Annotated in this window: 43 protein-coding genes and 3 tRNA genes (1 of these 46 running past the window's edge); 33 read left to right on the top strand and 13 right to left on the bottom strand. The window is 54.5% G+C overall.

Annotated elements, in window-relative coordinates; translation table 11 throughout:
- From rpmE to G7Y43_RS07325, 5 genes are all read left to right on the top strand, one after another.
- Positions 1-276, top strand: partial view of a 50S ribosomal protein L31 gene (rpmE, locus tag G7Y43_RS07345; protein WP_165045582.1) — the 3' portion only. It extends 156 nt beyond the left edge of the window; 276 of the gene's 432 nt are visible here — the last part of the coding sequence; its start codon lies off the left edge, out of view; the stop codon is at positions 274-276.
- Between the two features lie 208 nt (positions 277-484).
- Positions 485-1,246: a flavin reductase gene (locus G7Y43_RS07340; protein WP_165045580.1), complete on the top strand. Its 762-nt coding sequence runs from the start codon at positions 485-487 to the stop codon at positions 1,244-1,246.
- 29 nt (positions 1,247-1,275) lie between these two features.
- On the top strand, positions 1,276-1,956 hold the full coding sequence (thyX, locus tag G7Y43_RS07335; protein WP_165045578.1) for an FAD-dependent thymidylate synthase: 681 nt from the start codon (positions 1,276-1,278) through the stop codon (positions 1,954-1,956).
- A gap of 2 nt (positions 1,957-1,958) precedes the next feature.
- Positions 1,959-3,323, top strand: a complete 1,365-nt coding sequence (locus tag G7Y43_RS07330) for a DUF1385 domain-containing protein (protein ID WP_241158190.1) — start codon at positions 1,959-1,961, stop codon at positions 3,321-3,323.
- A gap of 226 nt (positions 3,324-3,549) precedes the next feature.
- Positions 3,550-4,191, top strand: a complete 642-nt coding sequence (locus G7Y43_RS07325; protein WP_165045576.1) for a hypothetical protein — start codon at positions 3,550-3,552, stop codon at positions 4,189-4,191.
- Here the strand turns inward: G7Y43_RS07325 and G7Y43_RS07320 are convergent.
- Together G7Y43_RS07320 and G7Y43_RS07315 are read right to left on the bottom strand one after the other, a co-directional pair.
- Positions 4,188-5,108, bottom strand: a complete 921-nt coding sequence (locus G7Y43_RS07320) for a nucleotidyl transferase AbiEii/AbiGii toxin family protein (protein WP_241158189.1) — start codon at positions 5,106-5,108, stop codon at positions 4,188-4,190. The genes G7Y43_RS07325 and G7Y43_RS07320 overlap by 4 nt on opposite strands.
- Positions 5,083-5,709: a hypothetical protein gene (locus tag G7Y43_RS07315; protein ID WP_165045574.1), complete on the bottom strand. Its 627-nt coding sequence runs from the start codon at positions 5,707-5,709 to the stop codon at positions 5,083-5,085. The genes G7Y43_RS07320 and G7Y43_RS07315 overlap by 26 nt, the downstream gene beginning before the upstream one ends.
- A 1,471-nt stretch (positions 5,710-7,180) precedes the next feature.
- On the opposite strand from G7Y43_RS07315, the gene G7Y43_RS07310 reads away from it, so the two are divergent.
- The gene (locus G7Y43_RS07310; RefSeq protein WP_165045572.1) at positions 7,181-9,799 is read left to right on the top strand and encodes a DNA topoisomerase I; all 2,619 of its coding nucleotides are present in this window, start codon (positions 7,181-7,183) and stop codon (positions 9,797-9,799) included.
- A 112-nt stretch (positions 9,800-9,911) separates the two neighbouring features.
- Here G7Y43_RS07310 and G7Y43_RS07305 read toward each other — a convergent pair whose 3' ends face one another.
- On the bottom strand, positions 9,912-10,775 hold the full coding sequence (locus G7Y43_RS07305) for a GTP pyrophosphokinase family protein (RefSeq protein ID WP_206214409.1): 864 nt from the start codon (positions 10,773-10,775) through the stop codon (positions 9,912-9,914).
- 173 nt (positions 10,776-10,948) lie between these two features.
- Between G7Y43_RS07305 and G7Y43_RS07300 the strand changes: the two genes are divergently transcribed.
- The 9 genes from G7Y43_RS07300 to G7Y43_RS07260 all read left to right on the top strand — a co-directional run bounded on the left by G7Y43_RS07300 (position 10,949) and on the right by G7Y43_RS07260 (position 20,886).
- A complete protein-coding gene (locus G7Y43_RS07300) occupies positions 10,949-11,821 on the top strand; it encodes a fumarate hydratase (protein ID WP_165045570.1) in 873 nt (290 codons plus the stop codon).
- A gap of 26 nt (positions 11,822-11,847) precedes the next feature.
- Entirely contained in the window at positions 11,848-12,450 is a 603-nt protein-coding gene (locus G7Y43_RS07295) for a FumA C-terminus/TtdB family hydratase beta subunit (RefSeq protein WP_165045568.1), read from the top strand.
- 247 nt (positions 12,451-12,697) lie between these two features.
- Positions 12,698-13,441, top strand: coding sequence for a dTMP kinase (gene tmk, locus G7Y43_RS07290; protein WP_165045566.1), 744 nt, complete (start codon positions 12,698-12,700; stop codon positions 13,439-13,441).
- Positions 13,434-14,579 carry a DNA polymerase III subunit delta' gene (gene holB, locus G7Y43_RS07285; protein ID WP_165045564.1) on the top strand — a complete coding sequence of 382 codons (1,146 nt, stop codon included), beginning with the start codon at positions 13,434-13,436 and terminating at the stop codon, positions 14,577-14,579. Before tmk ends, holB begins: the two co-directional genes overlap by 8 nt.
- Positions 14,580-14,603: 24 nt before the next feature.
- Positions 14,604-16,250: a regulatory iron-sulfur-containing complex subunit RicT gene (ricT, locus tag G7Y43_RS07280; protein WP_165045562.1), complete on the top strand. Its 1,647-nt coding sequence runs from the start codon at positions 14,604-14,606 to the stop codon at positions 16,248-16,250.
- A 72-nt stretch (positions 16,251-16,322) separates the two neighbouring features.
- Positions 16,323-17,792, top strand: a complete 1,470-nt coding sequence (locus G7Y43_RS07275) for a nicotinate phosphoribosyltransferase (protein WP_370514661.1) — start codon at positions 16,323-16,325, stop codon at positions 17,790-17,792.
- Between the two features lie 87 nt (positions 17,793-17,879).
- Positions 17,880-18,812, top strand: coding sequence for a DegV family protein (locus tag G7Y43_RS07270; protein ID WP_165045560.1), 933 nt, complete (start codon positions 17,880-17,882; stop codon positions 18,810-18,812).
- A gap of 71 nt (positions 18,813-18,883) precedes the next feature.
- Positions 18,884-19,900 (top strand): NAD(P)-binding domain-containing protein, encoded by a 1,017-nt coding sequence (locus tag G7Y43_RS07265; protein WP_165045558.1) that lies wholly within the window; start codon positions 18,884-18,886, stop codon positions 19,898-19,900.
- Between the two features lie 11 nt (positions 19,901-19,911).
- Positions 19,912-20,886, top strand: a complete 975-nt coding sequence (locus G7Y43_RS07260) for a radical SAM protein (protein WP_165045556.1) — start codon at positions 19,912-19,914, stop codon at positions 20,884-20,886.
- Here the strand turns inward: G7Y43_RS07260 and G7Y43_RS07255 are convergent.
- The 3 genes from G7Y43_RS07255 to G7Y43_RS07245 all read right to left on the bottom strand — a co-directional run bounded on the left by G7Y43_RS07255 (position 20,808) and on the right by G7Y43_RS07245 (position 23,844).
- Positions 20,808-22,034: a TIGR03915 family putative DNA repair protein gene (locus G7Y43_RS07255; RefSeq protein ID WP_241158188.1), complete on the bottom strand. Its 1,227-nt coding sequence runs from the start codon at positions 22,032-22,034 to the stop codon at positions 20,808-20,810. The genes G7Y43_RS07260 and G7Y43_RS07255 overlap by 79 nt on opposite strands.
- Complete coding sequence (locus G7Y43_RS07250) at positions 22,034-23,476, bottom strand: putative DNA modification/repair radical SAM protein (RefSeq protein WP_165045554.1); 1,443 nt, start codon at positions 23,474-23,476, stop codon at positions 22,034-22,036. Before G7Y43_RS07250 ends, G7Y43_RS07255 begins: the two co-directional genes overlap by 1 nt.
- A 293-nt stretch (positions 23,477-23,769) precedes the next feature.
- Positions 23,770-23,844: transfer RNA gene (locus tag G7Y43_RS07245), tRNA-Thr, on the bottom strand.
- A 189-nt stretch (positions 23,845-24,033) separates the two neighbouring features.
- Between G7Y43_RS07245 and G7Y43_RS07240 the strand changes: the two genes are divergently transcribed.
- From G7Y43_RS07240 to G7Y43_RS07230, 3 genes are all read left to right on the top strand, one after another.
- A tRNA-Gln gene (locus G7Y43_RS07240) sits at positions 24,034-24,107 on the top strand.
- A gap of 31 nt (positions 24,108-24,138) precedes the next feature.
- Positions 24,139-24,215 (top strand) — tRNA-Glu (locus G7Y43_RS07235).
- A gap of 467 nt (positions 24,216-24,682) precedes the next feature.
- Positions 24,683-31,693: an InlB B-repeat-containing protein gene (locus tag G7Y43_RS07230; RefSeq protein WP_165045552.1), complete on the top strand. Its 7,011-nt coding sequence runs from the start codon at positions 24,683-24,685 to the stop codon at positions 31,691-31,693.
- A gap of 159 nt (positions 31,694-31,852) precedes the next feature.
- On the opposite strand, the gene fetB is transcribed toward G7Y43_RS07230, so the two are convergent.
- Both fetB and G7Y43_RS07220 read right to left on the bottom strand, forming a co-directional pair.
- On the bottom strand, positions 31,853-32,647 hold the full coding sequence (fetB, locus tag G7Y43_RS07225; RefSeq protein WP_165045550.1) for an iron export ABC transporter permease subunit FetB: 795 nt from the start codon (positions 32,645-32,647) through the stop codon (positions 31,853-31,855).
- 1 nt (position 32,648) lies between these two features.
- Positions 32,649-33,332, bottom strand: a complete 684-nt coding sequence (locus G7Y43_RS07220) for an ATP-binding cassette domain-containing protein (RefSeq protein WP_165045548.1) — start codon at positions 33,330-33,332, stop codon at positions 32,649-32,651.
- A gap of 740 nt (positions 33,333-34,072) precedes the next feature.
- Here G7Y43_RS07220 and G7Y43_RS07215 point away from each other — a divergent pair.
- Positions 34,073-35,251 carry a LuxR C-terminal-related transcriptional regulator gene (locus G7Y43_RS07215; protein ID WP_165045546.1) on the top strand — a complete coding sequence of 393 codons (1,179 nt, stop codon included), beginning with the start codon at positions 34,073-34,075 and terminating at the stop codon, positions 35,249-35,251.
- 169 nt (positions 35,252-35,420) lie between these two features.
- A complete protein-coding gene (locus tag G7Y43_RS07210) occupies positions 35,421-37,109 on the top strand; it encodes an FAD-dependent oxidoreductase (RefSeq protein WP_165045544.1) in 1,689 nt (562 codons plus the stop codon).
- Between the two features lie 103 nt (positions 37,110-37,212).
- Here the strand turns inward: G7Y43_RS07210 and G7Y43_RS07205 are convergent, their stop codons facing one another.
- Positions 37,213-37,668, bottom strand: a complete 456-nt coding sequence (locus G7Y43_RS07205; RefSeq protein ID WP_165045542.1) for a hypothetical protein — start codon at positions 37,666-37,668, stop codon at positions 37,213-37,215.
- Between the two features lie 389 nt (positions 37,669-38,057).
- Here G7Y43_RS07205 and G7Y43_RS07200 point away from each other — a divergent pair, with 389 nt between their 5' ends.
- Positions 38,058-38,852 (top strand): ZIP family metal transporter, encoded by a 795-nt coding sequence (locus tag G7Y43_RS07200; protein ID WP_165045540.1) that lies wholly within the window; start codon positions 38,058-38,060, stop codon positions 38,850-38,852.
- A 216-nt stretch (positions 38,853-39,068) separates the two neighbouring features.
- On the opposite strand, the gene nrfD is transcribed toward G7Y43_RS07200, so the two are convergent.
- Genes nrfD through G7Y43_RS07185 form a run of 3 tightly spaced genes read right to left on the bottom strand, consistent with a single transcriptional unit; the run spans position 39,069 to position 43,313 of the window.
- Positions 39,069-40,229, bottom strand: coding sequence for an NrfD/PsrC family molybdoenzyme membrane anchor subunit (nrfD, locus tag G7Y43_RS07195; protein ID WP_165045538.1), 1,161 nt, complete (start codon positions 40,227-40,229; stop codon positions 39,069-39,071).
- Between the two features lie 12 nt (positions 40,230-40,241).
- Positions 40,242-40,859 (bottom strand): 4Fe-4S dicluster domain-containing protein, encoded by a 618-nt coding sequence (locus G7Y43_RS07190; protein WP_165045536.1) that lies wholly within the window; start codon positions 40,857-40,859, stop codon positions 40,242-40,244.
- Positions 40,860-40,877: 18 nt separating this feature from the next.
- Positions 40,878-43,313, bottom strand: a complete 2,436-nt coding sequence (locus G7Y43_RS07185) for a molybdopterin-dependent oxidoreductase (protein ID WP_165045534.1) — start codon at positions 43,311-43,313, stop codon at positions 40,878-40,880.
- Between the two features lie 119 nt (positions 43,314-43,432).
- On the opposite strand from G7Y43_RS07185, the gene G7Y43_RS07180 reads away from it, so the two are divergent.
- The 8 genes from G7Y43_RS07180 (at position 43,433) to G7Y43_RS07145 (ending at position 51,170) form a co-directional block, all read left to right on the top strand.
- Positions 43,433-44,044: a TetR/AcrR family transcriptional regulator gene (locus tag G7Y43_RS07180; RefSeq protein WP_165045532.1), complete on the top strand. Its 612-nt coding sequence runs from the start codon at positions 43,433-43,435 to the stop codon at positions 44,042-44,044.
- A 235-nt stretch (positions 44,045-44,279) separates the two neighbouring features.
- On the top strand, positions 44,280-45,647 hold the full coding sequence (locus G7Y43_RS07175) for an ATP-binding protein (RefSeq protein WP_165045530.1): 1,368 nt from the start codon (positions 44,280-44,282) through the stop codon (positions 45,645-45,647).
- A 211-nt stretch (positions 45,648-45,858) separates the two neighbouring features.
- A complete protein-coding gene (locus G7Y43_RS07170; protein ID WP_165045528.1) occupies positions 45,859-46,227 on the top strand; it encodes a GntR family transcriptional regulator in 369 nt (122 codons plus the stop codon).
- Positions 46,228-46,261: 34 nt separating this feature from the next.
- A complete protein-coding gene (locus G7Y43_RS07165) occupies positions 46,262-47,167 on the top strand; it encodes an ABC transporter ATP-binding protein (RefSeq protein WP_165045526.1) in 906 nt (301 codons plus the stop codon).
- Positions 47,168-47,893 carry an ABC-2 transporter permease gene (locus G7Y43_RS07160; protein ID WP_165045524.1) on the top strand — a complete coding sequence of 242 codons (726 nt, stop codon included), beginning with the start codon at positions 47,168-47,170 and terminating at the stop codon, positions 47,891-47,893. It abuts the gene before it with no gap.
- Positions 47,894-48,164: 271 nt separating this feature from the next.
- A complete protein-coding gene (locus tag G7Y43_RS07155) occupies positions 48,165-49,052 on the top strand; it encodes an SDR family oxidoreductase (protein ID WP_165045522.1) in 888 nt (295 codons plus the stop codon).
- Positions 49,053-49,061: 9 nt separating this feature from the next.
- Positions 49,062-49,799 (top strand): hypothetical protein, encoded by a 738-nt coding sequence (locus tag G7Y43_RS07150; RefSeq protein WP_241158191.1) that lies wholly within the window; start codon positions 49,062-49,064, stop codon positions 49,797-49,799.
- A 12-nt stretch (positions 49,800-49,811) separates the two neighbouring features.
- Positions 49,812-51,170 (top strand): beta-propeller fold lactonase family protein, encoded by a 1,359-nt coding sequence (locus tag G7Y43_RS07145; protein WP_165045520.1) that lies wholly within the window; start codon positions 49,812-49,814, stop codon positions 51,168-51,170.
- Between the two features lie 181 nt (positions 51,171-51,351).
- Here the strand turns inward: G7Y43_RS07145 and G7Y43_RS07140 are convergent, their stop codons facing one another.
- Positions 51,352-52,602 carry a hypothetical protein gene (locus G7Y43_RS07140; RefSeq protein WP_165045518.1) on the bottom strand — a complete coding sequence of 417 codons (1,251 nt, stop codon included), beginning with the start codon at positions 52,600-52,602 and terminating at the stop codon, positions 51,352-51,354.
- Between the two features lie 419 nt (positions 52,603-53,021).
- Between G7Y43_RS07140 and G7Y43_RS07135 the strand changes: the two genes are divergently transcribed.
- From G7Y43_RS07135 to G7Y43_RS07120, 4 genes are all read left to right on the top strand, one after another.
- On the top strand, positions 53,022-54,449 hold the full coding sequence (locus G7Y43_RS07135; RefSeq protein ID WP_165045516.1) for a sensor domain-containing diguanylate cyclase: 1,428 nt from the start codon (positions 53,022-53,024) through the stop codon (positions 54,447-54,449).
- Complete coding sequence (locus G7Y43_RS10605; protein WP_206215102.1) at positions 54,433-54,630, top strand: hypothetical protein; 198 nt, start codon at positions 54,433-54,435, stop codon at positions 54,628-54,630. Before G7Y43_RS07135 ends, G7Y43_RS10605 begins: the two co-directional genes overlap by 17 nt.
- Before the next feature lie 470 nt (positions 54,631-55,100).
- The gene (locus G7Y43_RS07125) at positions 55,101-55,598 is read left to right on the top strand and encodes an AAA family ATPase (RefSeq protein ID WP_165045514.1); all 498 of its coding nucleotides are present in this window, start codon (positions 55,101-55,103) and stop codon (positions 55,596-55,598) included.
- A gap of 83 nt (positions 55,599-55,681) precedes the next feature.
- The gene (locus G7Y43_RS07120; RefSeq protein ID WP_165045512.1) at positions 55,682-57,547 is read left to right on the top strand and encodes a hypothetical protein; all 1,866 of its coding nucleotides are present in this window, start codon (positions 55,682-55,684) and stop codon (positions 57,545-57,547) included.
- Positions 57,548-57,671 lie beyond the last annotated feature (124 nt).

The following is a 57,671-nucleotide window of genomic DNA, read 5'->3' as shown; positions in this document are numbered from 1 at the left end:
GGCGGACGCGTTCAGCGCTTTGCCAACAAGTTCGGCTCTGCAACCGAGATGGTTGCTGCTCGCGAAGCCGCTGCTAAGGCTAAGCGCGCTGCTGCTGTTGCCGAGCGCGAGGCCGCTAAGAAGGCGGAGCGCGAAGCGAAGGCCGCTGCTAAGGCTAAACGCGCCGAAGAGTTTGCGAAGAAGAACGCCGCTGCTGCCGCTAAGGCCGAGGCCGAGGCTCCCGCCGCTGAAGAAGTTGCCGCCGAAACTCCCGCCGAGGAAACCGCCGCTGAATAAGCGAATACTCATCGGAAACAATGAATGGGGCTGCGCCAAATGCGGCCCCATTTTTTGTGCCGTTTACGTTGTCCTTCGTTGCATTTCGCATACAACAAAAGGGTAATCATCTTGTTGCGCGCCGTTCGATGCTACCATGGTTTCGTGCACAGACGCGTGCTGCGGTGCTGTGTGTATCGCAGCTGGCATGAGTCGAAAGGGGATACGGATGGGTGTCGACAAGAAAGCATTTCGTAGTTTGAGTTACGGCTTGTACCTTATCACCGCGAAGAGCGATGGCAGTGCGAACGACGGCGCGGCGGGTTGCGTGGCGAACACGTTTGCGCAGGTTACTTCGTCGCCGTTTCAGGTGAGTGTTGCACTGAACAAGGAAAACGTTACGGCGAGCGTCGTGCAGGAATCGGGGCGTTTTGCTTGCACAGTGTTGGCGCAAAGTGCGACTATGGAGCTCATTGGGGCGTTCGGCTTTAGGACGAGCTCGGAGTTCGACAAGTTTGCCGACTTTCAAGTGGCACACGACGCCGCTGGTGTTCCCTATGTTGCCGAGCAGGCGGTTGCACGCTTCTCGGTGCGCGTGACGAAGTGTGTCGATGTAGGAACGCATGTGCTGTTCATTGGTGAGGTGGAAGAGGCTGAGAAACTTGCTGACGAAGAGCCTATGACGTACGCATACTATCATCAGGTGAAAGGCGGCAAGACCCCGCCGAAGGCGTCGAGCTACACAGGAGCTGACGATTCCGAGCCTGCTAACAAGTCAACTAAGGGCGGCGAAAGCACTGATGAATCCGCATCAGATGCGGACGCACCCGCTGGTGAGACCGAAGGGCAGGATTCTGCCGCGCCCGCCAAGCGATATGGCTGGCGGTGTATGGTGTGCGGCTATGTTGTGGAGACAGACGAGCTGCCCGACGATTACGAATGCCCTATATGCGGTGCGGGGAAAGACATGTTTGAGCGCATCAAACTGTAAGGGTGTGTGAACCTATAGAGGAGTGTCTTATGCAAGTTGAGTTGTTGTACCATACGCCCGATCCCGAGCGTGCCATCGCAACGGCGGCGCGCTTATGCTACGCGCCCGTGGGGGCTGCCGAGCTGATGGAAACCATGCCGGAAGAGCGCATGCGCAGCGTGCTGTCAACGATTCTGGCGAGTGGGCATTTGTCGACGCTCGAACATGCAAGCTACACCTTCGCGGTTGACGGCGTGTCCCGCGCGCTCACGCATCAGTTGGTGCGCCATCGCATCGCCAGTTTCAATCAGCAAAGCCAGCGCTACGTGAAGTTTTCGGATGGTCTGGAATGTGTGAAGCCCCCAACCGTTGCGGCGGATGCGCAAGCCGAAGCGGTATTTGATCGGGCGATCGAGGCAGCCGTTGCTGCATACCGACAGCTGCTCGATGCAGGTATACCCGCAGAAGATGCTCGCTACCTGCTTCCCAACGCTGCAGAAAGCAAGATCGTCATCACCATGAACGTTCGCGAGCTGCTGCACTTCTTCAGCTTGCGCTGCTGCAACCGCGCGCAGTGGGAAATTCGCGACATGGCTCATCGCATGTTGGAGCTTGCGCGGCCTACGGCCCCGTTCATCTTCGCCGATGCCGGTGCACCGTGCGTGCGCGGTGCGTGCCCCGAGGGAAAGATGTCGTGCGGCAATCCTTATCCGCAGGTTCGGAGGGGTTAGCGGTGGCTGGCAGCGTTGAGGTTGAGCGCGATGGGCGCCGAAAAAGCGATCTGTCGCGTGCGTTTTCCGAGGATGGCGCGCTAAAAACGCACGTAGGAGGTCAAGCGCTCATCGAAGGCATCATGATGCGCGGCAAGCTGAACTGGGCGGTTGCTGTGCGTGAGCCAGACGGCGGCATCTACGTGGAAGAACACGAGCTGGGGCAGGCGTCAAAGGCGCGTTGGGCGTCGTGGCCTGTCGTGCGCGGGGTGGTCGCGTTTGTGAACTCGCTGGTGCTGGGTTACAAGGCGCTTGAGATAGCCGCCCTGCATGCGTTTGCTGACGAGGGAACCGAAGAGCACGAAGGTGAGGGCGAGGTCGGTGACGATGCCAAGGTCGATGGAAGTGGAGAAGTCGGTGGGGGCGGCGAGCGCGAGCTTGATGGTAAGCGCGAGCCTGAATCTGAGTTTGAACTTGAGCCCGAATCCAAACTCGAGTCTGTGTCAGAACCCGAGCATCGATTCTCGTGGAAAGACGATTTTGGTAATCCCGATGAGATGATCGACGCGCTGGGGGCTCAAACGGCGCTCGACGTAGTTACGGAACCCGTGCCCGCGCCAGCGTCCGCTGCAGTATCTGAAGCCTCATCCGACAAAAAGTCATTTATGGACGAGGAAGTGGAGTTCGGACACCGCGAGATGATGGTGTCTATGGTGCTCGGTTTAGTGTTGGGTGCTGTGCTGTTTGTGGTGCTGCCCGCGTTCGTGACGAACCTGATCGTAGGCGAGTACGACGATCGCACGCTTGCTTGGAACATTGTCGACGGCGTGCTGCGTGTGGCTGTGTTTGTGTTCTACATGTGGCTGATCGGACGCATGAAAGACATTCAGCGCATGTTTGGCTACCACGGTGCCGAGCACAAGACTATCCATTGCTACGAGCACGGATTACCGCTCACGCCCGAGAATGCGCGTAGTTTCCCACGCTTGCACGTGCGTTGTGGTACGGCGTTTCTAATCATGGTCATGATCATCGCTATTTTGGTGTACACCGTCATTCCCGTAAAACCGCTCATCACGTCGTGGGGTGTGCCCGACGGCTTGCCGAAGCTGCTGCTGGTCATAGCGGTGCGCATTGCGTTTATGCCGCTTATTGCCGGCATCGCATACGAGATAACGGTGAAGTGGGCGGGAAGTCGTCCCGACAATCCACTTGTGAAGGTGATCCTGTGGCCCGGCATGCAGATGCAGCGCTTGACCACGAATGAGCCCGACGACTCCATGATCGAATGCGCCATTGCCGCCATGCAACGCGTGCTCGAATGCGAGCAAGTGGCTGAGTCACAAGCTCGCTCGAGTGTAGTCGCGAAGCAAGCATCACCTTCGTAGCCTTAGTCAGTGTTTCTCTCATGCTATGGGGATTTGGTGCCGATTCGGTACCAAACTAGTGAACACCCTGCGACGGTTTCGTGAATCGCCCGATTTTGCGGGAAGCTTGCGTACCCTAAGCGGTGGGGATGCCGTCGAACCGACAGCATCATCGCCGTGTGAAGCGCATTATCATCGCAGCAACGGCGGCGTCCTCGACGTGCGAACGGCTACGGAAGGAGCCGCCATGACGAACCCCTATGACCGCAACCGATTCCCCAATCAGCGTACATCTCCTAACGTGACGTTTGAGTACCCGGATCCCGCAAGCTCGGAGGCATTTGGCGACCAAAAGACGAAGAGTCTGGCCAACAAGGCCATCATCGCGTTCGTTGGTCTGATCCTGCTTATTGTTGTGGGTATTGGGGTGCTGGTGCTTATGCTCAGTGATGCTGATCAATCGGATGGCGCTGTTGGTGGAGACGCGACATCGGAAGCGTCAGAAGCGCCCTTCGGTCTGGAATTCCTGAACAACTGGAAGAGCAAAGCAGCGAACGCTGCGCTTGACGCATCGGGCGTGAAAGGTCAGATTGAAGGAGCCATCGAGTCGCAGCGGGAGAGCATTCAGCAGTGGACGGGCATGTCGGATGCAGAATTCGATGCTGCCGTTGATAACTTGGCTATTGAAGACTGGCAAGTTGCCACCTTGCCCGCCGATGCGGTGCAGACGGGCAGCGTGAGCGGCACGTACCAAGGCGTAGACGCAACCATCATCACATACGACAACCCTTCTTACCTTACTGTGCAGGCATATGGGCGCAACATTACCTTAAGCGTGCCTGCAGGTGCGCAAGACTACGTGTCACTGTTTAGTTCGGTTCTTCCTTAAAGTTTTCCTTTAAGGAAGGCAGCTATTCGCATCACTGCTGTAGCGGCATCTTCGTAACTCAGATCGTCATATAGAAGAGGAGCGGTGACTTTCTCGTAGTCTTCCCGATAGACACCATAGCTTGCGATTCTTTGCAGAGTGTCAGATATATCAACGGCGGGATTTGCCGAAGGTGTACGGGAGCCGCCCAAGCGCTGACGGCGCACTATCTTTAGCAGTTCAAGCAGTGTTTCGTCTAATGGAACCCGATCAAGCAGCTTGCAAAGGTCGTACATGTGGCGCGATTGTCGCGGAGGTATGCTGCCCGCTAAATAGTAGTCACACAAAGCGAAGGTTTTGTCACAGAAGGTTCGCTCCAAAGAGTTAGCTAATACTTCAAAGGGACCGAGGTCGTATTCTTCAGCAGCTTCGACAAAGCGCTGTTCTTCACAAAACACTCCAATGAAGCTCTGTAAACTACGATACTCGGCAGGATCGGCTGGAGTCATAACGGCTGTTTCCACAACAAGTTTATCGGGAAACGTTATCTTATCGACGTTAGACAGTGGTATCTCGTAACGGTTGAACTCTCGGCGGCTGCGCGTTCGGTCGAGATTTTCGATAGAAAGTCCCAACGAGTAAGCGCTCTCTACCACTGCTTGTTTGATACGTTTTCTCATGCCCTCGGTCGCATGTTCTGCTTGAATACCCAGGTCAATATCTTCAGAGAAGCGATTAATAACGCCGTAACACTTAGAGAGGCAAGTTCCACCCTTAAAGACAAGCGTCGGATTTCTTCGTGTCACCTCTTTGAGCATTTGAACAGCAAAATAATCTTTCACAATGAAAGATTGGGGCATCTGCTCGTATTCGGCCACTTGGCGAACGAGTTCCTTGAAATCAGCTGGATTCTCATGCAAATACACGATATCTCTCACACTCTGCCAATTTCTTGGCCGTTCTGCCTGGGTAACTGGCTGAGCAATCGTAAATCATAGATCTACCTGCTTTGCGAGCCAGCTTTTTAAGCGCATCCATTTCGTATTCATCGTAAAACTGGATTTGTTGATCGGTAATAAGATCGAGAAACCGTAGTGCGTTAACATTGCGCGCATTAACGGGACGCCGAGGTTTTCGCAGTGTTATGCGTTTCCAGCCACCAAAAGGCTTAACCTCTCGCAAACGAGAACTCTCTTTGTTCGTAGTAATTTCCAGGGTATTAGGCACCTGATCAGATACTCCCGACTCATTTACCAGATTGAAACCGGAAACATAGCCATAAACATCGTTACCAGATTGAAGCCAGCGTTTTGTGGCAACTTGCGTTCCTAGAAGCGATGACTTCCCAAAGCGCGTTTCCGTCGGAAGGTAATACACGCCACGGTCATAGCGAGCAATCTTCCCCTCCGCCATAGCTGCATCAATTCTCTTGTATACAGCCTGACGGCTAATATCAGAGAACACGCAGAGTATCTCTTCGGTGAGAATGGGTTGATTCTTTCCGAAACGAACTTCGAGTATGTCGATAAAGGTTTCCATGGGTTTATTCTACTTTCAAGATTAGCGGTTGATAAAAATTACTATATATTGTCAACTTTTGTCAACCAAAACGAGTTCAGCATTATTCCGGATGAGTCTTAGTTCACTGTGCAGGCATATGGGCAGAACATCACCTTAAGCGTGCCTGTGGGTGCGCAAGACTACGCGTCACTGTTTAGTTCGGTTCTCTATGCGCACCGGGAAACCGGCACGCGCGACTTCTAGACTGCCGCCTGCCGCCGCGCCGGAAGAACCGAGGTGCGGGCCGCGCATGACGCGGTATCCGCGGATATGAGACTGTGCATCAGCACGTCGGTCTCTCAAGCGGCCTTTCGGGACGCAGGTGTGGAGCTTTGCTTTGTCGGAAGTTTACGTGAAAAAACTTTCGTAATGTTTAGTTTTGCCTGTTGACAATATTCGGGTCATATGAGGGAAGTCAATCTTCCCGATGGATGGGGTAATCTTGTTGCGAGAGAGTGATTATCGTTCGAACTCCGAAGCGGAAAAACAAGAGCACCTGTTAAGGAGGCTGTAGCTCATTAGTACCATGAGCCGGATTTTATTGCCTCACTTTCGTGTTGGAGATGTCGTTTCACTTCGTAGTTTGACATTTTAAGAAACAAGTTTTGAACAAAAGCCCAGTTTGAAGCCCCTTTCTTTGTCATTTTATTCGGGGTGTAACAAAATGACTGTCCCTATTGTCACTATGGAGGAAAAAGCCCTGATTCTATTGTCACGTTCGGTTGCACGCAAATGAAGCTGGCAAAAAATTCGTGATATGCGCGATTGTGCAAAGTTAGCCGTGTCTTCTGCCACTTTTTTCAGGATATGTACGATTTGAAGCGGAAAAACGAGTAGAAATAAGCAAGGAACGAGAATTGCTCTTCACTTCTTGAGAGCGCCTTTACGTTTTCCCTGGTCAGAGACGACCGTTGTTTTCCCTGAAGCTTCGACGAGCTTTGCCGACTCCGTCAAATCGTACATATCCTGAAAAAAGTGGCAGAAGACACGGCTAACTTTGCACAATCGCGCATTTCGTAGAAAAAGTGGCTGAAGGTGAGGTTTTCTCTACCCGACTGGATCTGAGCGTACCTGTCCATACCCGACCGTACCTGAATGCGTCTTTCGCGGTTCCTTTTGCGAGCAGTTCTGCATTTCTTGGAATAAGAGATTACTAAACCTGGCAGTAGGAGCGCAGTGCATTAAGAGAACGCTGCCGTTTTCTTAATGCTCCCCTGTAGCTGGCTGGCCCATGGGCAGCTAGAAACAGCTTGGATACACCGGTTGTGCCATCGCTTGCAGCTTCTCTGATTTCGTGTATGCTATGCAGCGCTGCGCCGAGCGGCTGCGTCGAGTGGCTGTGCCGAGCGCGGCGTTATCCCCGCACACGTTAATCAACGAATTGGGGCAATCGTGTGAGCGCATCGGCTGCGCGAAAAACGCTCAGCTGGCAGAACAAGGAGGGGTCTGCATGAGACTCGTGGTTACCGAGAAGAACGACGCTGCCCAAAAGATCGCCGATCTGCTGGGTGTGAAAAAACCCAAATCTGACAAGGTGTATTCCACTCCGGTGTACCGCTTTGAGGTTGATGGCGAGGAATGGGTGACTATCGGATTGCGTGGGCACATTCTCGAACCTGATTTCACGCCGTCTATGGTGTACAAACGTCGCGGCGGTTGGCAAGGTGTTACCGAAGAGGGCGAATCTGTTGCCGCTGAGGTTCCCGCTGAACTCCCGCGCCCCCCATTCAAGAAGAAAAAGCCGTTCACAGAAGATGGCGTGGAGCTGAAAGCCTGGAAGATGGACGCGCTGCCGTATTTGGCATACGCGCCCATTGTGAAGCTGCCCAAGGAAAAAGACATCATCCGCAGCTTAAAGAACCTGGCCAAGAAAGCCGATGCCATTATCATTGCGACTGACTTCGACCGCGAAGGTGAGCTTATCGGTGCCGATGCGCTTGCGTGTTGCCGCCAGGTGAACGAGACTGCGCCAGTGAGTCGCGCGCGCTATTCTGCGTTCACTAAAGAAGAGATAACACACGCCTTTAGTAACCTGGTGCCCATGGATAACAACTTAGCCGCTGCTGGTTCGTCGCGCCAGGATATCGATCTTATCTGGGGTGCTGCACTTACGCGCTACCTGACGCTTGTGAAGTTCGCCGGCTACGGGAACGTGCGCAGTTCGGGTCGCGTGCAAACACCCACGCTCGCGCTGGTGGTGGCGAAGGAACGTGAGCGTATGGCGTTTGTGCCGCAGGACTACTGGGTCATTCGCGGGCGTTTCGATGCGGCTGCTCAGGTAGGCCCCACCGACGGCGAGGGAGAGCTTGCCTTCGAGGCTCCGCACGCGACTACCCGCTTCAAGGACGAAGTGAGGGCGCACGCTGCTATAGCTGCCGTTGAGCAGGCTCGATGCGCCACCGTTTCCGCAGTGGAGAAGCGCACGCGCACGGTGGCACCGCCTGTCCCGTTTAACACCACCAGCTTGATGGCAGCCGCTTCCGCTGAGGGAATTTCGCCGGCACGTACCATGCGTATTGCCGAGAGCTTGTACATGGACGGCTACATATCGTACCCGCGCGTGGACAACACGGTGTATCCGAAATCGCTCGATCTGCGTGGTGTGGTGCAGGCAATTTCTGGCAATCCCGCCTACGCGCCGTACTGTAAGCAGCTGCTAAGCCGGGGCGCGCTGCATGCCACACGCGGAAAGAAGGAAACCACCGACCATCCGCCTATCTATCCTACCGCCAAGGCGACCCCCGACGATCTGCCGGCGGCCAACTACAAGCTGTACAACCTGATCGCTCGCAGGTTTTTGGCCACGCTTTCCGACGCCGCTGTGGTGGAGGGGACAAAAGTATCGCTCGATGTTGCTGGCGAGCCCTTTGTCGCGAAGGGCGACGTGCTGGTGAAACCGGGCTTTCGTGCCATTTACCCGTACGGTTTGAAGAAAGACGAGCAGTTGCCTTCGCTTCAACAGGGGCAACGTATCGCATTCAATGGAGCAACTTGCACGAAGAAGCAGACCGAGCCGCCGGCGCGCTATTCACAAGGACGGCTTATCCAGGAAATGGAGCGCTTGGGGCTGGGTACGAAGTCGACGCGCCACAGCATCATTGAACGGCTGTACACGGTGAAGTACATCGTGAACGACCCCATCGAACCCAGCCAGCTGGGCATGGCGGTGTGCGATGCGCTGGATAAGTTTGCACCACACATCACGCATCCTGAAATGACCGCCGAACTGGAAGCCGAGATGGACAACATTGCCGCCGGCATTACCACGAAAGACGCGGTGGTAGGTAATTCTCGCAAGCTGCTGTCCGAGCAACTTGCGCAGTTGATGCCTCATTCCGAAGAGGTAAGTGCGGCGCTGGCCGATGCGGTGGCTGCCGACGCATACGTTGGGCCGTGTCCCAAGTGCGGGCGCGACCTGCAAATTCGCGCGTCGCAGAAAACCCGTGGCATGTTTATTGGTTGCGCTGGCTGGCCCGATTGCGACGTCACCTATCCGCTGCCGTCGGGCAAGATTGAGGCGTTGTCCGAGGTGTGTTCCACGTGCGGTATGCCCCAGGTGAAGGTGACGGCGTTCCGCACGAAGCCGCGCACCATCTGCATTGACCCCAACTGTCCCACGAATGCTGAGCCCGATGTGGTAGTGGGGCTATGTCCCACCTGCGGCGATGCGGGTATCGATGCCAAGTTGATCGCGCGCAAGAACCCACGCACCTTAAAACGTTTCATTCGCTGTGAGAACTATGATGAATGCGGAACGGGTTATCCGTTGCCGCAGTATGGCAAGCTCGAGCCCACCGACGAAGCTTGCGAGCACTGCGGCGCGCCTATTGTGGTGGTTACCACTGCACGCGGACCTTGGCGGCTATGCCCGAACTTCGATTGCCCCGGTAAGGAACAGGAAAAGCAAGGGAAAGCTGCGAAGGGCAAGGCTACACGTGGTGGCACCCGCAAGGGGAGTAGTGCGCGCAGTGGAAGCGGCACTCGCGGTGGCAAGAAGAAGGCCTCGACACCGTCGCGTAAGCGGACTTCACGCAGTGCGTCATCAAGCTCGGCAAGCTCGTCGAAATAGCTTTTCCCACGTGGTTCGCAGGGTCGGAAGACAGGGCGGAGGGAAGTGGTCTTTCGCCCTGCGAAACGTACGACAATTTGGGTTTGTGAGCGAACTGAACCGTACGCGTTTGCTACTTCTCGTTTCGATCGTCGTCGAGGTAGTTGCGCAGGGCCTGCATGCGGATGTCCAGCGACGATGCTGCTTCGGCTAGGTCGGTGAGCTCTTGGGCGACATAAGCCGTTGCTTCCTCCGACAGGTTCTTCTTGTAACGCAGCTGATGTTCCAGTGTGGCCCAGAAGTTCTGCGCGATGGTGCGCAGCTGCACTTCCACCTTCACCGATCGCTTCTCGTGCTCGAGGAAAATTGGTATTTCGATAATCAGGTGCAGGCTGCGATATCCGCTCGCTTTCGGGTCGGCGATGTAGTCCTTGCGCTCGATAAGTACCACATCATCTTGCGCCAGCAGTGCCTCTGCCAGCGCGTACATGTCTTCAAGGAACGTGCACACCACGCGCACGCCCGCGATGTCGTTGATGTTTTTCTCCAGCGACTCCATTGTCATGGGATAGCCTTTGACGTACAGCTTGCGCGCCAGGCTGTCGGGGGACTTCAAGCGCGATTTAATGCTCTCGATAGGGTTGCGGTCGTGTTGCAGGCCAAATTCCTCGTTTAACACACGGAATTTGGTTTCTGCTTCCATCATGGCGCATCGGTAGTACGACATGAGTCGTTGGTACGGTGCGATGTTGCGTTCGACCATAGCGGCGAATTCCTCGTTGCCAGCAACCTGCGCCACCAGCTGTTCGGTGAGCGCTTCGCGGTGACCAGCGCGGATTTTCGCGAGGGCCTCATGGCGTTCCTGTGCATTCGATATTCGGGTGAGGATGTTGGAAATGCCTCGCGTGAAGAAGTTCTGTGTGGTTTCGGCGGCCCCGGTCTCGGTCGCCGTGTTGTTTTCGGGTGTTTCGCCGTCGCTTGTTTGCTCCTGGGCCATTGAGACTCCTTCCCTTGCACAGCCACGCATTTTATCATGCTTGTACAGTGTGTGTGCGGGGGTGTTCGTATGCGCTTATAATGCAGAAAGTGAGCAAAGAGCCCGATAGGGGTTGTTGCGTGAAGGACGGCTTCAATCAGTGTTTCCTCAGAGGTTTGAGAAGGGAAGGACCCATGGATTATCCGCCCATTATCAGCGCCGATGCAGTAGCCGACGCTGTGCGGTGCGCTATCGCGCAAGCTGCCGTCACATTGCGCTGCGATGTTCGAGCAGGTATCGAAAAAGTTGCTCTGCGAGAAGAAAGCCCGCGTGCGCAGCGCGTATTACGGCAAATTTTGGAAAACGCCGACATTGCTGCTCGCGATGGCGTGCCGTTGTGCCAGGACACAGGAACCGTGTGGGTATGTCTTGAAGTGGGCGAGCGCGTGGCCGTGCCGGGCAACGTGTTTACAGGCGTTGATGCGGCGGTGGCCGAGGCGTACGAGTGTGGTCGCTTGCGGATGAGTGTGCTTCGCGATGCGCTGTTCGATCGCACGAACACGAACACGAACGCCCCGGCGTTTTGTGAGATACGCTTCCGTCCTGGTGCGGGAGCGACCGTGTACGTGATGCTGAAGGGAGGCGGAAGCGATAACGCCTCACGCGTGGTCATGCTGGCGCCGGGCGCGGGTGTTGAAGGCGTGCGCCGCGTTGTGCTCGAATGCGTGCGCGAAAAGGCCGCCAACGCTTGCCCACCGCTTATCGTGGGCGTGGGTGTGGGTGCCACGTTTGACAAGGTGGCTGGCTTGGCGAAGCATGCATTGTTGCGCCCGGTGGGTTCTGTGGCAGCTCGCCCAGAAGCCGCGGCGTTCGAACGCGATCTGCTGGATGCCGTAAATGCCTCTGGCATCGGTCCGGCAGCGTTGGGCGGCGCGTGCACTGCGCTTGCCGTGCACGTGGAAACCGCACCGTGCCACATTGCCGCGCTTCCCGTTGCGGTGAACATGGGATGCTGTGCAATGCGATCGGCGTCTGTTGAGGTGATTCCCTGGGGTGATGAACGGTGAGCGGAAACGAAAAGAGCGGAAACGAAATGAGGAATAGCGCGCCCATTCGCCTGCAGCTGCCGCTTTCGAAGGCTGATCTTGCTGGGTTGCACGCAGGGCAAGAGGTGCTTCTTTGTGGGCCGGTGTACACATCGCGTGATGCCGGGCATGCGCGCATACTGGAAGCGTTGCGACAAAACGGTGAGCTGCCGTTTGGTCTTGCGGGCCAAACCATCTTCTACGCCGGGCCCACTCCTGCAGCCGCAGGCAGGCCGCTTGGGTCGGTTGGGCCTACCACGGCAAGCCGCATGGACTTCGCTACGCCCGCGCTCATGGATGCCGGGCTGATTGCGTGCTTGGGGAAGGGTAAGCGCTCGCTCGAGGTGGTTGAGGCGTGCCGTCGCAACGGGGCGGTGTACTTCGCATGCGTGGGTGGCATCGCCGCGCTTTTGGCCACGCATGTAACCGAAAGCCAGCTGGTGGCGTGGGACGACTTGGGAACCGAGGCACTTCGCCGCCTGCAGCTACACGATTTCCCGTGCTTCGTTGCCATCGACACCTGCGGGCGCGACTTGTATCGTAGCATCGAAGCAGGCGAGCGGGTATCTCCCTCGGTTGGACACCTTTCGGCTGGTGATAGCTGGCGGTGAAGGCGACTTGCGGGCGACTTGCAGACTGGTTACAGCTGGTGGCGGCTCGATGGAGCGATGGCGCGTGCGGCGGATGCGGGGTGTGGAAAGGTATATAATCGACTTCACGCGCAGCGGGCGAAATGGTGCATTTTGCCCGATCGTGCTTTGCCAGCTGCATCGTGCGGCTGACTGCAAGGTGTTGTTGCGCACTTTCAGGTGGCAATAGGGGTTTTGACCCCGAAGGGCAATACATGGAGGAAATGCCATGAACGACGCATCGAACGAGAGAACCCCGCACCGCGGCGTGTTCGTCACGTTCGAAGGCGGGGACGGCGCGGGAAAGACTACACATCTGCGTTTTCTGGCTCAGGCATTACAGGATCACGGCTACGAGGTAGTGTGTGTGCGTGAGCCAGGTGGAACGAAGGTGGGTGAAGCGTTGCGCTCCATCGTCCTTAACCCGGAAAATACCACCTTGTCAGATGAAGCCGAGCTGCTCATTTATGAAGCCGCTCGCGCTCAGATTGTTGCGGAGGTCATAGAGCCCGCACTTGCGCGAGGCGCGGTGGTGCTCTGCGATCGATTCTTCGATTCCACGGTGGCCTACCAGGCGTTTGGCCGCGGTCTTTCCCGTGACTTCGTGGATGCGGCGAACCGCTTTGCCGCCCGCGGCATCGTTCCTGATCGAACGTTGTTGTTGATGTGTGGTGGAACACAGGCGGGTTTGGTGCGCGCGACGAAGGGTGGCGCCGATCGCTTGGAGCAGGCAGGTGAGGCGTTTCATGACCGGGTTCGCGAGGGCTTTCTCGCACTTTCGCAAGCCGACCCCGATCGTGTGCGCGTCATCGATTCCGACGGCCCCCGCTCGTTGACAGCGGCGCAGGTGTTCTGTGCGCTGTCCGATTTGTTTTCCTGGATGGCCGATGCGTCGGTGTGTGACGAGAGCTTCTTTTCGGTACTAGACGATCGGCGCACGCAGGCTTCGTCTTCGGAGAGGTGCCATGGCTGACGCGTTCGACGCCGTGTTCGGACAGCCGCAAGTACGCGACTTTCTGCGTGCGGCGGTTTCAGGGGACAAAGTAAGCCATGCCTATTTATTGGTTGGGCCTGCTGGATCGAACAAGACCGCTGCGGCCTACGCGTTGGCGCAGTCGGTGCTGTGTGAGCACGGCACAGGATGTGGTGAGTGTGACGAATGTCGCCGCGTGATGGCTCGCACGCATCCTGACGTGCACTTTTACGCTCCCGAGGGTGCGATGGGCTACCTGGTTGAGCAGGTGCGCTCCATTGTTGCCGACGTTTCGCTTGCACCTATCCGCGCGAAGCGCAAAGTGTATATTCTCGACCGGGTTGATCTTTTAGGTGTGCAGGCAGCAAACGCCTTTCTGAAAACCTTGGAAGAGCCACCAACAGGCGTGCTGATCATTTTGCTGGGACGTACTCAGGAAAGCGTGCTTTCCACCATTGTGTCGCGTTGCCAGGTGATTCCGTTTCGCACTATTCCTGCTGCTGAGGCTGCGGGGTTGGTGTCGCAGAATACTGGGGCGACGCGCGAACGTGCAGCTTGGGCGCTGCAGGCTTGTGACGGATCGGTAAGCAAGGCCGTGGCCTTCCTGAAATCAGGGGAATGCATGGAATTGCGGCGGAACGTTTTAGGTACGCTCGCGGCGCTTCGGCTATCTGACGACTGGGACATCGTGCAGGCGGCGTCGAGCATGGTGGTGCAGGCGAAGGCTCCGCTCGACGAGGTTCGCAGTCAGCAGGCTCGCGATTTGGAGGATGCTTCCGAGTTTTTAGAACGTGCGGCGGTTCGTCAAATCGAGCAGCGAAATAAGCGCCTGATCACAGCAAAGAGCAACGAGCTACTTCATCAAACAACGGCCATTATCCGCGGGTGGTTGCGTGACGTGTTGGTTATGTGCGCTGGTGCGCCTGAAGTGGTGGTGAACTCCGACGCACTTGATGCGATAGCCGATGCCGCCGCCAATACGGATGCCGCACGTGTTGCCGCCGCATTGGAAGCCGTGCGTCGCTATGACGAGGCGATCTCGTATAATGTATCCCCTGAAACGTGTATCGACGCCATGCTGCTCGATATGAGACATACGCTGTACGACGCATCCGGCTCTCATGCCGGGCGCGACTGAATACTATATAAGGAGTGGTGCTGAATGGTTCGGATAGCGCCCGTTACGTTGAGCAACAACCCCAAGACACTTTGGTTCGATGCGGGGGACATTACCATACATGAGGGCGACAATCTGGTGGTTTCCACCGCACGTGGCACGGAGTTTGGCCGTGCTGTCGGTGAAGTATTTGAAGCGAGCAGCGAGCAGGTGGATAAGCTGAAAACGCCGCTGAAGCCCGTGAAGCGCGTTGCCACCTCGGAAGACGAAGCGAACGCCCGCATCATGGAGCGTAAGGCGGCTGAAGCCCTGCCCGTATTTAAGGAAATGGCTGCCGAAATGGGTGATGATATGCGCCCGGTGTCGGTCGAATATTTGCTCGACGGCGACAAGGCCATTTTCTATTTCGAAGCCGAAGACCGTGTCGATTTCCGAGAGTTGGTGCGGAAGTTGGCCGCTCGCTTTCACGTGCGTATTGACATGCGTCAGATTGGCGTGCGTGACGAAGCGCGCATGATCGGCGGTTTAGGACATTGCGGACAAGAGTTGTGCTGTAAGCGCTTGGGCGGTGAGTTTTGCCCGGTGTCGATTCGCATGGCGAAAGAGCAGGATCTGTCGCTGAACCCCCAGAAGATATCGGGTGTGTGTGGTCGTCTGATGTGTTGTCTGCGCTACGAGTATGACGCATACAAGGATTTCAACAAGCGTGCGCCGAAGCGCAACGCCACCGTGCAAACGCCGGTAGGTCCTGCCAAGGTGGTCGATCTCGACGTACCGCGCGAGATTGTGACGGTGCGCGTTGAGGGAGAGAAGCCTGTGAAGGTTCCCTTAGCCGATTTCGACGAGCCACAGGGCGAGGGTCGCCCGAACGTGATCGGTGAAGAGGCATGGGAGTGCGCGATCGAACAAGGCCGCGCGGCGTTGGGATCGGCTTCGTCGTCGCTTTTGACCGGTCAGTTGACGGCCGGTGACAAGCTAGCCGATCCGCAAACAGTTCGCCACACGGGTTCGGCGTCGGCTGGGCGAAAACAGCGCGACGCAGCGGCTTCGCGGCCCGGTTCGCAGAAGCAGCGATCGAAATCGCAGGACTCATCGAAGGGGTCGAGCAAGAGTTCCAGTTCTGCGAAGACACCTGTGCACAAGCGCGCGTCGTCTCAAACGCGTGATGGGGCCGTTGCAAACACGACATCTACGCGCACACCACGTCGGCGCCGTTCGACGAAGCTCGATGCGAGTGGGGTTTCGGTGACAACGCAAGCACCCGTGAGCCGTTCGCATGCTGCAGCCGAAACGTCGGCGGCAGGCAAGGGCGCTGCAGGTACTGCGAGTGCAAAAAAGCGCGAGGGTGCCGGCGGGTCGCAAGCGCGCAAGGGTTCGCAGGGTAAAAAGCAGGGAGCTCAGCAGGGACAGCGAAAGCAAGCAGCTGCTTCCGCTACCTCTGTCAGAGGTGGCGCGCAGAAGGGTGGCGCCGAAGCGTCGCGGCAAAGCGGAAAGACAGCGGTGCGTCCTGGTCAGAACTCGTCGGGCGTGCGAGGTCCGCGCAATGCGAGTACTAGTCGCGAAGGAGCACATACCGACACGCATGCCGCGCCGCGCGATGGGCACGCGCCCGCCGATGCGCAGAAACGCGCAGGGGCGCATCGCCGCAGAAGGAATCGTAAGTCTTCAGGCGAGACGCCGCAGCAGCAGTAAAGCAATAATTACGACGGACGAGAGACAGGTAGTGGACACGCGAACGTGCCCAGCTTAAAGGAAGGAGCAGACGTGCGGGACGGAGAATCCCTGACGGTCGAATATGAGCTGTTGACCGATTTGTATCAGCTCACCATGGCGCAGGGTTATTGGGAGAGCGGGCAAGCCGACATGCAGGCGTGCTTCCATATGTATTTCCGCGACTATCCGTTTGCGGGTGGTTACGCTGTTGCGTGTGGCATGGCACAGCTGGCTGATCTGGTTGATACGTTCCGCTTCTCGGAAAGCGACATCGCGTATTTGGCGAGTCTGGACGCTCCTGGTGGCGGAAAGCTGTTTAAACAAGACTTCCTTGATATGCTGGCAGATTTCAGGCTGCACGTTGACATTGATGCCGTAGTTGAAGGCACCATTGTGTTTCCACACGAGCCCCTTGTGCGCGTATGCGGTCCTATTCTCGACTGCCAGATTATCGAAACAGCGCTTTTGAACTGCGTGAACTTCCAAACGCTTGTGGCTACGAAGGCAGCGCGCGTTTGCGCAGTTGCCGGCGCTCCGGTTGCCGAATTCGGCTTGAGGCGCTCGCAAGGCGCCTTCGGCGGCGTGTGGGCGAGCCGTGCGGCGGTGGTGGGTGGCTGCGCGTCGACGTCAAACGTGTTGGCTGGCAAGCTGTTCGGGTTGCCTGTGTCGGGTACGCATTCCCATTCCTGGGTGATGTCGTTTCCCGATGAGCTCACGGCGTTTCGTGCGTATGCAGCGGCGTTCCCAAAAAACTGCGTGCTGTTGGTTGACACCTACGACGTGATCGAAGGTGTGAAAAACGCCATAACGGTGGGGTTGGAAATGCGCGAGCGCGGTGAGCGAATGGCTGGCATTCGTATCGACTCGGGCGACCTTGCCTGGCTTGCCAAGACGGCGCGGCGTATGCTGGACGAGGCGGGGCTTTGCGATTGCGGTATCGTACTGTCGAACGATCTTGACGAGCATACTATTAAGTCGATTCGCGACCAAGGGGCCAAGGTGGATTCGTGGGGCGTGGGCACGAAGCTGGCTTGTGCTTACGATCAGCCGACGCTTGGCGGCGTGTATAAGCTGTCTGCCACCAAGGTAGGCGAGGGGTCATGGACCGATTGCCTGAAAATTTCGGAAACGGCGGCGAAGCTTACCGTGCCTGGAGTGTTGGATGTGCGGCGCTACTATTACGATTCCGGCACCATCGCCGGCGACATGGTGTTCGACTGTAACACCGGTGTAGCTGATGCTGAGACAATTGTTGATCCGTCCGATGACTTGCGTCGTAAGACGCTGCAGGGGCTGCGCTTTGAAACGCTTTTGGCTCCGTTGGCGCGCGATGGGAAGACTGTGCTGCCAAGCGAATGTCGCGATGCGCTGGCGGCGCAGCAACGGTGCCACGCGGGGCTTCTCACTCTTGATGAGAGCCAGAAGCGCGTGCTGAACGCCCATACCTACCCGGTTGGATTGGAGCGCAGCCTGTTCGAGCGTCGCCACGAGTTGGCCATTAAACTGCGCGGTTTGGACTAACCGGGCTTTTGGAGGCTGCGGCGGTGTAGGCGTGCGTTGGCTGTAGCGGCGTGTTGCTGACTGTAACGAACGAGAATGGAGGGCGCTATGGCGCAATGCAAATGCAACCTGATCATCGACTCGTGCTGTGATCTACCTTTTGGTGTTGTGGATCGGGAAGGGGTCGAGCTGATTCAGTTTCCGTACCTCATGAATGGCGAGAGCCGTTTCGACGATCTGTATCAGTCCACCACCGCGCACGACTTCTACGACGCCATGAGAGGCGGGGCGTGCCCCACTACTTCGCAGGTGCCCATCCCGGTGTTTCGCGAGGTGTTCGAGCGCGCGGTGGCAAGCGGGGTGCCCACGGTGTACTTGAGCTTCACCAGTGGTTTGTCGGGAAGCTATGACGCTGCCATGCTCGTACGTGAGCAGGTTTTGGCTGATCACCCCGATGCTGAACTCCATGTGGTCGACACGAAGCTGCCCTCAATCGCCGAGGGTTTGCTGGTGTACGAGGCCTTGCGTCAGCGAGAAAACGGCATGACCGCATTGGAACTTGCTACGTGGGCCGAAGAAGCGCGGTATTTCGTGCGGTGCGAATTTATGGTTGACGATCTTGAAGCGCTGCGGCGCGGCGGGCGCATTCCTTCATCGGTGGCATATGCGGGTGCGAAGCTCGACGTGAAACCTATGCTGTCAGTTGATCTTGAAGGCAAGTTGTCGCTGGTGGGTGTTGCCCGTGGGCGCAAGAAGGGAATCAAGCAGCTTGCCGAGTACTATCAGAAAAACGGTGATGACGAAGGTGCCGATAAGCTGGCGTTAGTGGGAAACGCCGACTGCCCGAAGGACCTCGTTCGGTTGAAAGAGGCCGTGTCAAAACTGGATGAGCAAGCAGTGTTCTTGGAAACGTCTATCGGGCCGGTAATTGGCAGCCATGTGGGGCCGAACATGATTGCCATCGTATTCTGGGGTAAAGACCGCCGGTGCGGCCTGTCGGTTGCTGACCGCATTGCTCGCAAGGTAAAGAGCGAGGGTTAGCGGTTGGATAATGATTCGTGTGGCAGACGCTCTGCTGTCTGTTCGCGTGCGAAAGCGAAAGGGAAGCTTTCATGATTGAAACGTATGCGTTTGCGGGGTTCGAATCTTGGGGTCGGGTTGTTGACGAGCGCTTGCAGGCGCAAGGTTTCGTGCGTGCGGAACGGCTTGCCGATGCCGATGCGGTAATCACGTACTGCGTGACACAGACGGAACTCGAGGATGTCTATTTCGACACCGATGGCGTGGTGCAAGTGGCAAAACCTGGGGCAGTTGTGATTGATCTGTCCGCGTCGACGCCTAGTTTCGCGCGGGAAATCGGCGCAGTTGCCACAGTGAACGATCTTCACTTCGCCGAGGCACCCCTTGCTGTATGCGACATGTTCGCTGATGACGCTCTGGCTGATGCCGGTAATCTTGTTGGTTTCGTTAGCGGTGACGATACGGCAGTGCGCTTGGCACTTCCCGTGGTTCGCGCGCTGGCGGCAACGGTTCATGAGACGGGTGTTGCGGGAAGCGCGCAGCTTGCCAAAGCTGCGTGGACGCTGCGTGCGACGTCTTGCCTAGCGGCAGCGGTTGAAGCTCAGGCGTTGTTCCATGTTGCGCAGCATGCCGGTCTCGCTTTCGATGCCGGCCTGAGTGCGCCAGGCTCCGATGCGTTCGCTGATGCATGGCGGGCTATCGTCGAAGAGCGATTTGAGGGTACCTATACTGTGGAAATACTGCTTGCAGAGCTGTCGGCGGCGCTGATGGCGGCCGATGACTACGAGCTTATTCTGCCTCATGCTGAATCGTGTGCGCACATGCTTGAATTGATGGCGCTGATCGGTGGCGCTGATAAATCGCCCGCGGCGTTATCGTTGGCGTATGGCGATGAGGCAGCGTGTGCTGCTCATGGCCTTGATTGGACGCGCGCTGAGCAGGCGTATAGCGATGGTTTCGATGATGACGAATACGATGACGACCTGTATGATTGCGATTTCGATTGCGATGATTGCGATGACGACTGTTGCAACGAGGATACTTGCTCTTCAGGGCGCAGCCATCGACATGGCCATGGGGGTTTGTACTCAGGCTTCAGTATGAATTAGGCGCAATTCTGATGGATTGTACTGGTGGAGAAGGGAATGTGGGCGCGGGATGCATGCTTTGCCCGCGCGCATGTGGCGTTAACAGGGGTCTTGGGCAACGCGGCGTATGTGGCGCAACAGATGAGGTAGTACTCGCGCGTGCTGCGTTACATTTTTGGGAAGAGCCTCCGATAAGTGGTGAACGGGGCAGTGGAACGGTGTTTTTTGCGCATTGTCCGCTGAGGTGTGTGTATTGTCAGAACGCCGTAATTGCTGCTGGTAAGGCGGGTATCGCAGTGTCCGTTGATAGGTTGGCCGATATCTGTTTGGAGTTACAGGATCAAGACGCGCTCAACATCAATTTCGTCACGCCGACGCATTATGCGCCGCAGGTGCGTGTGGCGGTTGCGACGGCACGCAAGCGAGGGTTGTGTCTACCTATCGTTTGGAACACGTCGGGGTATGAGACGGTGCAGGCGGTGCGAGACAACGAGGGTGCCGTTGACGTATACTTGACCGATTTCAAGTACGCCGATGCCGAGCTCGCAGCGCGCTATTCGAGAGCTTCCGATTACCCGCGGGTGGCACGTGCCGCACTCGATGCTATGGTTGAACAGGTGGGCGAGCCGGTGTTCGATGAGGTTGACGGGCTGCCACGATTAGTGCGTGGCGTGGTGGTGCGCCACCTCATGTTGCCGCAGGCGTACGACAACTCGGCCAAGGTGGTGCGTCTTGTGCACGAGCGCTACGGTTCACGTGTGTTGCTGTCGCTCATGAACCAATACACACCGGTGCTTGCTCAGGCAGCAGCCGCGGGTGACACGCATGCAACAAGCGTGCTCAAGCGATGCCCCGAGCTTGCTGAACGTGTGCCCGACGCCGACTACGAGCGACTACTCGATTACGCGGATACGCTTGGTATCGAAGACTATTTTTGGCAGGAAGGTGACGCTGCTAAAGATAGCTTCATCCCTCCCTTCGATTGCACTGGGGTGCGGTCTGTTTGATTGAGCCTGCCCGCAGACAGTGCGTCATGTGCTGAAGTGCCGATGTACTGCCGCTCGCTTGCGCGGACGGCGCGCGGCAGCGTCTCTTGCATCTCGGTGATATTTTTCCAAAGGCGCATGGGCATGAACTGCCGTCGAAGTTCGGGATGGTAACGCGACTCTATCGATACCGAATCGTAAAAACGCTTCCAGGCGCGGCGCATAGGCGCTTCGTCGGGTGCGTAGCCAGGAAGCGTTATCTCGTCGGTGCGCACAAGCTGCCACGTTCCGTTTTCGCTAACGCCGGCCAGATAGTGTGTTTCGTCGTAGATGATGAATGGTTGCGTGTTAAACCGTGCGGCGAAGTGGGACATGATCAAAGGAACAACACTTGCTTTTGGGTTACAGCGCGCGAACCACACGCTGTTATCCATGTGTTCGAAGCGGATAAACTGTCTCATGCGTTCGGCTTCGCATGTGGCTTCTCGGACGAGTTCGCGCACGCCTGCCACAGCTGGATGCGACAGGTCATTCAGTGTGCTGGGCTGAGCGCTGTTCGAACAAAGGCCCAGGTTACCTTCTCCAGTACCCGAACAACTTCGCTGTCGTTTGCAGCCAGCGCAGGAATGAGGGCGGTTTTGTACCATGCCATGACGGATGAAGCGGTACACCGCCATGCTCATGGTGGGATTATCGGAAAGCGAGGCGGTGCGCACGGCGGCGAACCCTGCCGGTCCACAGTTGCGGCACACGCCCACACGCACCCGCTCAGCGCGAGTAAGATCGGTGCTAATGCTTCTCACAGCTTGCCCGAGTCGCGGTTGGAAACTATCGGCGGGCATGATGTCTGTAGGGTCTTCTCGGTTGGCGTAGGCAGCGAATACGCATGAGAGCAGCCCCTCAAGCGTTCCGTCGTAGGTGTAGGCAACCGTGCTGGCCGATGCGTGCGAACTGACAGTGTCGCTTTGGGTGTCGCTTCCACATTCCATGGTTTGGACGGATGGGGAGGGTTCTATCATCTCGCCAAGGATGCGCCGTCGCTCGATGACGTCGGGAATGCGTGGTGCGGTACACACCTGGTTCGCTCGCTTATCGCCGCAGGTGGTGTTCGTTGCGGCATTTCGGCCGTTGTCGATGTTGGGTGTGAGTTTGGTTTCGATTCGCGTCATTAGGATGCCTCCAGCAGTCGGTTCCAATCGCTTGTAGTACACGAACGTGGTGCGGAACTGGTGAGTGGTGCAGCGTTCGGTGTGTTCTGACCGGGTTGCAACCCGCGTGCCCGCAGTTTCTCTGGCGTGTCGACGCTTTCGAACAAGCTCATTTGGCCAGGTATTGCCTTATCGGCGCGGCGGCCGTGGCGCCCTCCATTGATAGGTGCTGAAAGCTGTGCATGCAGTACGTCGCGTGAGAAGTCGATACCAGGTGCGGCGTACGTTCCGTTGCACGTAATGAAGAATTTTGCCCGCTTGAAAGCAATGCCGAGTTTGCGCAACTCGTCTTCTCCAAGTTTTCGCTGTCTGCGTGCGGCGATGATACTGCGTGCTCCCTTTACGCCGATACCGGGCACTCGCAACAGCATTGCATACGGTGCGGCGTTCACTTCAACAGGGAACAAGTCAAGATGGTTAAGTGCCCAATTTGCCTTTGGATCAATGTCGGTCTCCAAGAAGGGGTGGCTCTCGTCGATGATCTCGGTTACGTCAAACTTGTAAAAACGTAGCAGCCAGTCGGCTTGGTAGAGCCGGTGTTCGCGATTAAGCTGCATTGCATCGTTGCTGGGTAGGCGTGGGTCGCTGTTTACGGGTACGTATGCGCTGAAAAACACACGCTTCATACTCATGGTGCGATACAGGGCTGCCGAAAGGTTCAGCACGTGGTAGTCGCTTTCTGGGGTTGCGCCAATGATCATTTGGGTCGATTGTCCGGCGGGAGCGAAGGGCGCTTGTTTGCGTCTTGTCTGCACCGACGTGCCATATACGGTTTTCTTTCCCATGAGTGCACGGACGTCGCGATCGGTTGCGATAGCGTCGCGAATTTGCCGCATGGGGGCAACGATGTCCTGCTTGCTCTTCTGTGGGGCGAGCAATGCCAAGCTTTGGTGCGAGGGAAGCTCCATATTCACGCTTAGGCGGTCGGCAAGCTGTCCGAGCTCGTTGATTAGTTCGGGCGACGTGCCGGGAACGGCCTTCGCATGCAGGTATCCCCGAAAGCCGTAGTCATAACGCAGGATGCGTAGCGTGCGGGCCATAAGCTCGCTCGTTTGGTCAGGGTTGCCGATAACGCCAGAGCTTAAGAATAAGCCTTCGATGCAGTTGCGACGATAAAACGCGATAGTCAGATCAGCGAGCTCCCGTGGTGCGAAAGCGGCTCGCGGTACGTCGTTGCTCGCCCGATTCACACAGTAGGCACAGTCGTAGATGCATACGTTGGTCATGAGTACTTTAAGCAACGTGATGCAACGCCCATCGGGTGTGAAGCTGTGGCAGCATCCGGCTGAACTTGCCGACCCGAGTTGCCCGAAAACCGCACCGCGATTGACGCCCGACGACGTGCATGCGACGTCGTACTTTGCGGCATCGGCAAGAATTTCTAACTTATCAGCCGTTTCCATAGCTTCCCTCGCAGTGCTCTTCGGCCATTTCAAAATACGATCAAACGTTCGTGCGAATGTATGTTCGTATTCTAACATGAATTAGACGAGCAGAGGCGAGGAAAATCATTCGACTCAACGCTGCGACTCACCGCTGTACTACTGGAACAGGGTTCAATCGTGGGCTCGTTGATGATGAGCCCAAATCAGTCTCCAGAACTTTCAGTACTCAACACCCCTGTTGCGCTTGTTCTGGAACGTTGCTAAAAACTGAAAGTGGGTCAGACGGTACGCCGTCTGACCCACTGTTTTTCTGGAGCCAGTGACAGGAGTCGAACCCGCAACCCACTGATTACAAATCAGTTGCGCTACCATTGCGCCACACTGGCAAGCCGCACGCCTCGCATAGCGCGGCGTGCGGATCATTGTACGACAAAGCGTTCGTTTTGGGAAGGACGGACAAATTTCCCGAAAAAATTCCCGGTAACACTTGACGAAAAGCCAAGGGATCCGTAATATACCGTCTTGCGCTTACGTCTTGCCTCTGCGGTGGCGTAGATGCACCGAGAAGATGCCACTGGGGTGTCGTCTAATGGCAGGACAGCGGATTCTGGTTCCGTATGTGAGGGTTCGACTCCTTCCACCCCAGCCAGTTTTCGGTTGTACGAGCAAAGCGCACATGTGGCTCCGTCGTCTAGCGGTTTAGGACGCCGCCCTCTCAAGGCGGAGGTCGCCGGTTCGAATCCGGTCGGAGCTACCAAGAATGCTAAGGGCCGCCCTCCGGGGCGGCCTTTTTGTTACTGTTCACGGGTCAGCCAGTGGCAGTCAGCGTGTTCAGCTGCACGCAGATGAAGCTGGCTTCCCGGCCAGAGTCGAAGTCCAGCAAAATGTCCGGGCTCCCAATCTCATACGGACGCATTTGTTGTACTCAATTATAAAGCGAACTGCAAAAGTTGGCGGGTGTAAACCCGAAAGTGAGACTGATGGCGATGCCGAGCATGCCTATGATAATCCGGCTCCGGATGATTGCATCTATTACAAAGATAGGTGGGTACGATGTCCATACAGATCAGGTGCAGACGATTGTAATCACGTAAGGTAAAGAATCAGTTTGTTTTCAAGGTGTGGCGGCGTTCTTTGTATAATTTGGGCAAATAAGCATTCCTGAGGTTTAGGAGGCTAACGCAGTTGCAGACGTTAAACGCACCACAAACGAAGCCCAACGTAATGCACACCCTGCGAGCCGCCATATCGTTGATGATGGCGTGCGTGCTGGTGGCCACCCTTGCTCCTGTAGCTCCGCATGCTGTTGCTTTTGCCGATGAAAGCGAAAGCGACAGCTCTGCTGAAATATGCGGCAGCTGCATGGACGAAAACGCCGGAGATGACGTTGAGTCCCGAGAAAAAGAAGCCGACGCGCATCTTACAGAAGCTCTCGCACAGGCTGAGGAAGACCGCGCTCGCGCCGAAGCAGAGGCGCAGCGTGAGTTCGACGCTGTACGTGAAGCCGAAGCGGCTCGCATTGACACTTCCCTGACCGATAGGGATATGCTGTTGGCGGATGACGCTAGCAGCAACGTTTCTGGCAACGCTGGCGGTGAGTCCGATGCGTCCGATGCGGGCAACACGCCCGCAAAACGAGCCGCGCGGCGGGCGGCCGTCATGTCGTTGCGCAGCGTTCCAACCTATTGTGCCGACATAACCTATAAAGACATCAAGTCGTTAAGCGTTTATGAAATGAACGGCGACGGCAGCGTTTTCAATGTCGGCATGCTGAACGTGAACAACTTTAACCCGACCGATCGCTTAGCATACGTTGAGTGCTATCGGATACCCTCGTTCTACGCGGAAATAGAGTCAGCCAACGTTGTTGACGATAAGTTCTATCTCAAGCTGAAGCTTCCCACGGCCGAAGGCGAGCAGCAACGGTATCTCGACGTGCTGTGGGGATATGTGAACGGAAGCTATTCGCGCCCCGTAAGCCAACAGGTTACCGACGAAACGATTCTGACTTCGCTCGAGCAGGTGCAGGGATACGACTCGGAGCGCAATAATGCCTACATCAATGCATATAAGCTTGCCCCATTCGCATCGCTCGAAGATATCGTGAAGTCGGGCAATGCGATTCCTGCCGACAGCCCGCTTGCTACGAAGACCATTGTGGAAAGCTGGCCGGTGCACAAGGACTCAGGTATGAAGGTGAGCCTGCGTTCTGGTCAGGTTGAAGACGTTGCGCGCGCTGTCGTTTGCTTCTCTGACGGAACATCGCAAACGCTTGATGTTTCATATATGGGAACGTCTCACTTGGCGGCATCGTATGTGGCCGCCGAGCCGGAGATTCTCTACCAACCAGACTTCTGGGTGCTTGACGATGGTGTTTCGGGGAGCGCCATCGAGAAAGTCGCTACGTTTATCCGAAGCAAAACGTGGGATAGCTACTTCAAGAGTTTCTGCCGTAACGTTGAGGTACACCGCACAGTACGCGACTACTTCGACAGAAACATACATGATAACGCTGAGGAAGTTGCGGCAAACTTGCTTACTAACGTGGGTGGATGGTGCGCAACAGCTCCCAACACGAAGGTGTGGGATGCCATTATGACCAGGTCGATGGAGGCGAAGCCCGAAACAACGTTTACCTCCACTATACGCGAGTATAAGATGTTTGACTTGCTGTTCCTGTATACCTACTACGAGCGCTTCTACGGTTTCGACACTGGTGGAAGCGAGTCGGTGGGCGCTCAAAAGAACGTGAACCCCTTTCTGCTCATGGCGTTTCGGGGGGATGTTATACGTCCTGGGTTGTCGCTTGTTGGCATGACCTCTGACGTGCGGTATTCGTCGGTTTACACGTTTTCTATGACCGATAAAACGTCTTCGGGCGCCTATTCGGCGTTCCTCGCGAAGCGAACGGGCGCGCCGGACGTGCCGTCGTTTTTGCAGATGATTGTTCAGCGGACGACTGGTTACGCTGATATGGCAAATTGGTTTGCCGATTATATGTCGTCGCGGTATTTCTACAAGGAGTTTAGACCCGAAGGTGCCGAGGGGGTAGACACCAGCAACTTAGTTTGGCGAGGCTGGGATCAGGTGAAACGCTTCCCCGACTATCTGTTGGCGTGGGTAACGCTTGACGACGCCTCGCAATACATGGGCGTTACCGCGGGGCTTTTGGCAACGGGTACGAGTACGGGTTATTACGCGGAACCCAAACTGGACGACGAGCACAGGGCGGCGTTTGAAAAGCTTATGAGTGACGCGGCGTTTAGCCACATGGCAAAGTACGCTGCCACCGCTTCAACCTTTGTGGGGGCGGATAAGGTTAACGCTGTATGCGTTGTGTCAGTAGATCGAAAGTGGAACAAAAATGAAGGTACGGCGTATCTCGAGCGTGAAAAGCTGTGGGGAAAAACGCCGACCGAAGACGACTACTGCAAAAACTTCACCGACGCCATTGGCCTGTACAACAGCAGCTCCATGGGTTCCTCGGTTATGACGCTGAATATGGGTGTGAACTACAAGCGGCTGTTCTTCTTCTACGGGGCACTTGAATGTGGGTGGAATATATGGTCGCATGAAATGGGTCATGCGCTGGACAACGATTGGTTCTTACAGGGTGGCACAAGGCGTGCTGGCACTGAAGACTACACCGACGGGCTTTTAACACAAGGGTTCGGTCAGTATTCCTATAGCATGAATATGACGTACGACTACGACTTGTCGGCCGATGTGGCAACGAATCTCACGCGCGAGCGGATCAGTTCCACGGAAAAGCTCAATTCTTACTACGCCAACATGTACGACGCGCTTGATGTTTTGGATTACGCCGCGCTGGAAGCGTTTCTGCGGCTTGAAAAAGACGAGCAGAATGCCGTGGCTTCGCAGGCGCAGTATGACGGTCAAAACGGCACGAGTCCGTTGGACGTGGGCGCCACGGCAACCATTTTGCGATCGAGAAATGCGGTTTTGAGCAGCTACGATGGAAGTGCTGCTACAGCGCCGGTCAACCTGTCGGCATTTGTCGACGGTACGCGGAAGTTCAACACCGTCGAAGAGGTTTACGACAATCAACTATTCCTGCGTCCCGGCATTTCCAACACGGGAAAAGTTTCGTGGCTGTGGGACTTGTATGTGCAAGAGGATATTCGGGGTGTGTGGTGGCATCCCATTCATGCGAACGGAAGCCACCCCGATTCGCGTTCGTTCAAGTTGCAGATGTATCGCATGCTGGGCGATTACGGCTACGACGCATTTGTTGAGTTCGGCAGCGGCAGCGAGGGAGACGTAGCCAAGCTACAGCGTATAACGGGCTTTGATTCCTTTAAGGAATATCAGCTTGCGAAGTGGGATGCGATTAAGCAAGACGCTGACAAGCTGGAATATGTAGCGTTCGAGGACCTAGTTTCCAAGTTCGAAGAGGCGCTGAAAACCGACGCTTCTAAGGCCGACCGCAACTTGTCGCAAATGTCGGCGCTGCGCACGCGTATGTATTACCTAATGAAGCGCGTAACGAACGATTTTACCTATGGGATATACGACAACCAGGCTCCTGTTACCTTCATACACAACCTCGATGAGCTGCTGGCCATCAAGAACAACCCATATGGTAATTACGCACTTGCCAACGACATCGACACAAGCGCTTTTGAAGGGGCTGATGATCAGGCGCTTGTTGAAGGCGCGTTCTACGGGAAACTCGATGGGCGCGGTCATGCAATATATGCAGACGGCCGCGTATTGCCCAATTTGTTCACCAGTACGAAAAACGCGTACGTTAAAGACGTGACGCTGCGAGGTGGCGTGAGCGCCAAGCCGGCAACCGTGAGCATTAACAGCGAATTCGAGAAGATCCAGTACGACTTGTATGCGGAAAAGATATACACAATCGACGACTTCGTAAACATTGCGAATGCGTCGCCCGAAACTACCAGGTTCATGCTGATGAACGACTTGGACTTTAGCAATTGGAAGCCGGCGACTGCGGGTGGCTCTGTTGTTGCGGGCGTGTTCGCTGGAACGAAGAGTAGCTACAAGGAGTTCAATGGTAACGGCCACAAGATCACGGGGCTGAAAGACACAACGCTCTTTGACAAGGTGTGTTGGGCAAACATCCATGATCTTGCTATCACGGGTTCGAGCAACATGCAGGATGCTGCCAGCGGCAGCGGTGTGTCGCTTGTCGCCAAGGCTTCTGCTGCATCGCGCTTCTCGGACATCTTCTTCGAGAACGTGTCGCTGCGGGGGAAGGATCGGATCGGATTTGTTTCGGGTAGCGACGGCTTTATCAACTACCAGGGCAATGCGCAGGAAACGTACGGTTCCCAGTTCGATCGCATTCAGGTTATGGGCGGCACGATTGAGAATGGCACGAGGAATCGTGATGCGCAAAGTCAGACGTGCTACGTTGGTTTCGTAACGGGGCGTGCTCTGAATAGCGACTTCAACGACGTGTATGTGCAAGGAACCCTTATCACCTACGGAACGAGCTGTGGTGGCGTGGTGGGAGCAATACGGCAGTCGTCGCGCTTAAACAGGTGTGTTTCCAACGTCAACATAGATCGCAAGCCCATCTCCAACGCAACATGGACGGTGTACAAGAACGGGTGCGTACTTGGCGACATCGAGTCGATTGACGAGAGCGGACAGCGCGGTGAGACACTCATCTCGAATTGCTTCGGTTTGGGCAATCCTAAGGCTACCAATCCGAGCTATGAATGCGGGCGATTGGCTTGGAATACCCCAACAGCAGGCGCAGGGGCTCAAGCCAAGTTCACGAATTGCTTTGAAAACGGTTACGTGTTCTATGGAAGGTCACTTACGGGAACGGGTGGGGTTTCCTGGGTTAATACGGGCGACAGCTTCCGTGCTCAAAAGGTTTCAGCGCCGACGTACAAGGTTCCCGATTTGCGGAACAACAAGGAGTTCTACACCAACCTGGGATTCAGCGAGGATGTGTGGGACTTCGACACAACAATACCGGCCGGATATCCGGTATTAAGGATACTAGACGATTCTTCGGTCGCCTTCAATGTAGACATCAACGTCGACTACAAGAACGAGAAGATCCTGCTTTCGGGTGCTGACTATAGCGCCGATAAGACCTATATCAGCAAGTTGCCTATGCTCAACAAAACTGCAAATGAGCTCTACGACCCGCTCATGGAGCTCAATCTTTCGGTATGGAACGGCGCAAGTGCGTTCTATGAGGAAAATGATGGCGAAATCAGTCTGGCGGAAACAATCGAATTCGACATATTCGGTGATACGCGCGAAGTCGGGTTCAAGATGTATCCTGCCGATTCAGGAAAAGCTGTTATGTATGAGACATCGGTCGTGGTACCGCCACGTTTCGATAACCCGTATGCTTCTAGCATAGTGGGGGTAGAGGCCGACGAAGCGGGTGGCATGGGCGCTATCAGTATTGATGCGGCCACTTTGCAGGGTGCTGCTGGCGGGTTCGAATACCAGCGTGTGCCCGATGACCTGCTGCAGTATGAAACTAAGAGTGCCGACGGCTCACACACCATCATCCCATCCTCGAAATTCCCTCGCGAGAAGTGGACTCCTATAACCAGTACGATAACCGACGTCGAGCCGGGGATGTATGCAGTGCGCCTGGGAAGCTACGAGAAGTCGTTTGCATCCAATCCGGTTATTATTACAGTAGGCGACTACAATGCATCAGCCGTGCGTGCTGCCATTGAGTTCAACGTGAACGGCGGCGAATGGACAAGCGAAGCGAACGTTCCGACGCATTACGTACAGGGAAAGAAACTCGTGCTTCCTAGGCCTGAAACTATGCGTCGCAATGGCTACAGCTTCATCGGTTGGTATGCGCAAGCTGATTTTTCGGGAGAGCCACTGCTCGAAATTTCGGAAGAAGAAACTGGCGCCGTGACGTTGTATGCGCGCTGGAATGCCGAAGAATTTCCGGTTGAACTTGTTCTGAACGGCGGTTATTTCGAAAGCTCTGAGGAAAACGTGCTGTTGTACCAATATGGCGTTGAAACTTCACTTCCGGCCTCGCCGTTGCGTGAGGGACACACGTTTGTGGGATGGTACGACAATCCCGAGTGTACGGGTGATCCGGTGGAACGCATAACCGCTTCTGACCAGGGTGCAAAGCGCTTCTACGCAAAGTGGGATATCACACCATGTGAGATAACGTACCATCTTGGTAGCGGCGGTGCGGGCAAGCCTGCCTTCGCGGCCGGTGTTGATACGGCGAAATATGCAAGCTATGTGCCGGGGCAGACGTTTATGCTTCCCACTGCGAGCGATCTTGTATGGGATGGGTACACGTTTGAAGGCTGGTTCGATAACGAAGATTGTGAAGGCGTGCCTATTACGGAAATTCTCGCTGACGATACGGGTGACAAAGAATTCTTCGCGAAATGGGAAAAAGATGTCTACGTTATCACGTATGTGACAGACGGTGGAGTTTTTAAGCAGGAGCCCCAGAGGGTGTATCACGTGGAGAACGACTTTACGGTGGGCAGCATCATTGAACTTCCCACGGTTGACAACATCAAAAAGGACAAATACGTTTTTGAGGGCTGGCATAAAAAGGCTGACTATACCGACGAGGCTCTTGAAAACATCGCCCTTGATGAGCCGAACGTAACGCTTTACGCCAAGTGGAGGTTGAACCGCTTTGATGTCACACTGCACGCCAACGGAGGAACATTTGCAGAAGGTGTAGATGATCGCTTTGCCTACGAGGGAGGCGAATCGATAGACCTTCCCAAGGCAGAGGAGATATCCCGCGACGGGTATGAGTTCTTGGGATGGTACGACAATTCAGAGTGTACGGGTTATTCCGTTTCCGCCATAGACGGCGACTCTGTTGGTGAAAAGGCGTTCTATGCGGGATGGAAGACGTTGGAAGTTGACGATCCTGTTCCTGATGATCCTTCGATGAAGCCAGAAGACCCGCCGATTACACCCGACGTGCCGCCAACCACGCCAGACGTTCCGCCAGCTGCTCCTGATAACCCCAACACTTCAGGTACTCCGGGGTCTGCAAGTGGTGGTGGCAATCAGGGTAGCGGAGATGGCCAGGCCAATGGTGACGCCGCTCATGCGGGTTCCGCCGCGCCTTCGCAGGCAGGCGGCAAAAATCAGCTCGCTCCCACGGGAGACAGGCTACTCATTTCGTCTGCAACGTTGGCCGCGCTCGCGCTACTGTTTACCTGTGCAGCCGTTGCTTCATGCCGTGCAGTAAGAAAACGCAGGTAACAAGTTAAGTAAGAGTGTTTGAGTAGTTATGTCGTAGCGGGTAGTGAAAAGCTGCCCGCTACGTGAGTGATGTGGAAATAAGAAGCAAAGAAAGTGCCGATGAAAGCTGTCAGCGCAAGGGCTAGTGCATTCTGTCTTGCTGCTAAGGGATGTTTTGGCCTACGAGCGTAATGCGGGGGAGAGGAAGCATCCGTTCGATGTGAAGCGCTTGCGATAGGTGGAAAAACAAATTGCGACAATAGACAAGGTTGTTGCCGCAGAGATCATAAGCAAGACAACAATCTGGTATTTCGCTGCGATCATGGGGTCTGCGCCGGCAAGTACTTGCCCAGACATCATGCCGGGAATCTGAACGATGCCCGCTGCCGACATGGTAGCAAGAGCAGGGGTAAGACCCGAGCCGATAGCCTTGCGGATCGAAGGGAGTGCTGCTTCCTTTGGCGTTGCACCAAGTGCGAGATATGCCGCAATCTCATCCGCGCGTGTGTCCATGTCTGAAAAGAGTCTGTCAACTGCCACAGCGGTCGCGCTCAGTGTGCTGCCAAGAACCATTCCTGATATCGGTACGAGCACGCGTGCGTCATACCACGGCGAAGCGTGAACAATAGCCTCGACCACCGTGAACGATACGATCATTGACGACAAGAAGATTGACCCAAACACTTCCGGCCAAATGTTGAGCCCTTTGCCCTTCACGCGGCCTAAGGCAATTTGTGTGGCGGCAAGCGACATTCCCACCAGTACGAGACAAACGAGCCACCACGACTGGTATTTGAACAGGTAGACAAGCAGCAGTCCCATTGCCAGCAGCTGCAAGAAGCAACGAGTGGTTGCAACCACGATAGCTTTGGTTTGCTTAAGCCTGAGCATCCATGCAACAATGGCCGCCACGAGCATGAAGGCTGTAGCCCCGAAGAGTTCCAGATATCCTATGTCGATAACGCCTGCGTTCACGTTAGACCCCCTCTTCTGTGCAATTGAGCTGCGTGATTGTGCCGTGTTCCAGCTTGAACATTCTGTCGGCGGCACCATCGGGGGGTCTGTGGCGAATGCGTAGGCAAGCCGTATCGTTGCGAACGAGCTGTCGCGTGAGGTTTGAAACCGCTCTCGCTGAAGCGTCATCGAGTGCAGCATCCACTTCATCAAGCAAAAGGACGTTTGGTTTGGTGGCGAAAGCGCGCAGGAGCGCGACTCGGGCAAGCTCGCCGCCGGATAGCTGCGCGGCGTCTCGGTCGAGGTTCACTTCGCCAAGGGATGCTTCGTCCATGAGCAAGCGGAGTTCGGTGTCGCTTGGCGGAGTGTCGTTTCGGCGCACTCGAAAACTCCAAGGCAGCAGCAGGTTATCGCGTACGGTGCCGGGGATGACGGTAGGCTTCTGCGGCACATAACAGACGCGCTTTCGCCATTCTTCTGGTGAGAGCGAGTTTGAGCTGACCTCTTTGAGCAAAAGCGAACCGCGCATCTTAGGCAGAAGGCATGCGCAAGCACACAGGAGACTCGACTTGCCCGACCCTGAAGGACCCACGAGGTCTGTGATCTGTCCCTCCGAAAGCTCGAAACTGATACTGTTGAACGGCTCGAATGTAACACCGTTTCGCCGATAAGATACCGTGAGTTCTCTTGCTTCAAAAAACGCCACCGGGGCCTCCCTCCATGAGTCCTTGGCGAGAAAGATAGTGAACAATACATGCGCTTAAGAGCGAACCGCTCCAACTATACTATGAGTTTACTAAGGCTTCCCTGAATCAGTGGTCTGTTGAGGAAAACTTATCATTCACCAAACCATGATCTGATTTTAGGCTCTTCATTCCAGTAAGCAGTACAATGGGAATGGACTCCTACGTTGGTGTGTAACTCCTATTCAGGGAGCTTGCCTGATGCGGTAAGATGTGGGTGCGGATGCGACGGACACTGTAGGTGAGTTCGCTCGCCGAAACACGAGCCACGCTCTTTCGTAGCCAGAACCGCCTCGTCCGAAAGACCCCTCACGTGCAAGGTGTGTGGGGTGAAAGGATGATCGGAGACTCGATGGCAAACGTGAAAAGGGTAAAGCTCAACGGAATAGATGCATGGGTGCTCACAGGTTCAGCATTGCTATGGGCGTGGGTTGACGCCCTTTTCATGAGCGTTTTCTTCTTACCGTCGGGTCAACAAGGTATTTATTCCGAAATTGCCACAATGGGTGTGTCGGTACTTGGCGTTCCTATTTGTATTGTTCTTTATCTCAAGAGCAGTGCTGTTCGGGTTTGGATTGCAGGGGCGCGATCGCATCTTGTCTCAGGTGTTTTCGGTTGTCTTGGATCGCTTGCTTTCCTTGTAGCGGGCTACAGTGATAGTTGGGTACTTCTTTCGATCGGAATAGTTCTTTGCGCATGGTATATGAGTTTTGCGATTGCATCGTGGGGCACCATCTACTGCGCTAATGGCTCGAAAAGCGCCATTTCCTACGTTGCGGGCGGATTCGCCTTCGCGTTTCTCTTCGACATTCTCTGTCTTGTCATGCTCCCACTTGCTTCAGCTATATTGCTTTCACTCGCCCCTTTCGCTTCGAGCGGAGTTTTGATTGCGTTTGGACGACAATCTCCCAGCAGTCCTGTTCAACAAAGCTTCTCAGAAGAAGTGAGGCAGCATGGAGAAAAAGGTATCGACATTCTCGGCTTGAGCGTGAAGCCAACGACCATATGTGGCGTCATTCTCGTGATGATCGGATTTGGCTACATGCAGCATTTCATGTCGTTTTCTCCGATGGCAAACTCGGGTGCGAGCGGAGGCGTTATCGTGCAGCTCGCCCGTGGAATCGCGGCCATCGCCCTGTTCGTAATCGCACAAGCAGCTCCGAAGCATTTTCGGGCTGCTTGTCGCACGGGGCTGCTTGTTGTCGTCGCCGGTTTTTCGTTGATGCCGTTTTTGGCTGATTCTTCTGTTTCCTGGCTATGTGGCGCATTGGTTTCCGTTGGATACACTTCGTTCGATGTGTTCATTTGGGTCGTTGTCGCACAGGCTTCTTACACGCGAAAGCGCGATCCTCTTCGGACGGTGCTCGTCGTGCGTCAGATTGTTAACGGTGCCTGCATTGCGCTTGGTGCCGCAATCGGCGCTTTGCTGTCATCGTTCTCTTTTTCTCCAAATATACCGTACGCTGAGGCGATCTTTGCAGGCTATCTTGTTACGGTTGCCATCGTACTTCTTTTTGAAAGTGAAGAAATGTGGGTGCTGTTTGGGGAAAAGCCCGCGCCGAGCGCATCCGACACTCCTTTTGTCGACGATGCTTCAACCTTGGAAGCAGTGGGTAAATGCTGGGGTCTTACTCAGCGGGAGTGTGAGATATTGGAATTGCTTGCGAGAGGTCGCTCGCAGCCTTGGATTGCAGAAAGCCTCAGTATCGCTGAGAGCACGGTGAACACTCACGTGCGTCATATCTATCGGAAATCAGGCGTCAACAGTAAGCAAGAGCTTTTGGACCGCATTGGGTTGAGTTCGGTTTCTTCTGGAGTTTTACCTGATGAAATGCCATCCTGTGAAACAGGTGATATGCCAACCGGTTTCCCGGAAAACTGAGTATCTTGAGAAAATCCATACGTTCAGGTGTTTTCCTCCTAAGTTCGTTCCTGAAAACTACCCGTCGTGCTCGCGTGCGGGCGCTGCATGGTCGACAAAGCCAATAAGGGCAAGGATCGACGAGAAGGCCAATAATGGTCAACGGGACATCGAGAGGATGGATAACACTATGGGAATCTCAAGAAGGTCTTTTCTGAAAGGCGCTTTGACTGCTGGCGCAGGAGCCGCTGCCTTTGCTGCAATGCCTGGTTGCAGTCCGAAGCAAAAATCTGCTCCGAGTGAATCGGCTTCGTCGAACTCCGCTGCGACGGGGCAGCATACGTGGGATGTTGCCCCCGAACCGATTACCGATATTGCCGAGACACGTGACTTCGACGTCGTTATCGTCGGTGGCGGCATGGCGGGAACTGGTGCCGCACAGGCAGCTGCTCGAAATGGGGCGACGGTTGCGGTTATCGAGCGTAATGCTGAAGGCCGTTTCTGCGGACTTGATATGGCTGCCATGGGCAGCAAGGTGCTCAAAGACGCTGGTGTCGAGATTAACATCGACGATGCCGTTCGTCTTATGTATGCGGCATCGCAACAAACGGCTAACTACCAGCTCATCCGCACCTGGGCCGAGCAGGCAGGTCCGGTTATCGACTATATTACCGAGTTGTGCGCTGATTACAATGTAACCGTTGAACCTTCCATTGGTGGTACCTCGAAAGCTGGTTGGACGGATATGCCAGAAAAATATGTCGTCTTCCAAGATGCCGTTCGCTATTCGCACAACGAGTACGGTGTATTCGATCGTCCCGACAAAAAGGAACCTCACCAGAATCTTGGCGACGTGTTGGTTGAGGATTCTCAGAAAAACGGTGCCGAGTTTTTCTTTAACACGCATGCCGAACAGCTGGTTGGTAGTGCTGCCGATGGCGTGACGGGTGTTATCGCAAAGGATGCCGATGGGAAGTATATCCAGTTCAACGCCAGCCGCGGTGTCATCATGGCTACGGGAGACATTGCCGGTAATCAGGAAATGATTGACGTCTGGGCTCCTATTTGCAATCGTGCCGACAGCAACGCTTACACCCCTGCCGGTTCCAATACGGGTGACGCTATCCTTATGGGTCGTTGGATCGGGGCTGGCATCTCGAAGAGCCCTGCTGCCCCAATGGTTCACCAGTTCATTATCGACACGCGCGCCTACACCATGACTGCCTTCATGGTTACGATGCTTGCAGTTAACACCGATGGCAAGCGTTTCATGAACGAAATGCCCTTTGAGCCTTATATTACCGATGCGCGTATGAATGCGAGAGAGAATAAGGCTTGGTCGGTGTTTGACTCGAACTACGCCGAGGCTCTCAAGCTTCAGTGGCCTGACGGTTACGAAGGCTTGCTCGAAACGGTTCCTGCTGAAATCGAGGAACGTCTCGATAATGGCACGCTTGTGACAGGTGAAACATTGGAAGAGCTGGCAAGTGCAATTGGTGTTGATCCCGAGACGTTTGTATCTACTGTTGACGAGTACAACGCCGCATGTGAAGCGGGTACGGATGCGCAGTTCGGTGTTGTCAAGCGTTTCCTGAACCCCGTCAAAGAAGGGCCATTCTATGCCTCTCCGGTTTACGCTTCGACGTTGGCGGTTGCCTACGGTCTTCATGTGGACGAGAACTCGCAAGTTTGTACCGACGAAGACGAGCCCATTGCTGGTCTGTTCGCGGCTGGCAACTGCCAAGGTGACTTCTTCGGCATGAACTACCCGGTGCATTGCCCCGGTTGCAGCACCGGCCGCTCGCTTGTCTACGGGCAGCTGCTCGGTGAGGCGCTAGCAAACGACACCGTTATTACGGACATGCTCGCGAATCGATAAATCTCTAACAAGTCCTCCATTTATTCCGTAAGGAAACAAGCACTAAAGGCGGGAATGTTGGCTTCTGGGGATCAATTTCCCGGGGCTGACGTTCCCGTCCTGCTTATGCCAGTCGTGTCTTCTTTGTGACGGGGCAGACGATGTTGCCGCCGCGCTTTACGAAATGGAGCAGGAATCCGATGCCAGCGAGTGTGAGGGCGATTCCTAGGCCGGTGTAGAAGAAAGCGATAAACCAAACTGGAACCAGCCCAAAGGCGCGCAAAGAGATTCCGCCGCCCATCATGACGGTCATAATGACGTAGCCTTTTACGTCGAAGAATCTCAGAACGTGTATCTTCTCGTCGCCGTAGCCGCGGATGCGGTCGGAGTGCTTGCCGACAAGCTTCGAAAACATCATATGGAAGGCGAGAAAGACAAGCGGGATACCTGTCGCCATAACCCAAACAGGCGTGCTTCCTTCTAGGCACGCCAGAACCCCTAGGCGAAAGATGTTCAGCCCAGCGAGAATCCAAACCGTCGAGGCTATTGTTAGCAAGTATTTTCCCTGAACCTTAAACATGTGACCTCCCAGAGACAGGATCCCTTAATCTGAAGCAGGCATAGCTTAAGAACACGCACATTCGCAAGAAAACCTCAAGGCCGATCTGTGATGCTGTTATCGAGTGTTGCTATCTCGGGCAAGCTTTAGGCAAGCTTTACAAGGATCGTTTTGGGATTAGACGCACGTATGTGTGGCCGTTCGATAGAATAGCCTATGAAACAACACGCCTCATGAAAAGGCATGCCACGAAACGATGACGTTCTGACTTGAGGTTGGAAACGTTGCCTAACGGAAAGGGTGTTTTCGGGTAAGCTGAGAAAAGCGCGCTTGCGGCTGTCGCGAGCACTCTGCCTTAATCAGCGTTTCCTTAACCCCGTTGACTCGAAGATGAAGCGAGGTATAGCCCTATGGAAAGCTCCACCCTTATTGGTATAGCTGTGGCTCTTGTCGTGCCTTTCGCAGGTAACACGCTCGGTGCGGCGTTTGTGTTTTTGTTGCGCCACGGCATGTCTGAGCGATTCTCGAAGGCGCTTGTTGGCTTTGCGGCGGGCGTGATGATTGCGGCTAGCGTGTGGAGTCTGATTATCCCTTCGCTCGAGGCGGCCGAGGGTACGGGTGTGCCCGCTTGGCTTCCCGCGACGGTTGGCTTTCTGAGCGGTGTTGGGTTTCTGCTGGTCATCGACCACTTCACGCCGCATTTGCACATAGGTTCCGATGAGCCGGAGGGCAGGCCTACCACGCTCAAAAAGCCCACGATGATGATGCTCGCATTGGCTATTCACAACCTCCCCGAAGGCATGGCGGTCGGTGTGGTACTTGCGGGCTTTCTTGCGGGGGATGCGGGTATGACGCTATCGGGCGTTGTCGCGCTTTCAGTAGGTATTGCGATACAGAATGTGCCGGAAGGTGCCATCGTGTCGCTGCCGTTGGTTGCCAACGGTGTATCACGCTTTAAGGCGTTCGCGCTTGGTGTGGCGTGCGGTGCGGTGGAGCCCGCTGGAGCGCTGCTTATGGTGGCTATCGCAGGTTTGGCGCTGCCGGTTTTGCCCTACCTGTTGGCCTTTGCGGCAGGTGCGATGATTTACGTGGTTACCGAGGAACTTATTCCGCAAACCCAGCAGGGTTGTCACACTAACATCGGTACTGTTGGCGTGGCGATCGGCTTTGTGCTCATGATGATCCTAGACGTTGCGCTGGGGTAGAAAGGCAACTGGGGTTGGGAAACATCTGACCCATATCGTTAGGGGTTTGATGAGTAGGCTCACCCGAGCTTGCTTCTCGGGTGAGCCTATAAATCCCTCTTGACGCTATTGCCGCTTGTATGAATTCCCGGGTACTAATGGTAGTCACCGTTGATGCGGTTGTTTCCAGCAGTTCCTTCGTCAATACAAAAAGGCAGAGGACAGAGCCGTTTTGGTTTAGTCGTTCTTGCTGGGGGTGATGAATATGTCCGAAAGCACCAGGAACGCCAATACTCCCAAAGACAGAACGCCGATGACGATAATAATCTCTATGGCTGTGGGCATATAGGCTCCACTGAGAGCCCACATTGAACCTGCGCTTTCGATAACACCCTGGTTTCCAAGAGTAATTCCTGCTGCACCCTCGATGTTGGGCGTAATAAAACTCGTCAGCAGAAGCCAGATGCGCTTGCAGAGTACGCCTGCGATAACAAGCATAGACGCAACAATGACGAGCCCTTTCCGCTGCCTGTTCTTCGCAAACACCAAGATACAGAACGGAACAACAAGCCCGCCTATCACCTCAAACCAGAAGAACGGCGCGGTGGCACCCGTGAGCATGTGTGACAGAGCAACGGCTTCGTGGGCTCCGGGGTAGGCCATCGTCAGCACCTCGCAGCCGATAAAGTAGGCATCTACAGCAATGCAGGTTGCAAGCAGGCCGGCAAGGAATCCCATGAGGGACGAGCCGATTTTAATCTTTTCCATCTTTTCAAGCGCCAGCAACGAAAGCAGCAGAAGAGACAGGCCTGAGTCCATGGCGGACGCCACGAAAATAGGAGCCATGATGGCGGTATACCAGGCTTTCGCAATCTGAAGGCCGAAGATCCACGCCGTGACGGAATGCACCAGTATAGCAACGGGAAGAGCAAAGCGTGACAAGACGTCAACCTTATGCTCGTCGCCCTTGTGCATCCAGAACAGGTCCAAGATATTGATGATAAGGTAGATGGTGATCACGCACATGTCCCACAGAAGAGGCGAGGTGGGGTTTGGCCCGACTAAGATGCGCCACACGTTTGTGAATCCGCCTAGGTCGATAAGTATGAACATGCCTGCCATGCAGATGCAAACCGTCGACACGATAACCGCAGGTTTCGACACCTTCTTGAACTTCTCGATGTGAAACACATGCGCCGAGCTTGCCACGATAAGGCCGCCGGCGGACAGTCCTACGAAGAACATGAACATAATAATGTAGGTGCCCCACGAATTGGCGTTGTTCATTCCAGTAACGCCAAGGCCTGCCACAAGCTGGTAAATCCAGCACACAACGCCTATAGCCGTCAATACGCCAAGGATTCCATACGTGAGCTTTCTGTTTTTAGCTGTATTCATGACCGCACATCCTTAGTGGAGATAGAAAACTTGCGGATGAGTGCCCTTCTCTTCAAGGAGAACATGGGCGCTTCCGTTGCGTTTTAGCTGTGATATTTCGGAATTCGGATCATCGAGGTCACCGAACGTGCGAGCGTGCGCAGGGCAGACGCGTACGCACATCGGCATGTCGCCGTTATCCGTTCGCTCCTTGCATAGCGTGCACTTTTCGGCAACACCTTTGCGCCGCGCGGGGACGCGGGCGTCACCGTAGTCGGCAGCGGTTACTCGTGTTGGCTCGTCCCAGTTAAAGACGCGGGCGTTGTAGGGGCATGCCGCCATACACATGCGGCATCCGATGCATTTGTCGTAGTTTATTTCTACCCTACCTTTTTCGTCCTTGTAGGTGGCTCCTGTCGGGCACACTTTCTGACACGCTGCATCCTCGCAGTGCTGACAGGCAATAGGAAGGTAGTCGCGGCTGAGGTTTGGATAGGTGCCGACGGCTCCGTCAGCAACGTCACAACCCTCGGTGAGCACGCGGTTCCATAGCATTCCGTCGGGCACGTTGTTGTTCATCTTGCAGGCAACAGAGCATGTCTGGCAGCCTACGCAACGATCCTTATTAATTGCTATCGCCAGTTTGGTCATTTGTGGTTCCCCCTTCCCTTATGCTTTCGTCACTTCAACGAGTGTGTCTGAGAACGGGACAACAGGTCCGCACAAAAGGGATGCGCCACGCTCTTCCAGTTTGTCGTTGGTTATGTCTTGAAGGTTGCCTTTAATACTGTAATCGCTGGTCACGCCTTCGATAATACGCGCAGACCCTGGCCGTACGGCCGAGTTAGCAAGTACTGGCACGCTAAAAGAGCCGCGATCGTTGAAGATGTTGACGGCGTCGCCGTTGCTTAGTTCTCTGGTATCCATATCAGCCGGGTTAAGCTCGATATGTGGCTCATTGTAGGCCTGGAGCCACTTGTTCGAATACATTTGGTTGTGGATATAAAACCTCGACCTCACGTTGGATAGCTGCAAAGGGTACTTCTCGCGCAGAGGGTTGTCTGCCGTTGCTTCGTTGCAAGGAACCCAAGTAGGAAGGGCTTGGTCGACATCGATCCTGTTTTCGTAGTAGGGTTCGAGTCGCGTAGATGGCGTGGCGAATACCAGATCGAAGTTGGCAAGTCGTGGCTCTTCGACATTTTCCATGGGCCACACGCCACCGTTGTTCATGATATCGTCAACGGTTAGCTGGTTGTAGTAAGGGTCTTCCGAATTCGCGAGCAGTGCTTCGCAGTATTCGCGCCCGTCTTTGGGAAGCGCATCTTCGCAGTCGAACCGCTTTGCAAACTCGCGCTCTATCCAGAGTCCGGTTTTTGCCTCGAAAAGCGGGTCGATAACCTTCTGCTGCATGACAATCTGGTTGAAGCCGCTCACAATGGTGCCGCACTCGTCGTCTCGCTCAAAGCGTGTGGTGGTTGGTAAAACGTAGTCGGCGTATTTCTCGGTTTCGCGGTGGTAGGGGTCGATCATGACAATAAGATCGATCTTGTTAAGCCAGTTCCAGGTTTTTCCAGCCGTTGCGCCGTACTGCGCGGGGTTGTCGCCAATGCATATCATGGCTTTGGGAGCCTCGCCCGAATCACGAACATACCGAAGATCGTATGCGCCGCTGCCTGGAATCATGTTCTCGGGAAGTGGCCAGGCACCAAGAGTTGCGTGGTGACTGCTGTAAGCCGCTCCCAACCACACGCCCGAGCCCGCTCCGTGCTTTCCTATGTTGCCCGTGAGGCTTGTGATCAGCCCGATGGCGTGTCCGGCAATGTCGGCGTTGCTCATCTTGTCGCCGCCGCCCCATCCAAACGCGATGGCGGCGGGGCCTTCGGCGTATAGTTCGGCAATCTCTTCAATCTTTGCTGCGGGAATGCCGGTGATGCTTTCGGCCCATACAGTGCTGTAGCTTTCCTGATTCTTCTTCATGAGACTGTAGGCGGTGGTAGCGCTTGTGCCGTTCACGTTCACATTGCCCTCAAGCTGGGGGTTTTCGCACCGGTTGTACTCGATGGCTTCGCCCGTAGTGGGGTCGATGACAAAAAACGGATTCTCTTCGCCGGTTTCCGCGCGGGGTTTATCCGTTTCGGCATCGATAACCTCTACCGGTTCGTGGGCGCGTACCATTTTGCCGGTCGCTTGATCCACGAGAAATGGCAGCGAGGTATGTTTTTGAATGAATTCCGTGTCGATAAGGTTGTTCTCTACGATGTGACTGATCATTCCCAGATAGAACGCCGCGTCGGTACCTGGTTCAATGGGAACCCATTCGGTTGACTTCGATGCGGTGGTTGAATAGTGGGGGTCGATCGTTATCATCTTCGCGCCGGCTTCTTTTGCCTCGAAGAATTCGCGACAAGAAACGAGACTTGACTCGCAGAAGTTGCTTCCCACTGTGAGAACCAGCTTCGAGTGAACCCAGTCGCGAGGCTCGGACGTGACCATGGCGAACCCACCGCCAACGCCGCCGAGCGTCGGGTCGAAGCCGTTGCCGATACCCACGTCGATGCCCTGGTTTTGTGCACCAGTGGTTGCGGAATTCAAAATCGAGCTCATGAAATGAAAATCGACACCCGGCTCACCCGATTGCGACACGAGTACTGCATCTGTTCCGTACTCACGTTGAATTTCCTTGATTTGATTGCAGATGTCATCGAGTGCTTCGTCCCACGATACGGCTTCAAATGCGCCTTCTCCGCGTTCTCCGACGCGCTTTAAAGGTGTCTGAATGCGCCCATCGCCATAGATACGTTGTACTTCGGAAATACCTCGAAGGCAGGCGACCGAATAGCGCTCGGGGGTGTGTTCGTTTGGCTCGATCTTTACGAGTCGGCCATCGCGAACAGTGCATTGCAGCGAACAAGAACCTGCGCAGTGGGTTTGATGTAACGTGCATGCAATGTGCTCTTCGCTTTCTGCGTGTGCGCTTACAGGGGCCAAGCATTGTGATGCCAAAGGAAGGCCTCCTGCAGCAACGCCCGTTGCGCCAACGGCGCAGGCTGTTTTTAGAAAGCTGCGACGCGATAGGCTGGGCTGGTAGGGGACGGGATTATCCACAAGTTCCTCCAATCTGTAAAAATATCATTTGATATCTTTGTGTGGATTGTTTATAAACGGTAAACTTGCGTTTGTCAATGTTTCGAATTTGATAAGTCAAAACTTTTTTAAGGATGCTAATGACTAAACACACTCCGCCAGAGCAAATGCGCGCGAAGCTGTTCGACGCATTTTCGGGGCTCATGCAAAAGAAAACCTACGAATCTATCACTACCCGTGCTATCGCAGAAGAAGCGGGGGTGTCGTACAGTGCCTTGTATACCTACTTTGGCAGTAAGGAGGATTTCCTGCTGGCATATTGCGAGGCCTCTCCGTTTCTCAAAGGAGATGCGTTCTTGGACGCTTTGAAGGAATTGCCGCTCGAAGAAGCACAAGGAATGACGGTAGGCAATTTGGCGGCATTTATTACCACTGTTACGCTGGAGGCAGCGACAGGGCGTGCTGCGATGGTTGCCGACCTTAATATGGCCGCGCTTGCGATGAGAAACGAAAACGTACGTGAGCGCTATTCCGAGATGCTGAAGGTGTGGTTGAAAAGCATCGAGGAAGCCGTCGTTTATTGTCGTATTCCCACAGATAGTGTTGCCGCTACGGCGCAGCTTGTTGAATCGCTAGCGGTGGGACTTGGTTTCAATGTGGCTGTGTTTGGAGAATCTTGGGATGCAGATGCGCTCATGAAGCTTCTGAGAAACGAGAAGAGACACGATGGCTGTGATTGTGGGGAGCTGTAGCCTGCAAGCTTGTATGATGTGGCAACACCCCTTGTCCTTTTTAAGAAATATCTAACTCCAGCCAATTTCCCCGGCGTCTACTGAACACCATAGATTTCGATGCGTTATCCCTCGAAAATACAATTTCGTGTACAAGCTGTACACGAAATTCCGGAATTTCGTGTACAGCTTGTACACGAAATTTGCTAGCACGGGTATAATGGGGTAAAAGAGTTCGCGGTGGTGGAGGTGCCCGATGAATTATATGAAGCGCAAGCTTGAAGGTGCAGTGCGCAGGTGGGCTCAAAATACTGGCTCACGCCCACTGCTTATTCAGGGTGCCCGAAGAGTTGGAAAAACGGTTCTCGCGGAATATATGGGACGCGAGCTGTTTGAGGATGGATTTGTCAAACTCGATTTCCAAACGGACTTGGTACGTGCGAGCGCGCTGTTCGATTGGCCTACTGACGATGTTGACGGACTAGTCGCGCGCATTTCCGAATACAAGGGCACCGCAATTCGACCCGAAACAACGCTTATTATTCTGGATGAAATACAGCTTTGCGAGCAGGCTCTTAATTCACTCCGCTTCTTTGCCGGATCGTCGTGGCGTGTGCTTGCGACAGGCAGCTTGCTGGGGGTTACTACGAAGCGTCGACACCTACCGTTCCCTTCGGATGTGGTTCAGCTTGAGCTCCAACCTCTCGATTTTGAGGAGTACCTTTGGGCGCTCGGAGAACACGCTATGGCCAGTGATATTCGGGCTCATGCGGTTACGGGGAGACCCTATGTGCGACATGATCGAGCCCTTGAGTTGTATCGTCGATACTTGGTGCTGGGCGGTATGCCGAAGGTTTTAGATGTCTATCGTCAGGATATGACCTTTGTCTCAGCTGTCGAAATCCAGGCAGAAATAAACGGAACCTATACTGCCGATATGACCGATCCGGATAACGGTATCAGTGGTATATCGGCTAAGCGAATCTGGGATAGCCTGCCCAAACAGCTTTTACGGGCGTCAACGAAGAAGTTTAAATATGCTGAAGTTGTGCGTGGCGGCCGCCGTGAGCGTTTGCTTGAGCCTCTGGAGTGGCTTAATGCCGCAGGAATTGTGACAATCAACGATCTGACTCGTGATGATCGGGCTCCCCTTGCGCCTTTCAACGACGAGGAAGGAAGCTATTTTAAGGTGTACGTCGCAGACACGGGTCTCATGTTCTTTAAGTTCGGTATCGACGCTGCGCTATTTCTTGATGATGAGTTGCGCTCGACGCTGGCCTCCGATTTTCGGGGGGCATTGGCGGAGAACTACGTTATGCAAGCGCTAACAGCCAATGGGGTGAAGACATTCTATTGGATGCCTTTCGGTAAAGTGGGGAACGGGGAGATAGATTTTGTTATTCAGAATCGCCGTGCGCAGATTATTCCCGTTGAAGTGAAGTCGGCACGAAATGTCAAGGCGAAAAGCCTGCGCAAGTTTATGGAAGAAGGACATGCTCCCTATGCGATTCGGCTATCGGAAGCCAACTTTGGCATCGAGCCCGTGGGCGAGTCGGGCGCACTTCTGCGGAGTCTTCCTCTTTATGCTGCGTTTTGTATTACCCAAACGGGTATCGAAGACTAAAGCTGATGTGACTTCGTGCATCTTACAAAATGACAAATAACCTCTTGCAATGTGTATAGGTGAGTATATACTGTAGTTATCGGATATATACAGTATGTCCGACGGGAAAGGGCGAAGACGTTCGCGCTCTCCCAGAGCCGCCAAGGGGGACGCCCCGAAGGTGGCAGGCCCTTGCGGGGACGCCCGAGGGCGGGCAGGAAGGATACGAAATTTGGACATCATCATCTCCAACGCGAGTAGCAAGCCAATATATGAGCAGATCGAGGATCAAATAAAAGCTGCGATCCTTAACGGCCAGCTTGCTGAGGGCGAGCAGCTCCCCTCAATTCGAACACTAGCCAATAGCCTGCGCGTGAGCGCTATTACCACCAAACGTGCCTATACCGACCTTGAGCGCGATGGTCTTATTAATACGGTGCAGGGTAAAGGTAGCTATGTGTCGGGTGGCAACGCCGAACTTATTCGAGAGGAGCAGCTGCGCGAAGTTGAGGGGCTTCTTGCGCGCGCGGTTGAGCGCGGCCGCGCAATAGGCCTTTCTAACGATGAGCTGTGCGAGATGTTTAACTTAGTACTGGAATAACGCGTTCGAAGGAGCGCACGCGAAAGGGAAAACCATGGCAAACGTAATCTCTAGTGGCCCCCTCATTGAGGCCCGCGGGCTTACCAAGCACTACGACGGATTCTCGCTGAAGGAGGTTAATCTCAGTGTCGGCGAGGGCGAGGTTGTGGGCTTTGTCGGACAAAACGGCGCTGGCAAGTCAACCACCATCAAGGCGCTTCTCGGCGTTATTGGAATTGATGGCGGCGAGGCAAGCATACTCGGCACTTTAAGCGACAAACTCACACGGCCTTCTGGTGCTGCAACTAAGGAACGCATTGGTGTGGTGTTTGATGCGATGTCGTTTCCCGGACATGTAAAGATCGCAGATGTGGAACGTATCCACGCGCACGCCTATACCACGTGGGATGCGCAATATTTCTCGAAACTCATTGCCGACCTGGGGCTTTCTGTGGACAAACGCGTGAAGGACCTTTCGCGTGGCATGGGCATGAAGCTCTCTTTGGCCTGTGCACTCGCACATCACCCGCAGGTGCTTATCTTAGATGAGGCCACAGCGGGGCTTGACCCTATGGCGCGCGATGAAGCCTTAGACCGTCTGCGAGACTTTATGGCTGAACCCGGGCGCGCCATCCTTATGAGTAGCCACATTACCTCAGACCTTGAGCGCATTGCCGACCGTATTGTATGTATCGACGACGGGCGCATTGTTTTTGATAAGCCAAAAGACGAGATTACTGACGAGGCGGGCATTGCGCGTTGTCGAAAAGCGGATTTCGAACGTGTGGCAGCATCAGGCGTTGTTTTAAGCTCCGATCTGCGTTGCCTGCATCACGAGTACGGCATCGACCTGCTGGTGCCTGACCGGTTCGTCTTTGCCAAAAGCTTCCCCGAAATACCGGTTGACCGCATGACTATCGACGACTATATGGCATTCATTCTGAAAGGCGGTGTACGGTAAATGAAGCGCGCATTCCTTATTGAACTTACCATTTTCCGCGATTATGGAATTCAGCTTTTGGGCCTTGGTCTTCTTGTTTCCGTTCTTGTTGGCGTAGGCATGCAGACTGTGCTTGTTGCGCCGTCGGTTATCACTACGATGTTCTTTATGATGGGTGTAATGGCGGCGGCGGCCTACGACGAGCAGAACGACTGGGGGCGATTCCGGCTTACGATGCCGCTTTCGCGGCGCGACGTGGTGCTTGGCCGTTACGGCGCTATTGTTGTCCTTGGTCTAAGCGGTATGGTTATAGGGCTTGCGGCTGCGTTTCTTGTGAGCGGACTTGCCGCGATGGGGGTATTGCCGAATAATCTTGCAGCCAAGCTTGTGCTCGACAGCGAGGCTACGTACGGCATGGCATTTTCCACAGCACTCTGTATGTTTATCGGCGCAACGGTTGCTTCTGTTGTAGCTCCTGTTTACTTCAAACTCGGTCAGACCAAAGCGACACAATATCTTCCCACTGTTATTGTTTTGCTGTTCATTTTGCCGGTGATTTTCCTTGCCAATAGTGGTTTGTTCGATAACGGAATTCCTGGACTCGACGCTATCACTTCGATTCTGGAGCTTTTGAATACGTCTGCGGGTGTGACCGTTATCTGCGCTGTACTCGTTGTTCTTTCCGCTATTGCCCTAAGCGTTTCCGCATTTGTATCGCTTAAGCTCTACGAAAGTCGCGAGTTGTAGCGTTGACCAAGTCAGCTGTTTTCCAGCCGTCAAGATATTCTTGACGCGGTTTTGTCGGGCTTTCCTTCCGCATATAAGCACGGTGAAACGTAGCGAAATCGCAACAATAGAATAACTGTGTATCAAAGGTGTGTCTCTCAGATTCCCAATTCCCTGCCTTGCCTTTATTCTGTCGGAAGGAAATGGCGCAGCGGGCTGGTAGGCCTCACATTTTGGAGGTTTGTCTTTAATCAGCCTATCCTTAAGCGTCAAGTAGAGGAAGGATACCGCGATGTATTCCGATCTTAAAGGCAAGACTGCTGTAATCACCGGAGCAGCAACGGGGCTTGGACAAGGAATCGCCAAAAGATTTCTGGATGAAGGGATGAACGTTGTCATCAACTACCATTCGCATATTGGAGAGGCCTGCAACCTCGCAGCGAAGTACAACGATGCTGCAATCGGATTTGGTTGTGATGACGGGCAGGACACGTCCGACGCTTTCAACGAAACCGCAGAAAAAGAAGGAGAGGGAATTCGGGCCATCGTTGTCCAAGCAGACATTTGCACCGAAGAAGGAAACAAAAAGCTTCTCGATGCCGCTATCGACCATTTTGGTGGGGTTGATGTTTGGGTATGCAATGCAGGTATTGAAATCCAATCCCCCACGCATAAGGTCACGCTTGACGACTGGAACAAGCAGATAAGCGTCAACCTTACCGGTGTTTTCATTGGGGCCCGTGATATGATCAATTACGCGATAGAAAACGACCGGTCGATGAACGTAATCGTTATGTCAAGCTGTCATGACCACATTCCGTGGGGTACGTATGCTGCATATACTTGCTCCAAGTTTGCGGCAACTGCACTGGTACAGACGCTCGGGAGTGAATACGGGTATGTTTCTGCCGATTCTAACGGTGAGCAGGTCATTCGCGTTAACGCTATTTCTCCTGGCGCTATTAACACGCCGATTAACGAGCAGCGTTTCGCAAACAAGGATCTATACGAGAATACCGTGTCTATGATTCCGATTGGACGGGTGGGGGGAGTTGCGGAAGTTGCAAGCATTGCAGCATTTCTGGCAAGCAACGAAGCGAGCGGATACATCACGGGAACCTCTATCAATATCGACGGAGGACTAGGATACGGAAGCTGCTTCGCTAATGGAGAAGGTTAGGTGACTGAAATGGCGACGACTGACACATTGCATTCGTCCAACACATCGCATTTGCCCAGCGACAAGGGTAAGTGGATGGATTTGCGCAACACATACAACTTGCCGCGGAAGCTGCTATTCTCCTGCGTAGGTATCGTATTCTTGTCGCTGGGTATTGCGGTATGCCAAATGGGTAGCGTTGGTGTCGATCCTTTCACTGCAATGAACATGGGATTCTCGGGAAGCCTCGGCGTGAATTTCGGAACGTTTCAGCTTATTGTTAACGCAGTTATCCTTGTAGCCATATTCTTCATGGACAAGTGGCTGATCGGCCTTGGAACGATTATTAATATGGTTGCCGTGGGGTATCTCATCGACTTTTTTAAAGTGCCGCTATCGGTATTACCCGCGCCCGATGGCAATATTATTGTTATGGGCATCTACCTTGTTGCAGGGACGCTGCTGTTCACGCTTGGTATCAGCAGCTATTTGCGTACAGGTATGGGCGTTTCTCCCTACGACGCTATAGCGCCCGCTATCCGCAGCAGGTTCCTTCCGCAGGTGAAATACGCCTACGTGCGCATAGGGCAAGACGTCTTGTTCCTTATTCTTGCTTGGATTGCAGGCGGACCGCTGGGTCTTTTCACGCTGATAGCTGCTTTCTGCGCAGGCCCCCTTATCGCGATGTGGGACAAGATATTCAGCAAGCCCGTCTACACCAAGTTGCGTGTGCTCGACGAGCTTGAAATTGCGCGAGAGTTTTCGTAATGAGGTACGCTCATGGGGTGCGATGATGGAACTGTAACCCCCGCTGCAAAGAGCGTGCCGAAAAGAAGCGATGCTGCCCGTAGCATAGACAAGAAGGAGTACGGGCTTCTTGTGAGTGGTTATTCCGACGCGCCGGATTCGCCCGGCATGCATCTATTCCGGGTGCGTGACGGCGGAAGAACAATCGAAAGCAGAGGCTCGCTTACCGGAGTTCAGAGCCCATCCTTTTCGATAATCGAAAAGCCGTACGTGTATGCAGCCAGTGAGAGTTCTGAATGCGGACGACTGGCTGCATACATTATCGAGCAAGATAATGCTGGCGAAGAGGGAAAGACCCCTGTCGTTTCCATTAGTCTTCTCAACACAGCCGAGGTTGGTGGCGAAGAAGCGACCTGTTATGTGTTGAAGCATCCGACCAGGGGCTGCCTTTATGGTGCCAACTATCAGTCGGGTTCCCTTATGAGTTGCCGTATCAGGTCGGATGGATCGTTGGATAAGGTCCTTCCCGTGGTAAAGCATTATGGTCATGGGCAACGGCGCGACTTCGACGAACCCAATTTCGACAGACAACTCGCGGCACATGTACACAGCCTGAGCTTTGTGCCGGGAACCGAATTACTTGCAGCCGTCGATTTGGGGCTTGACTGTATAGTCATATACGAACTTGGCGAAAACGGGGAGATTACCAGCAGTAAGGGCGCGCCGATGGTGAGTCGTTGGATCGACAGCAGGTATCATGCAAGCCATCCGAGCGACTTTCAGGCATCTCGTGCGTATGGATGCGAAGCAGTTCAAAAAAACACCAATCAAGAAGACGCCGAATCGACGACGGCGCTGTTCGAAACAGTGCCGAGTGCGATAGTTGAAGCACCTTTAGGATCGGGGCCGCGCATTCTTGCGTATCACCCGACAAAGCCGTTTGCCGCCGTGATTTGTGAGCTGTCTTGCGAAGTTATTCTGTATCACATTGGCGCCAACAAGAGGACATGGGACGCTGTTGCCGCATACGACCTGATCGCTGGGGCGCAAGATGCCGTTGAAGGCGCGCATGAAACAAGCGCTGTTCCAAGCCTTGCTGCGCATCTGGAGTTCACGCCCGACGGCAAGTATTTGTATGCATCCGTCCGGGGAGTGGACACCATAACCGCATTTCGCTTCGATGCAGAGAACTGCCGCTTAGAGCGCATTGAGTGTTACTGGACCGGGGGAGCCGGACCGAGATACTTTTGCATGAGCCCCGATGGCGCTTTCATGGCCGTCGCCAACCAACTGACGAGCAACGTGGTTATCTTCGCAATAGGCAAGAATGGAACGCTCGAATGGGTCAACGACTTCAAATGCCCATCTCCAAGCTGTGTCGCATGGTACTAAAGACCACAGAGACATCGTAGCTTACGGTTCCGCTTTCGCTTACGTTTTCGAAACGACGCTTTTCGATACATTCGGCATCCCATTCAAGCGGCAAAAAGGGGGCGTTTTACGGCCCCCATAAAGCGTGCCTAAGTTCCACGTCTGTTTCGTTGCTGCCGTTAGGTTGGCAGCAAGGCACACACTATTTCTCCTGCTTGCGGCCGAGGGAGGTGTTGTCCTTCGTGCGGTCGCGTAGCGCAAAAACGGCGCTTTCGGCGTCTTCGTAGCGATAGTCTTCGCTGTTCTGGTCAATTTGTTCGCGGATAACGACATGGCTCGGGACATCTTGCACCCGACCGTTCACCTGATCGTTCCAGACGAAGAACTCGTGATTCTCGGGAAGATTGCTCACATCGACGAAGTCCTCTTTGTCTGCCGTGTTGGCTACCGTTTTCGCCAGCACTTCGCGCACGTACTCTTTTGTGGGCTTAAGATCAAGGAGATCGGGGTACTCGCCGGTGGGAAGTACCTGCTGCCACTCCTTCCCCTCGTACTTGAACAGCAGTTCGCAGGCCTTGTGAAGGTGTGCTACCTCTTGCTCGAAGCAGTTTTCCCAAATCTTCTTGATAGAGGGGTCCGTCTCAAATTGGGAGAAGGAATAGTAGAGATAGCTTTCAACATACTCATGCAACAGCAGGTTTTCCAACCATGTCATGGTGGGATCAAGAAGCGCGCCGTACTGGGTTACGTGCTGTTCCTCCACCATGCCTATCTCCAGGAAGAGGTCACGAGAGACTCCCTCGGGAGCGGTGTTTCCGATGTTCATGTAGAAGTTCATAGTTTGCTGTTCGCCAGCGGTTAGTGTCATGGTGTTGATCATCGTGCGGATGTCGGCAACCTTCGCGTTGGCAGCGCGACGTACCGTGTCGGACGGGTGACGGTGATGCGCGATGGTGGGGCGCCCCGGTGTGATTTCGATCGTGTCGAGTGTCAACTTGTGGGTAGGAATGTCCTCGTCGGCTTTCAGCAGGTTGGCGTAGCGGTATAGGTGATCGAAGTCTTCAAGAAGGGCGAAGTCCATGCACGCTTTGGCGTAAGGGTCGGGCTCGTGCATGGCCAGCCATGCTGTCAGGTCAACGGCTAGCTGTTCGTAGCTAATTGTGGTTTCAAGCGGCGTTTCGTCAGACGGGCTGAGCCAATTGATGCTCTTCTGCTGCATTTGCTCCATGCGGCGGCACAGCGCTATCTCGCGTCGAAGGTCGTTGTCGACGCAGTGGCGATGGAAATTGTGTCCGAAAAGCGCGGCCTCTACCTCAATGCCGTTCATCAGGATGACGCGAGCTTTCGTATAGGGGTCTGTCTCTAACTTGTTGTAGGGTTTGGGAGAGAGCTCTTTTAAGGTGGGGACCATCTCGAGTATCGACTTGCTGGGTTTTTCGTTGAACGGATTCATGGTGTACCTCCTGATAGGTGTCAATTTGCTCGTATCCGCTTCGAAACAACGCGCCGCATGTCGGGCGGGTCGTCTTTCTGCCTAACAACAGGTTGCGTTAACAGGTTGTGTTGCCGTTTGTGGCTTTCGCCCGATCGTTCGCGTCGTTTCAAATTGAAGCTCATCCTAGCAAGTGCGAAAAAGCCCCTGAACCCTTTTCGGGTACCTGTGAATATCCGGTTGGGAAAACGTAGAAAAGGGGGATAAACCGTCGCAACGGTAAGTTGCGGCTACTTTTTGCAAGGAACGCGGAATGCTCGTATATGGGCCCGTTATTCCGCAAGAGACTAATTCTATTTGTCAGCCCTCTGATAGATTTATATATAATGGAGCAGTGATTTTCTAAGAGATGTATGAACGGGAAAGAGAAGCTGCTGCATATGGAAAAGAAAGCGAAGATTTCCGGCGTTGGCTTCAGGCTGATTTGTTCCGTTATGATCATCGTAATCCCGTTGCTTACTACGCTTTTCCTGCTGGTCCAGCAGGAGGTTATGGATCTTTCCAAAGAGAAGTTGGCTCTTCAGTCTCAGAGCGGCGCGGAAGCGGTGGGCGTATGGGCTGAGCAAATTCTCGGTGAGCTGGACATCTATAAAGATATGATTGAGCAGGTGGGGATGGACGATCCCAAGGTCTTCGAACTGATGGGAACTTCCTACCCCAGTCATGAGGCCTACCCCTATGGCTTGTACTGGGGAGACTTGCAGGGAAACTACTTTGACTCTTCCGGATGGGTTCCGGATGCAGACTATGTTCCAGCACAGCGGAATTGGTATCGGGAGGGACTGACGCGGGATCACTTCGGCTTCGGGGAGCCCTATGTGGATGTGATGACAGGAGAGGTGTGCGTCAGCGCTTCCGCGCGGGTTAACAACGGTCCGGTGGAAAGCGTGGTAGCGGCGGACGTCTACCTGGACTACGCCTCCAAGGTGGTTGCCGATATCACGGGCGACAATATCAGCTATGCTTTCTTTGTTACTGGCCAGAGTCGGATTATCCTGGCCAATTCGGACGCCTCTATAGTGGGACAGCCGTTGAGCGGCGAGGAAAATACCCTACTGTATCAAAACGTTGACCATCTGATTGCGCAAGACCGGACCGGTCAGCAGGAAGTCCAGGGGGAAGACGGCAGCTACATCACCAACATCATCTACATTGAAGCGATGGACTGGTATTTCGTTACCTGCATGAGCAGTGGAGATGCTTTGCGAAATCTGGATCGAATCATGGCTATTATGGCGGGGGTGTCCTTGGTAGCCTGCTTGCTTCTGGTGCTGGTCACTTTCCGCTCGGCCAAGCAGATTGCGCTCATGGGTATCCGAGAAAGAACTGACAGCCTCACCGGTCTGCACAACCGCTCGGGATTTCAGCAGGCGGTGAAGCAGGCGACGGCCGCGCACCCCGGACAGGGCCTGCTGATTATCATGGATCTGGACAACTTTAAGCAGATCAACGACAAGTTTGGTCACCCGGAGGGGGATATTGCTCTGATAAGCTTTGCGCGGCAGCTGGATGAATTCTTCAACCGCAGCGGTGACATTACAGCCCGGCTTGGTGGAGACGAGTTTGCCGTATTCGTAAGCCGTCCTCTTACCGTCGCCGCAGCGGAGGGGATGCTGCGCAAGTTTACCGATCGGGTGCGGGAGGCCTTCGAGGCAGAATATCCCGGTGAGGGATTGTCCGTCAGCGCAGGTGCGTCCTTCATCTCGGAGAAGACCGTAGAGAGCGAACTGTACCGACAGACGGATGCGGCCTTATACGAGGCCAAACGAAAAGGGAAGGACTGCTTCCTGATTGTCGATAGAGCATGAAAGGCGAGCTAGCTCATCCCAGATCGCGCACGTGCTCGGCAAGGGCAGCGCCCACGTCTCCACCTATCGAAGACGACTGCTGGAACAGGGCGTCATCGTCGAAACAGGGCGCAACCGCTTCGATTTCGCACTCCCTATGCTTCGATCCTATCTGCCGGAGTATCTGGAAAGCTACTTGTAAAACAAAAGCAGCCCCCTTTTTCGCCGCACAGCGCACGCGGGAGAGAGAGTAGAGGGTCATCTCCCCTGTGTGTTGAATCGCTCGCCAACCACGACCCCGACGTCGAGCCACACGTCATCGAGCTGTAAAGGGGTTTCTGAAGCGACTATGTGCTCGCGCTCGCCGTGCGCATAACCTTCAGGTGACTGTCCGCAGAGGTGCAGTGCGCATGAACCGATAGGCGATCTCTACACAGCTATGAGGTATCCCAGCAAGCCCGCCGTCAACGAGAGCCGCCGTGATGTCTTGCAATCCGACACGCAGAGAAGGATCCTTTCAAGCCTGTCTATCCATGATTACGACAATTTACTTATATTTACTTAAAATAATTGTAACTCAAGTAATTTACTTTATAATAGTCAACAAGTTATTGTTTTACGAGGATAGCGCGCTACGCTTTGGCGCTGTCTTTACCTACGAAAAGAGGCGGTATGAACGTCATCGAAGCCGAGGATGTCGTATTTGTCATAGGTCCGCCTTGTTCGGGCAAGCTCACGTTCATAAGAGAGAACTTGTCTGGTTATGCGGTGATCGACCTGCACGAGATTCAAAAGCGCAGCTGCACCATATGGGACTCTTACCTGATTTGCGAGAAAGAGCTTATTGAGGCGCTGCGACACCATCGCAAAGTCATTCTGCGTCATACGCTCGTGAAAGCTAGGCGTCGGCCTATGTATATCAATGCGGTGCGTACGGTGCGACCAGATGTACGAATCAGCTGCTTCTATTCCTTGCCGGACTTGGAAACCTACGTTCGTTATGACGAGAGCGACGTGGCTAGCTGGAATGCGGCGCACCCCGACAATCCAGACTCACCTCATGCTAAGGCAGCTTTAGCAACCTATCTCGAGGAGTTCGAGGTGCCAACTATTGATGAAGGCTTCGCATCGGTGCAGCATATTCAGCAGCTGTTTCCGCCGAAAGTGTAGACACACAAATTCTATGGGCGGCCCTATGGCCGCAAAACCCAGTTCTCCGTGTAGGTTTCCACAAAAGAAGAGCAGGAGCACTCATGACATCATATCTCTGCGAAGCAGACATCGACAATATCACATGGCGTAGTATGGGAAACCACCCCTTCGGTCGTGGGGCGGAATGGCGTATAGCTTGCGACATCCTTCGGATGATGGAGTCGTTCTGTCCGAAAGAAAAAAACTCCCGTGTGCGTAGCCTTTGGTTTTGCGTCAAACGTGGAGAACCAGATGATTGGTTGACGGTCGATGAGTACAGAGACTACGAGGAACTCTATGACGAGCCGACAGAAACAGTCAATGCCCGCCGTCTCGAAGATTGGCAGTGGCGCTTCCCCGATGAAACATACTGGCATAGAATAACCTCCAATGCCGAAGACGACTGGATGATTTTGATCATCGACGAACGGGTCGTGTTAGAGGTTGCGAAAGGGAAGGAAGATGTCTGGGAGGATCCTTGTCTTAGCGAAACCCTCAGGAAACTGCGCGCAAGTATCGGGCTCGTCTTGGAAAGAGCTTGTCATGAAGACTACGAGGAATACCTGAACAATGAGCTTCCTATGCGCTGCCGACATGGCTTTATTAAGCGTTCGGATTATTGGGCAATATGTGGCAAGGATGACTGCTATGATGACGCGAAAATGAGCGATGATGAAGCACGAGTGCTTGCGACGGAACTGAAGGGACAACAGGAAAAGGAAAGCATTCCCCGTATCCCCAGCCTTTGCGCTCGTGACTATTTCAAGATACTGAAAGGCGCTTATATAGCCGCCGGTTACCATAACGACTCAGAGGGGTTATGGAGCGCGGCTCCTCCAGAAGACGGACGCGCCTGGTACGAGCGTTTTGGAGATGCCCGCGATCAGGTTATCCTCACCATGGATCAAGACTCTCCTGAAGCTTTCAGAGATCTGTACAGCGGAGATCATTTCTTCAACCATACGTTTGAGATTATTGCCGGCCCGAGTATCTCTCGTGTTTACCTCTACCCCAAACCCGACGAAGCAGGTTGGCTGCTGTCGCTTTTCGGCTCTGTCACGTGGTGTTCCACTGACATGGCTCGAATCTGGCATCACCTGAACGAAACCGGAACACCCGTCTATCTCTCAGATGCGAATGATGTTGTCCGCGCTCTCCTGGGCGAAGACGAGCTGTTTATCGTGCCGTTCAACGAAAGCATCTGGTACCGAGGCAAAAGCCACTTTGGAAGAGATGTCGTAAGCTGCATTCATCTCCCCGAGGAGCATGTCGAAGAAGTAATCTCACGAGCCGAATGGATGAAGGTATCCGTTCCGAAGCCGTGCCTAGCAGAGGTTGTCCTAGAAAACGACGAAGTGAGTATCTTGATGAATGCGCTCGATACCTACTCTCGCATCTGGGTAGGACAGTATGACCACATCGAATGGGAGCTTAGAATGCTGTCGCCGGCGCCCGAAGAATACAACCTGAAAAAGAGCGTCCGCAGGGAGGCTTGGCTCCGCATGAGAGAGTACGTTCTCCCCGAGCTGAGTAGCATGCCCCTAAGCGCAAGCCTTGGCATCTGGAACGAGCATACCAACGATCGAGGCCAAACCGCGTACGATATAGTGCAGGTTGTGCGGCATGCTCGTGCCTGGCACAAGAACCCCGAGGGAGGTATAGAGCGAGATTTCGACAGACCTTGGATTCACGGATCGCTCCCGCCGATTCAGTGTTCCTGTGAGGGAAAAGGTGATAGTCTGCTAACGACGCTTGTTCTCACGTCTGCACACGCATTCCTTATGACGGACGCGCTCAGTGTGTTATCCAGTATTATCCAGCAAAACCTGTTTGAGACGATGAGCCACTACACCATAAATGAAGAGGCGTTGGATACCGCAAAAAGCATAGAGGAACTGCTCCCTTCCCTTCAAAACTGTGAAGACTGATTCCTACGCCAATTCCTGAGCGCTGTTCCGCAATATACTGAGCAGCATGACGCTCATTCCTGAGCACGCGAGCGCTAATTGTTGAACACTCCCATAATCGCCCTGCATGGCAAAGACGACCATG

Source organism: Adlercreutzia sp. ZJ138, assembly GCF_011038935.1.
Classification (GTDB): domain Bacteria; phylum Actinomycetota; class Coriobacteriia; order Coriobacteriales; family Eggerthellaceae; genus ZJ141.
Note: the sequence above shows the minus strand (reverse complement) of the source record. Positions and strands in the feature narration are given on the sequence as shown.

Excerpts from the sequence above, each read along its gene's own strand:
- G7Y43_RS07160 (WP_165045524.1), top strand. The coding sequence starts at position 47,168 with ATGAAGCGCGCATTCCTTATTGAACTTACCATTTTCCGCGATTATGGA.
- holB (WP_165045564.1), top strand. The coding sequence starts at position 13,434 with ATGGCTGACGCGTTCGACGCCGTGTTCGGACAGCCGCAAGTACGCGAC.
- G7Y43_RS07175 (WP_165045530.1), top strand. The coding sequence starts at position 44,280 with ATGAATTATATGAAGCGCAAGCTTGAAGGTGCAGTGCGCAGGTGGGCT.
- G7Y43_RS07315 (WP_165045574.1), bottom strand. The coding sequence starts at position 5,709 with ATGGAAACCTTTATCGACATACTCGAAGTTCGTTTCGGAAAGAATCAA.
- G7Y43_RS07145 (WP_165045520.1), top strand. The coding sequence starts at position 49,812 with ATGGGGTGCGATGATGGAACTGTAACCCCCGCTGCAAAGAGCGTGCCG.
- G7Y43_RS07305 (WP_206214409.1), bottom strand. The coding sequence starts at position 10,775 with ATGGCCCAGGAGCAAACAAGCGACGGCGAAACACCCGAAAACAACACG.
- G7Y43_RS07300 (WP_165045570.1), top strand. The coding sequence starts at position 10,949 with ATGGATTATCCGCCCATTATCAGCGCCGATGCAGTAGCCGACGCTGTG.
- G7Y43_RS07230 (WP_165045552.1), top strand. The coding sequence starts at position 24,683 with ATGCACACCCTGCGAGCCGCCATATCGTTGATGATGGCGTGCGTGCTG.
- G7Y43_RS07150 (WP_241158191.1), top strand. The coding sequence starts at position 49,062 with ATGGCGACGACTGACACATTGCATTCGTCCAACACATCGCATTTGCCC.
- G7Y43_RS07340 (WP_165045580.1), top strand. The coding sequence starts at position 485 with ATGGGTGTCGACAAGAAAGCATTTCGTAGTTTGAGTTACGGCTTGTAC.
- G7Y43_RS07265 (WP_165045558.1), top strand. The coding sequence starts at position 18,884 with ATGATTGAAACGTATGCGTTTGCGGGGTTCGAATCTTGGGGTCGGGTT.
- G7Y43_RS07310 (WP_165045572.1), top strand. The coding sequence starts at position 7,181 with ATGAGACTCGTGGTTACCGAGAAGAACGACGCTGCCCAAAAGATCGCC.
- G7Y43_RS07250 (WP_165045554.1), bottom strand. The coding sequence starts at position 23,476 with ATGGAAACGGCTGATAAGTTAGAAATTCTTGCCGATGCCGCAAAGTAC.
- nrfD (WP_165045538.1), bottom strand. The coding sequence starts at position 40,229 with ATGAATACAGCTAAAAACAGAAAGCTCACGTATGGAATCCTTGGCGTA.
- G7Y43_RS07135 (WP_165045516.1), top strand. The coding sequence starts at position 53,022 with ATGGAAAAGAAAGCGAAGATTTCCGGCGTTGGCTTCAGGCTGATTTGT.
- G7Y43_RS07140 (WP_165045518.1), bottom strand. The coding sequence starts at position 52,602 with ATGAATCCGTTCAACGAAAAACCCAGCAAGTCGATACTCGAGATGGTC.
- G7Y43_RS07125 (WP_165045514.1), top strand. The coding sequence starts at position 55,101 with ATGAACGTCATCGAAGCCGAGGATGTCGTATTTGTCATAGGTCCGCCT.
- G7Y43_RS07205 (WP_165045542.1), bottom strand. The coding sequence starts at position 37,668 with ATGTTTAAGGTTCAGGGAAAATACTTGCTAACAATAGCCTCGACGGTT.
- G7Y43_RS07270 (WP_165045560.1), top strand. The coding sequence starts at position 17,880 with ATGGCGCAATGCAAATGCAACCTGATCATCGACTCGTGCTGTGATCTA.
- tmk (WP_165045566.1), top strand. The coding sequence starts at position 12,698 with ATGAACGACGCATCGAACGAGAGAACCCCGCACCGCGGCGTGTTCGTC.
- G7Y43_RS07120 (WP_165045512.1), top strand. The coding sequence starts at position 55,682 with ATGACATCATATCTCTGCGAAGCAGACATCGACAATATCACATGGCGT.
- ricT (WP_165045562.1), top strand. The coding sequence starts at position 14,604 with ATGGTTCGGATAGCGCCCGTTACGTTGAGCAACAACCCCAAGACACTT.
- G7Y43_RS07210 (WP_165045544.1), top strand. The coding sequence starts at position 35,421 with ATGGGAATCTCAAGAAGGTCTTTTCTGAAAGGCGCTTTGACTGCTGGC.
- G7Y43_RS07165 (WP_165045526.1), top strand. The coding sequence starts at position 46,262 with ATGGCAAACGTAATCTCTAGTGGCCCCCTCATTGAGGCCCGCGGGCTT.
- G7Y43_RS07325 (WP_165045576.1), top strand. The coding sequence starts at position 3,550 with ATGACGAACCCCTATGACCGCAACCGATTCCCCAATCAGCGTACATCT.
- G7Y43_RS07200 (WP_165045540.1), top strand. The coding sequence starts at position 38,058 with ATGGAAAGCTCCACCCTTATTGGTATAGCTGTGGCTCTTGTCGTGCCT.
- G7Y43_RS07260 (WP_165045556.1), top strand. The coding sequence starts at position 19,912 with ATGGATTGTACTGGTGGAGAAGGGAATGTGGGCGCGGGATGCATGCTT.
- G7Y43_RS07255 (WP_241158188.1), bottom strand. The coding sequence starts at position 22,034 with ATGACGCGAATCGAAACCAAACTCACACCCAACATCGACAACGGCCGA.
- thyX (WP_165045578.1), top strand. The coding sequence starts at position 1,276 with ATGCAAGTTGAGTTGTTGTACCATACGCCCGATCCCGAGCGTGCCATC.
- G7Y43_RS07190 (WP_165045536.1), bottom strand. The coding sequence starts at position 40,859 with ATGACCAAACTGGCGATAGCAATTAATAAGGATCGTTGCGTAGGCTGC.
- G7Y43_RS07295 (WP_165045568.1), top strand. The coding sequence starts at position 11,848 with ATGAGGAATAGCGCGCCCATTCGCCTGCAGCTGCCGCTTTCGAAGGCT.
- G7Y43_RS07215 (WP_165045546.1), top strand. The coding sequence starts at position 34,073 with ATGAGTTTTGCGATTGCATCGTGGGGCACCATCTACTGCGCTAATGGC.
- G7Y43_RS07180 (WP_165045532.1), top strand. The coding sequence starts at position 43,433 with ATGACTAAACACACTCCGCCAGAGCAAATGCGCGCGAAGCTGTTCGAC.
- G7Y43_RS07155 (WP_165045522.1), top strand. The coding sequence starts at position 48,165 with ATGTATTCCGATCTTAAAGGCAAGACTGCTGTAATCACCGGAGCAGCA.